The organism is Xenorhabdus bharatensis, from assembly GCF_037996705.1.
In the GTDB taxonomy this organism is placed as follows: domain Bacteria; phylum Pseudomonadota; class Gammaproteobacteria; order Enterobacterales; family Enterobacteriaceae; genus Xenorhabdus; species Xenorhabdus bharatensis.
In genome coordinates this window covers 57,672-115,342 of record NZ_JBBMXG010000005.1, presented here as the reverse complement: position 1 = coordinate 115,342, position 57,671 = coordinate 57,672, and the positions used below count along the sequence as shown (strand labels likewise).

General features: G+C 42.6%; 37 protein-coding genes, 2 tRNA genes and 1 pseudogene (1 of these 40 only partly in view). 26 read left to right on the top strand and 14 right to left on the bottom strand.

Annotated elements, in window-relative coordinates:
* The 6 genes and pseudogenes from AAC855_RS06715 to AAC855_RS06690 form a co-directional block, all read left to right on the top strand.
* A protein-coding gene (locus AAC855_RS06715) for an amino acid adenylation domain-containing protein (protein WP_340608836.1) crosses the window boundary here: on the top strand, positions 1 to 2,644 show its 3' portion. Its footprint begins 3,545 nt before the window's first position; only the last 2,644 of its 6,189 coding nucleotides appear in the window; its start codon lies off the left edge, out of view; the stop codon is at positions 2,642 to 2,644.
* On the top strand, positions 2,644 to 14,418 hold the full coding sequence (locus tag AAC855_RS06710; protein ID WP_340608835.1) for a non-ribosomal peptide synthetase/type I polyketide synthase: 11,775 nt from the start codon (positions 2,644 to 2,646) through the stop codon (positions 14,416 to 14,418). The genes AAC855_RS06715 and AAC855_RS06710 overlap by 1 nt, the downstream gene beginning before the upstream one ends.
* Positions 14,415 to 15,512 carry a Gfo/Idh/MocA family oxidoreductase gene (locus AAC855_RS06705; protein WP_340608834.1) on the top strand — a complete coding sequence of 366 codons (1,098 nt, stop codon included), beginning with the start codon at positions 14,415 to 14,417 and terminating at the stop codon, positions 15,510 to 15,512. The genes AAC855_RS06710 and AAC855_RS06705 overlap by 4 nt, the downstream gene beginning before the upstream one ends.
* The gene (locus AAC855_RS06700) at positions 15,512 to 16,315 is read left to right on the top strand and encodes a thioesterase II family protein (RefSeq protein ID WP_340608833.1); all 804 of its coding nucleotides are present in this window, start codon (positions 15,512 to 15,514) and stop codon (positions 16,313 to 16,315) included. The genes AAC855_RS06705 and AAC855_RS06700 overlap by 1 nt, the downstream gene beginning before the upstream one ends.
* Before the next feature lie 35 nt (positions 16,316 to 16,350).
* A pseudogene (locus tag AAC855_RS06695) lies at positions 16,351 to 17,895 on the top strand ((2,3-dihydroxybenzoyl)adenylate synthase); the annotation flags it as partial.
* Positions 17,890 to 19,299: a salicylate synthase gene (locus AAC855_RS06690; RefSeq protein ID WP_340608942.1), complete on the top strand. Its 1,410-nt coding sequence runs from the start codon at positions 17,890 to 17,892 to the stop codon at positions 19,297 to 19,299. The pseudogene AAC855_RS06695 and the gene AAC855_RS06690, both read left to right, overlap by 6 nt.
* 124 nt (positions 19,300 to 19,423) lie before the next feature.
* On the opposite strand, the gene pdxY is transcribed toward AAC855_RS06690, so the two are convergent.
* The 4 genes from pdxY to anmK form a co-directional block, all read right to left on the bottom strand.
* The gene (gene pdxY, locus AAC855_RS06685) at positions 19,424 to 20,302 is read right to left on the bottom strand and encodes a pyridoxal kinase PdxY (protein WP_340608832.1); all 879 of its coding nucleotides are present in this window, start codon (positions 20,300 to 20,302) and stop codon (positions 19,424 to 19,426) included.
* A gap of 101 nt (positions 20,303 to 20,403) precedes the next feature.
* Complete coding sequence (gene tyrS, locus AAC855_RS06680; protein ID WP_340608831.1) at positions 20,404 to 21,675, bottom strand: tyrosine--tRNA ligase; 1,272 nt, start codon at positions 21,673 to 21,675, stop codon at positions 20,404 to 20,406.
* Positions 21,676 to 21,893: 218 nt separating this feature from the next.
* Positions 21,894 to 22,547 (bottom strand): pyridoxamine 5'-phosphate oxidase, encoded by a 654-nt coding sequence (pdxH, locus tag AAC855_RS06675; protein ID WP_340608830.1) that lies wholly within the window; start codon positions 22,545 to 22,547, stop codon positions 21,894 to 21,896.
* Between the two features lie 43 nt (positions 22,548 to 22,590).
* Entirely contained in the window at positions 22,591 to 23,700 is a 1,110-nt protein-coding gene (anmK, locus tag AAC855_RS06670; RefSeq protein ID WP_340608829.1) for an anhydro-N-acetylmuramic acid kinase, read from the bottom strand.
* A gap of 334 nt (positions 23,701 to 24,034) precedes the next feature.
* Here anmK and AAC855_RS06665 point away from each other — a divergent pair, with 334 nt between their 5' ends.
* The gene (locus AAC855_RS06665; protein ID WP_228858119.1) at positions 24,035 to 24,508 is read left to right on the top strand and encodes an outer membrane lipoprotein; all 474 of its coding nucleotides are present in this window, start codon (positions 24,035 to 24,037) and stop codon (positions 24,506 to 24,508) included.
* 79 nt (positions 24,509 to 24,587) lie between these two features.
* Here the strand turns inward: AAC855_RS06665 and slyA are convergent, their stop codons facing one another.
* Both slyA and AAC855_RS06655 read right to left on the bottom strand, forming a co-directional pair.
* Positions 24,588 to 25,025, bottom strand: coding sequence for a transcriptional regulator SlyA (slyA, locus tag AAC855_RS06660; protein ID WP_099108148.1), 438 nt, complete (start codon positions 25,023 to 25,025; stop codon positions 24,588 to 24,590).
* Between the two features lie 679 nt (positions 25,026 to 25,704).
* Positions 25,705 to 25,944, bottom strand: a complete 240-nt coding sequence (locus AAC855_RS06655; RefSeq protein ID WP_340608828.1) for a DUF1289 domain-containing protein — start codon at positions 25,942 to 25,944, stop codon at positions 25,705 to 25,707.
* Between the two features lie 253 nt (positions 25,945 to 26,197).
* On the opposite strand from AAC855_RS06655, the gene gloA reads away from it, so the two are divergent.
* Positions 26,198 to 26,605: a lactoylglutathione lyase gene (gene gloA, locus AAC855_RS06650; protein WP_340608827.1), complete on the top strand. Its 408-nt coding sequence runs from the start codon at positions 26,198 to 26,200 to the stop codon at positions 26,603 to 26,605.
* A gap of 138 nt (positions 26,606 to 26,743) precedes the next feature.
* Positions 26,744 to 27,394: a ribonuclease T gene (rnt, locus tag AAC855_RS06645; RefSeq protein WP_340608826.1), complete on the top strand. Its 651-nt coding sequence runs from the start codon at positions 26,744 to 26,746 to the stop codon at positions 27,392 to 27,394.
* 54 nt (positions 27,395 to 27,448) lie between these two features.
* Here the strand turns inward: rnt and AAC855_RS06640 are convergent, their stop codons facing one another.
* The gene (locus AAC855_RS06640) at positions 27,449 to 27,790 is read right to left on the bottom strand and encodes a Grx4 family monothiol glutaredoxin (RefSeq protein ID WP_099108152.1); all 342 of its coding nucleotides are present in this window, start codon (positions 27,788 to 27,790) and stop codon (positions 27,449 to 27,451) included.
* A gap of 359 nt (positions 27,791 to 28,149) precedes the next feature.
* On the opposite strand from AAC855_RS06640, the gene sodB reads away from it, so the two are divergent.
* Positions 28,150 to 28,728 (top strand): superoxide dismutase [Fe], encoded by a 579-nt coding sequence (gene sodB, locus AAC855_RS06635; RefSeq protein ID WP_340608825.1) that lies wholly within the window; start codon positions 28,150 to 28,152, stop codon positions 28,726 to 28,728.
* Positions 28,729 to 29,252: 524 nt separating this feature from the next.
* A complete protein-coding gene (gene purR / locus AAC855_RS06630; protein ID WP_340608824.1) occupies positions 29,253 to 30,278 on the top strand; it encodes an HTH-type transcriptional repressor PurR in 1,026 nt (341 codons plus the stop codon).
* A gap of 3 nt (positions 30,279 to 30,281) precedes the next feature.
* Here purR and punR read toward each other — a convergent pair whose 3' ends face one another.
* Entirely contained in the window at positions 30,282 to 31,190 is a 909-nt protein-coding gene (punR, locus tag AAC855_RS06625) for a DNA-binding transcriptional activator PunR (RefSeq protein ID WP_340608823.1), read from the bottom strand.
* A 136-nt stretch (positions 31,191 to 31,326) separates the two neighbouring features.
* Here punR and punC point away from each other — a divergent pair, with 136 nt between their 5' ends.
* Positions 31,327 to 32,505 (top strand): purine nucleoside transporter PunC, encoded by a 1,179-nt coding sequence (gene punC, locus AAC855_RS06620; protein WP_340608822.1) that lies wholly within the window; start codon positions 31,327 to 31,329, stop codon positions 32,503 to 32,505.
* Between the two features lie 354 nt (positions 32,506 to 32,859).
* The gene (cfa, locus tag AAC855_RS06615; protein ID WP_340608821.1) at positions 32,860 to 34,011 is read left to right on the top strand and encodes a cyclopropane fatty acyl phospholipid synthase; all 1,152 of its coding nucleotides are present in this window, start codon (positions 32,860 to 32,862) and stop codon (positions 34,009 to 34,011) included.
* Positions 34,012 to 34,087: 76 nt separating this feature from the next.
* On the opposite strand, the gene AAC855_RS06610 is transcribed toward cfa, so the two are convergent.
* Positions 34,088 to 34,732, bottom strand: coding sequence for a riboflavin synthase subunit alpha (locus AAC855_RS06610; RefSeq protein ID WP_340608820.1), 645 nt, complete (start codon positions 34,730 to 34,732; stop codon positions 34,088 to 34,090).
* Between the two features lie 243 nt (positions 34,733 to 34,975).
* Here AAC855_RS06610 and AAC855_RS06605 point away from each other — a divergent pair, with 243 nt between their 5' ends.
* The 5 genes from AAC855_RS06605 (at position 34,976) to AAC855_RS06585 (ending at position 39,375) form a co-directional block, all read left to right on the top strand.
* Entirely contained in the window at positions 34,976 to 36,349 is a 1,374-nt protein-coding gene (locus AAC855_RS06605; protein ID WP_340608819.1) for an MATE family efflux transporter, read from the top strand.
* Between the two features lie 160 nt (positions 36,350 to 36,509).
* Positions 36,510 to 36,586: transfer RNA gene (locus AAC855_RS06600), tRNA-Val, on the top strand.
* A 34-nt stretch (positions 36,587 to 36,620) separates the two neighbouring features.
* Positions 36,621 to 36,697, top strand: a tRNA-Val gene (locus AAC855_RS06595).
* A 516-nt stretch (positions 36,698 to 37,213) separates the two neighbouring features.
* Positions 37,214 to 38,623: a pyruvate kinase PykF gene (gene pykF / locus AAC855_RS06590; protein ID WP_340608818.1), complete on the top strand. Its 1,410-nt coding sequence runs from the start codon at positions 37,214 to 37,216 to the stop codon at positions 38,621 to 38,623.
* Positions 38,624 to 39,135: 512 nt separating this feature from the next.
* Positions 39,136 to 39,375, top strand: a complete 240-nt coding sequence (locus AAC855_RS06585) for a major outer membrane lipoprotein (protein ID WP_340608817.1) — start codon at positions 39,136 to 39,138, stop codon at positions 39,373 to 39,375.
* An 82-nt stretch (positions 39,376 to 39,457) separates the two neighbouring features.
* Here the strand turns inward: AAC855_RS06585 and AAC855_RS06580 are convergent, their stop codons facing one another.
* The 3 genes from AAC855_RS06580 to ydiJ form a co-directional block, all read right to left on the bottom strand.
* A complete protein-coding gene (locus tag AAC855_RS06580; protein WP_340608816.1) occupies positions 39,458 to 40,522 on the bottom strand; it encodes a L,D-transpeptidase family protein in 1,065 nt (354 codons plus the stop codon).
* A 116-nt stretch (positions 40,523 to 40,638) separates the two neighbouring features.
* A complete protein-coding gene (locus AAC855_RS06575; protein WP_340608941.1) occupies positions 40,639 to 40,995 on the bottom strand; it encodes a hotdog fold thioesterase in 357 nt (118 codons plus the stop codon).
* 71 nt (positions 40,996 to 41,066) lie between these two features.
* Complete coding sequence (gene ydiJ / locus AAC855_RS06570; protein WP_340608815.1) at positions 41,067 to 44,135, bottom strand: D-2-hydroxyglutarate dehydrogenase YdiJ; 3,069 nt, start codon at positions 44,133 to 44,135, stop codon at positions 41,067 to 41,069.
* A gap of 206 nt (positions 44,136 to 44,341) precedes the next feature.
* Here ydiJ and ydiK point away from each other — a divergent pair, with 206 nt between their 5' ends.
* On the top strand, positions 44,342 to 45,409 hold the full coding sequence (gene ydiK, locus AAC855_RS06565) for an AI-2E family transporter YdiK (RefSeq protein ID WP_340608814.1): 1,068 nt from the start codon (positions 44,342 to 44,344) through the stop codon (positions 45,407 to 45,409).
* A gap of 503 nt (positions 45,410 to 45,912) precedes the next feature.
* On the opposite strand, the gene ppsA is transcribed toward ydiK, so the two are convergent.
* Entirely contained in the window at positions 45,913 to 48,291 is a 2,379-nt protein-coding gene (gene ppsA, locus AAC855_RS06560; protein WP_340608813.1) for a phosphoenolpyruvate synthase, read from the bottom strand.
* Between the two features lie 235 nt (positions 48,292 to 48,526).
* On the opposite strand from ppsA, the gene ppsR reads away from it, so the two are divergent.
* The 7 genes from ppsR (at position 48,527) to AAC855_RS06525 (ending at position 56,755) form a co-directional block, all read left to right on the top strand.
* The gene (gene ppsR, locus AAC855_RS06555; RefSeq protein WP_340608812.1) at positions 48,527 to 49,390 is read left to right on the top strand and encodes a posphoenolpyruvate synthetase regulatory kinase/phosphorylase PpsR; all 864 of its coding nucleotides are present in this window, start codon (positions 48,527 to 48,529) and stop codon (positions 49,388 to 49,390) included.
* 160 nt (positions 49,391 to 49,550) lie between these two features.
* Positions 49,551 to 50,597 (top strand): 3-deoxy-7-phosphoheptulonate synthase, encoded by a 1,047-nt coding sequence (locus tag AAC855_RS06550; protein ID WP_340608811.1) that lies wholly within the window; start codon positions 49,551 to 49,553, stop codon positions 50,595 to 50,597.
* 373 nt (positions 50,598 to 50,970) lie between these two features.
* Positions 50,971 to 53,016 (top strand): TonB-dependent hemoglobin/transferrin/lactoferrin family receptor, encoded by a 2,046-nt coding sequence (locus AAC855_RS06545; RefSeq protein WP_340608810.1) that lies wholly within the window; start codon positions 50,971 to 50,973, stop codon positions 53,014 to 53,016.
* Positions 53,017 to 53,071: 55 nt separating this feature from the next.
* Positions 53,072 to 54,145: a hemin-degrading factor gene (locus AAC855_RS06540; RefSeq protein ID WP_340608809.1), complete on the top strand. Its 1,074-nt coding sequence runs from the start codon at positions 53,072 to 53,074 to the stop codon at positions 54,143 to 54,145.
* Positions 54,142 to 54,960, top strand: a complete 819-nt coding sequence (locus tag AAC855_RS06535; protein WP_340608808.1) for a heme/hemin ABC transporter substrate-binding protein — start codon at positions 54,142 to 54,144, stop codon at positions 54,958 to 54,960. Before AAC855_RS06540 ends, AAC855_RS06535 begins: the two co-directional genes overlap by 4 nt.
* The gene (locus tag AAC855_RS06530; protein WP_340608807.1) at positions 54,957 to 55,958 is read left to right on the top strand and encodes a FecCD family ABC transporter permease; all 1,002 of its coding nucleotides are present in this window, start codon (positions 54,957 to 54,959) and stop codon (positions 55,956 to 55,958) included. The genes AAC855_RS06535 and AAC855_RS06530 overlap by 4 nt, the downstream gene beginning before the upstream one ends.
* Positions 55,958 to 56,755, top strand: coding sequence for a heme ABC transporter ATP-binding protein (locus tag AAC855_RS06525; protein ID WP_340608806.1), 798 nt, complete (start codon positions 55,958 to 55,960; stop codon positions 56,753 to 56,755). Before AAC855_RS06530 ends, AAC855_RS06525 begins: the two co-directional genes overlap by 1 nt.
* An 86-nt stretch (positions 56,756 to 56,841) precedes the next feature.
* Here the strand turns inward: AAC855_RS06525 and AAC855_RS06520 are convergent, their stop codons facing one another.
* The gene (locus AAC855_RS06520; RefSeq protein WP_340608805.1) at positions 56,842 to 57,459 is read right to left on the bottom strand and encodes a hypothetical protein; all 618 of its coding nucleotides are present in this window, start codon (positions 57,457 to 57,459) and stop codon (positions 56,842 to 56,844) included.
* Positions 57,460 to 57,671: the final 212 nt, after the last annotated feature.

The window sequence follows — 57,671 nt, the reverse complement described above, 5'->3', positions numbered from 1 at the left end:
ACGATTACAACGCCCAGTCACCGTAATGGAATTCGATGCACGTAGTGGTCTTTGTGCCCAATGGCTGGCTGAACAGATTACCGCTCAACATCTGTTCTATATCGGTTTTGAACGCTCTCAGGCATTCATTAACCAAATGAATACCCGGTTAACCGCCCACACGCACGTATCAGTGAAACGCTGGCCTGAGCAAACTCCTGAGTCTCTAAAGCATCAGGCAGATATTATCCTGCTGAATAATGTATTACACCGAGAAGAACACCCTGCAAATTGTATCAAGGAGTTAATGCCTTTAGCGCAGCCCGGAGCGTTAATACTAGCAATAGAGTTGCACCATGCCTCTCCTATCTCTTTGATTACCAGTGAATTACTTTCACCTTATGGTATACAGCTACGTTCCGCATCAGAATGGTTATCTCTTATGCCATTACAGACAGAAACTCCAGTTACCCTTGGTAATCTTAATATGTTGTTAATGCAGACAAATGATAGCATCACTATTCCTGATCGGGAAAAAATCAAATCTGCATTAGCACAGTATTTACCGGGATATATGATCCCACAACGTTTGCATGTTATTCCTCATCTGCCCCTCACACCTAACGGTAAAATCGACCGCAAGGCTCTGGCACAAGACTTACTGTCCACAAAAATTGAAACTGAACCGCACCAAAATAATATGATTCTATTGAATGCGGAGGAGCAAACTGTTGCTGCCATTTGGCAACGTTTGTTAAATACTGAACAGCTAGATCATAACAGCGACTTTTTCCAACTTGGCGGTGATAGTCTTTTGGCTACACGTCTGATTGGTGAGCTAGCACCACAAGGATTAAAAGGTGAACTGAGCCATCTTTTCCGTAATCCACAATTAGCGGCATTTACCGCAACCCTTTCTACTATAGTGGTCCCCCCACCTGATATTTCATCAAATAAATATTCGATACCTAAAGAGCAGGATGAAGATAAATATCAGCCTTTCCCACTGACCGAAGTTCAGCAGGCTTATTTGGTTGGACGTCACCCTGGATTTAGTCTGAGTGGTGTTGGTGCACATTTCTTTATCGAATACCAGATAGAACAGCTGGATGTTCAACGCCTGAACCGAATCCTAAATCGTCTGATTCAACGCCATCCAGTGCTTAGAACCGTGGTTATCAACGGACAGCAGCAAATATTGAAAAATCCCCCTCTCTTCTCAGTTAAACAGCACCAATTCACGGATATTACTGAGGCGGATACATTACGCGAACGTTTGTCACATCAGATATTAGATGCCGGGCATTGGCCTGTGTTCGATTTCCAGCTTGCACAAGATGACAGTTCGGTTTCTCGATTATTTGTCAGTCTGGATAATCTGTTATTAGATGGCTTAAGCATGCAGATATTGCTAGCTGAATTAGAACAGCTATACCTCAATGAACAACACAAATTACCACCACTAAACATCACATTCCGAGATTGTGTGTTACGTCAGCAAAAAATATCAGAGCATCAGAATTCGTTGCAATATTGGCAGGAACGAGTAAAAACATTACCACTAGCACCACAATTACCATTACGTCTTGCCCCAGAAACGGTGCAATTTCCGCATTTTGTACGCTATAGCGATCGTTTACCTGCATATGAATGGAATCAGTTAAAACAATATGCAGCTCAACATCAGATAACACCTTCTGCACTCTTGATTTCAGCTTATGCAGCCACTCTTTCTTCATACAGCACCAAAGCTGAATTAACGCTCAATCTTACTCTATTCGATCGCCCACACTGGCATGAGGATATTAATCATATTTTGGGTGATTTTACTTCACTATCACTTCTTGCCTGGCATCCGGAAGAAAATTGGTTATCAAGTGCACGGCGGTTACAACAACAGTTATGGCAAGATCTGGATCACCGTCATATTTCCGCGATCAGAGTGATGCGGGAACTTGCACAAAATTATGGCACTGATGTAGCCACCATGCCCATTGTTTTCACCAGTGCGTTAGGCACCCATGCAGGACAATTCCTTTCACGTTCATCATGGATGAAACCGGTTTGGGGGATTTCACAAACACCACAAATCTGGCTGGATCATCAGGTTTACGAATCTGACGGTGAGCTTTGCCTAAATTGGGATGCAGTCGAAGCGTTATTTGAACCCCATCATTTACAAACTATGTTTGATAGCTACATGGGGCTATTACACACCCTCGCAGCACAAACAGAAAGCTGGTATTCACCGTTAGAACAACTGATACCTCGCCAACAATACCTGATGGTTGCTGATAATAAAACTGAAAGTAACTCTTCCTATATTACTGCTTCATCAGACTCGAAAGAATGTAATCCTCAGATATGCAGTGAAATTCAGCATCTGTTTTTATCTGTAACCAATAACGCCATCAATGTTCAGCAGAACTTTTTTGATGCCGGGGCTAATTCGCTACAGCTAATTCAATTACACAGTAAATTGCAACAGGCAGGTTTTCACCATCTTGCTGTTACTGATTTATTTGCTTATCCAACACCAGAAGCGCTTAGTTTACGTTGCCGAAAAGATATCCAAAAAGGAAATCAGTCATCGATTACCCTTCGTCAACATCAACAACAAAAGCGTCTACAACAACGGGAAAAACGTCATAAAGGAGTTGCATAATGACCAATTTAACGCCTCACTACGGTAATTGTGATCCCATCGCAGTGATTGGCCTTGCCTGTCGTTTTCCACAGGCAGCAGATAGCGATATTTTCTGGCATAACCTGCAACAAGGAATTGAGTGTACAACCACACTCTCCCGACAAACATTATTGGATGCCGGTATACTACCTGAAGTCATTGATAGTGAAAACTTTGTTAATCGGGCAGCAATACTAGAGGGTGCAGAACAATTTGATGCGACACTGTTTGGCTATTCGCGTCAGGAAGCTGAAATACTTGACCCTCAACAACGCTTGTTTCTGCAAACAGCCTGGCATGCCCTTGAACATGCTGGCTACTCACCACGCAATGTGCGCCTGAACACAGGCGTTTTTGCCAGCAGTCGTGTTAGTACTTGGCCTTCATGGTCACAATTCACTATGACCGATATTGGCAAAGTAAAAGGGTTACAGGCGCTAATGAGCAACGATAAAGATTATCTTGCGACGCGTACCGCCTATAAATTAAACCTGAAAGGTCCCGCACTCACAATACAAACAGCCTGTTCAAGTTCACTGGTTGCAGTGCATATGGCTTGCGAAAGCCTTCGCTCCGGTGAATGTGATATGGCGCTGGCCGGTGGTGTAGCTGTTTCTTTCCCACAAGAAAGCGGTTACTTATATCAATCAGGAATGATCTTCTCACCTGATGGACATTGTCGTCCCTTTGATAGTCAAGCAAACGGCACTTACGGTGGTAATGGAGTTGGTGTTGTTACGCTAAAACGCCTGAATGATGCTCTACGCGATGGCGATCCTATCATGGCGGTACTACGTGGCAGTGCCATTAATAACGACGGCAATGAGAAAGTTGGTTTTACTGCCCCTTCTGTTAATGGTCAACGCAGAGTGATTACCGAAGCACTACAACTAGCAGATATCAGCATTGATGACATCGGAATGATCGAAGCACATGGCACAGGTACACCACTTGGCGACCCAATAGAAGTTGATGCGTTACGCAGCATATTCTCTGAGCGTAGTGTGGCTGTCCCACCTTGTTACCTTGGCTCAGTGAAAAGCAACATAGGCCATCTCGATACTGCAGCGGGTATTGCCAGTTTGATTAAAACAGTGCTATCAGTCTGGCATGGCCATATTCCTCCAACTATCAATGTACAACAACCTAATCCTGCATTGCGATTGGAGGAAAGCCCACTCAGGTTAGCAAGACAAGGGCAAAGTTGGACGCAAGAATTACGTACTGCGGGCGTTTCTTCATTTGGTATTGGTGGTACCAACTGCCATATTGTGGTGCAGTCATTGCCAAAAGAGTTACAACATCACCATGTCAATAATTCGCAAGCCCACGTACAAAGCATACCTTTGTTATTGTCCGCAGCTTCTGAGTCTTCACTACGTCAATTGGCACAACGTTACGCAACTGCACTTGGCTCAGGAAATCATACTAATCTGGCCTGGACTGCCTTACAGGGACGTGATCTTTCATTTCCCTGGCGTTTAGCGTTGACACTAACACCACAAAACACAGCAAAAAATGCTAAGAGTTTATCTGCCTTTGCAAAACAGAGTCCTACACCGGATATTTTAAGTAGACAAGTCAAAAGTGAAAATAAGCAACTGTGGCAATTCAGCGGTCAGGGTTGTCAATGGTCTGGGATGGGAAAAGCAATGTATACCAGCTCCTCTGCTTTCTCTTCTATGTTAGACCGTTGTTGTGCTGCCAGCTCATCTGAATTGGCTCTACCATTAAAAGCAGTAATGTTCGGAGAATATGATACCGCATTAGCCACCACTGAATATGCACAACCGGCAATCGTAGCTCATCAGATTGCACTGGCAGCACATTGGAAAGCTCTTGGCTTAAAGCCGGATTACGTATTAGGGCACTCCGTTGGCGAATTTGCTGCTGCTGTTGTTGCAGGAATTTTCACACCTGAGCAAGTAATGCCGTTGGTCGCTATGCGGGCCAAATTGATGCAAAAATGTGCCCGAGGAGGCGCAATGCTGGCAATTTTTGCCAATGAAGAAGATATTCTTCCTCTTACACATTCACTGGCATTAGATTTGGCGGTTTACAATAGCCCACAACATTTGATTTGGGCTGGAACAGAAGCAAAGATTGATATACTGGCCCAACGTCTGGAACAGCAGCAGATTCGTTTCCAACGGCTTAATGTTGCCTGTGCAGCACATTCAGTCATGCTTGAACCAATTCTAGAAGAATTTTCTCAACGTTTTTCCCTGTATCGCAACCAGCTACAGCCTGTACAGGGCGAAATCCCGTTAATTTCTACCATGACGGCAGATATTGCAACTACCGAGCTACTAAGTTCACCAGACTACTGGCGTCACCACATGCGTCAAACAGTACGTTACCACCAAGCAATTGAGTTTGCCCGCCAACAAGGTGCAACATTATTCGTAGAATTTGGTGCTGATGCGCAACTGACAGGAATCGGACGACGTATCAGCTTGCCACATGAAACCTGGGTTGCTAGTGCACTTCGTCAAAACCCTCCAGAAATAGTTCAGCAAACAGCACTCATGCAACTTTATTGTGCTGGTGCCAACCTAGATTGGTCACGTCTTTTCTCGTTTTTAGGGGAAAAATGCCATGCTCCGCTCTACCCATTTGATAAACAGAATTATAGCTTCGCTGCCGCCAATGCTGAACAAAACAAATTTGTACAACATTCGGTCAATAATAATTCTGGGCTTGATATCAATCTCCTGCTCGATCCTGCTATTGACCAAAATGCAAATGCAGCAACACTACGAGCACTGTATACTGATGCTCTGGTCTATCAATGTCATGGGGCCAAGACTGAGCAAGGTTTCAGTACCATTGATACGATTCGGGCAGGTCGACTGCAACCTTGCTGGCGCCCTTTGCTGGAACAACTATTGAATAATTGTGTTCAGCAAGGCTATTACCAGGAAATTGTCGGACCAACTGCTAGTAAAATGTACCGTCCTCAACATGTTCTACCATATGCAAATCGTCGCTTACTAGAGACAAATTTACTCACCGATTTCCCTGCATTAATTTATGCTGGCGAACGCTTATTCGCATTGATGAGTGCCCGAGCTGATCTACCTCGCCAATTGGCGACAACGACAACAAAATCATGGCTTCCTACACCACAACCATGCCCTGATACTCACTATGTTCTACATTGGCGCACTATAACTACTATAGATAAACCAAAATTTTCAACGGCGTATACTCTTCGTACACCAACAGCGAGTAACACAATTGCTCAATATTGGCAGCAGGCAGGTATTAATTTACAACCGGAAAGTGGAAATACACTATTACTACTTCAGGGTGATGATATTGTTGAATTATGTGATCAGGTTATTAACGAATTAAAACGTAACGAAACAACACCCTTAACCGTTGTCACTTGTTGCGCTCAACCTGAAAGCACCTTGTCAAAAGAGGATATCAATCCCGCGCAATACGCTGTCTGGGCACTATTGAGGGTCGCGGCTGAAGAGTATCCCGATCGTCAGATTCAGGCGATTGATATCTCTCATATCAATGATGTCGATGCTTTGTTATTAGCACTCTGTCATCTGAATAAGCATCGCCGCTGGCTAAAAGTACGGGGAAATCAAGTTTCTGTGCCTGTTCTACAGCGTCAGCCACTTCTGTTATCACAAAAACAAATATTGATCCCCTATCAGGGTTGGCACATCGTTACAGGTGGTATGGGTGGTATCGGACAAATTTCCATCCGTTGGTTGCTAGCACAAGGGGCTCGTAAGATTGCTGTGTTTTCCCGCCGAAAACATAAAGACTGGGATGATTTTGTCCACGAACTGTCACTAAGTGGTGAATGTGAAATACGTTGGATTAAGATTGATGTCACTAACACATCAGCCTTATTGAGTGCCGTGCAATCACTAGCGCAAGACGATGGTATTGCCGGTGCTATTCATGCCGCAGGTATTTCTGATCACACTCCTCTGGCAAAACTTGAGCGCCAACATCTGTCGAATATGTTATGCGTAAAAACCGAAAGTGCGTCAATATTGCAAACAGTACTTCAGCAACATAAAGCACAGTACCTGTTGCTTCATGCTTCCGCTGCTTCAATGTTAGGTGCTCAGGGGCAAGGCGCTTATGCTATTACTAACGCTTATCTGGAATCTTTAGCGCTGACCTCAACCGATTCATTGATTTTAAAAACATTGGTTTGGGGTGTCTGGGGTGGTATTGGCATGGCTAGCGATCAGAGATTAGTGAAAAAACTAGCGCAAGATGGCATGTTACCATTCAGCATCAATGAGGGAATCTGGCACCTCAATCAATCCCTGCGTTCTGTTTCACCGTGCTATCTAGCAATGCGATTAGACGAAAGTCATCCTGACATTTTACGGCGTTTACAGACTGACACAGCTCAGGCCGCTACAGTGCCAACATCCGCACTATCTACCGATAGTTCACTCTATCAGGATAGTAAGGAGCGGCTCCATTGGCTACGTCAGCATATCGCAACATTATTGCGCTTAGAACAGCCTGAATGTATAGAGCCACAGCAAGATCTATTACAATTTGGTTTGGATTCCTTACTGTTCCTTGAGCTAAATACGCTAATACACCAGCAATTTGGTTTCAGATTAACCGCTGAATTAGCCTATCAGAATATAACGCTGGAGGGGCTTAATACACTTATTGGCAACACACGACTTAATCAATCCACTGAATCCACTCAGCCAAAGATCATTATTGACAGCGCTCAACACCATAAACCATTTCCTCTGACACCAATTCAGCACGCTTACTGGATTGGCCGTACTCAGGCCATTGATTTTGGAGGTGTAGCATGTCACGTTCTGTTTGAATGGGATCTGGCATTAAACAACTTTGATATCCTACGTTTTGAAAAAGCATGGAATACCCTAATTCATCGTCATGGTATGTTACGCATGATCGTTGATGACGAAGGACAACAAAGAATTTTGCCTGAAACACCTTGGTATGTTTTATCACAAGATGATTTACGAGCACTAGATGATGCAGCCTGCGAACAAACTTTAACTCAGCGTCGCCATACTCTTTCTTATCAAGTACCTCCTGCTGAACAGTGGCCACTTTTTGAAGTCTCTGTTTCCCTATTGCCAAATGAACGTTGTCGCTTACACATGAACTTAGACCTGTTGCAGTTTGACGTACAGAGTTTCCGGATTATGATGGAAGACCTACAACAGGCTTATCACCAGCAACAACCACTTACTCCACAAACTTTTACTTTCCGCGATTATGTGATAGCAGAACAAACACAACGTGAAAGTAAAGAATGGCACACATCATGGGCATATTGGCAGGAACAGTTGCTTTCACTACCTCCTGCGCCAAGATTACCATTGAACTCACAGTTACCTAAGCGTAGCCAGCCGCAATTCACGACTTATGAAGGCCGATTGGCACAATCTGACTGGCAAGTACTTAAACAAAGCTGGAAAAAATGGGGAGTTACTCCTTCCGCGGGTCTGTTAACACTGTTTGCCCATACTCTTGAATGGTATAGCCGCCATCCACTGTTTACCCTCAATCTGACATTCTTTAACCGCCAGCCCTTCCATCCAGAGGTTCAAGAGCTGATTGGGGATTTTACTTCCGTCATGTTGATGGATTTCGATTTACGCAAAACAACCTCCCTGCGTGCCAGCATGGAAAAAACCCAAGCCTTACTCTGGCAACGACTAAGCCATAGTCATGTCAATGGAGTTGAAGTGCTGAGGGAATTGAGTCGCCAGCAATCCGGTGACACTCAAAACAGACAACCTCTAACACCAGTCGTTTTCACTAGTATGTTAGGGATGGCACAAGAAGGCATAACAATTAAACAATCTATCACTCAATTACTTGGTGAGCCGATCTTTGTTCTAAGTCAAACTCCACAAGTATGGCTGGATCATCAAGTTATGGAAGTGGATGGTGATCTGATGTTTAACTGGTATTGCATGGATGATGTATTGGAATCGGGTGTCATTGAAGCACTATTTGCTGCCTATAACGCTTTGTTAATACAAGTTGTACAAACTTGCCGCCAGTCTGAACATTTGGATCATTATGATCTTCATACCCCACCTGTCGGTCATACTCGTTATGACTTCTGGCCCCAACACCCTGCGTTACATCAAGTCGAACAATATTTGCGCTCTCAACCTGAGATACGGTTAGCAGAAATTCAACCATGTCAGGACGACACTCGGGACTATAATTTATTGTTGGTAGCAGAAGATAATTTATCATTATCGTTACCAGAACCATTGATGATAAACACTGAAGCTTTACCGCTGCCAACCTTGGCAGAACAACAAGAATTTGAACGCTCTTGGCAACATATTGAGCAACAAGCATTATTAGGTCTGGGTCAGACTTTACTGCGGCATAACCTATTTATTTCTTCACAACAATATCACCATCGTGAAGAAATTGAACAACACTTACAACTCGCACCACAGTATAAACGTTTACTTACTCAATGGTTGACATTATTAAGCAAACAAGGATTTATGGAAAAAACCGCTGATGGATACCGTTGTCTGCAACCGCTCAGCCAGATCCCCGTACCCACGGCAAAACTGGATGATTCTGTGTGGTGTCAAACCATCAGTCGATATGTTGCAACCTGTATTGAGCAACATGACAGCCTACTTGCCGGACGTGGTAATGCATTAGAATTGCTGTTTGCCGATAAACAAACTACAGCCAGCCTTTATAGCGAAAATCCTGCGTTACGTTGCTTGAATCATGCTGCCGCTGAAATTGTCCAACAATTGGGTCAGGTATCTGAACACTTCACTGTAATGGAAATCGGTGCTGGCACAGGTGCCACATCAAAAGAAGTGCTCAAAAATAATGCTCAGCTCATTGAAAGTTACCACTTTACTGATGTTTCACAGCTATTCTTGGATGATGCTCGCCAGTCATTTAATCACTATGGAGAAACTATAAAATTTTCCCTGTTCGACATTAATCAACGTATTGATTTTAGCCAGCATCCTGAATCTGGTTATGACCTGATTATAGCGGTTAACGTCTTACATGATGCCATCCATCTGAGGAATACACTCAAACGACTATCTCGCTTACTCAAACCCGGTGGATGGTTGCTGATTATTGAATCCACCAAGCGAGAAAGTGCTATGCAACTCGCCAGTGTAGGATTTATTGAAGGCATTAACGCCTGGGCTGATGAACGCAGTAATGATCAAGGTAATAGTGCATTACTGGAGCTTGCAGACTGGCGTAATTATCTAGATAAATCTGGCTACCATATTTCTCTGGAATGGCCTGGACAAGATGGACCAGAACTACATCAACAATTGATCCTAGCGCGAGTGGAGCAGCAAACACGGCTTAATATCAGTGAAATATCAGCACAATTCTCTGCTTTACCTTACTCATTGCATATTCAACAGCAAGAACAATTACCACTAGTAGTAGCAGCGAAAGAGGGAGTGGTACGACGGTTAACCCCGGAAACTAGGCAACAGGAAACAGAAGAAGAGCAATTCTATGACATTGAACAGCAAGTGATTCCGCTCTGGAATTCACTGCTTCCTCAGCCAATAAATCGCCACAGTGACTTTTTCCAAAGTGGTGGTGATAGTTTGATTGCTACCCGTATGGTGGTACAACTACGTCGCCAGGGTTACGAGCTAGCAAATCTGCAACAATTGTTTGAACACCCTAAGTTAAGCCAATTTTGCCGTACTCTACAGGTCAGTGAGACAAATTCAGACATACTGGTTACACCACATCAGGTAGAACCATCATCAGAGCAGATTCTCCCACTCACCGCGCTGCAATATGCTTACTGGTTGGGAGAAAGCCAACTGTTTCAGTTTGGCAATGGTATTGCCCACTTCTATGCTGAGCTGACCATTGATGAGCTTGATCTACCTCGTTTTACGGCTGCTTGGAACAGTGTGATAAACCATCATGGGCAATTACGTGGTTACGTAAAAGAGGGACAGTATCATATTCTTTCAGAAGTACCCTGCTATACGCCGACAGTCATTGATTGTCGGCGTATGACACAAGAAGAGAGTGAGAGACAACTAAACAATGCGCGTAATACTCTACGTACTCAAGGCGTTCCTAGTGACAACTGGCCGTTATTTGATTTAACCCTGTACCATACAGATGACCGGACACACCTACTACATTTGACTATTGATCTATTGGTAGCAGATGGAAAAAGTCTGACCTTAATATTGCAAGATTTACAACGTTGGTATCAGAAACCTAGCTGGCAACCAGAGCCCTCATCAATAACTATTGCTGATTATATTCAGGCATTAGAAAACGAGACAATCGGAGAGGCTTGGCAACAAAGCCGCCAATATTGGCTTGATCGCTTATCTTCAATTCCTGATGCGCCAGTGCTACCACTGAAAGATCATCAGTCACAACAACTCGATCAACAGTGCCTGACTGGGTATATAAACCCACAACAATGGCAGCGTTTGCAACAACGTGCAGCAGAATACTGTGTATCACCTTCACAAGTTATGCTCACACTATTTGCCCATATTTTATCGGTATGGAGCAACAACGAACATTTCACTATCAATGTCCTGCATGGCAACCGCCTATTAATGCCACAGCATTGCGATATGTTAGTCGGAAATCTGTCTACTACATTACTGCTAGAAGTGGACTTGCGCAATATCACAGGCTTCAGCGATGCAGTAAGTAGGCTACAAAAACAATGGTTAGCTGATCTTCAACATGCGCTGTTTGACGGACAATTGGTACTCAGGGAAAAAAATCAGCATCACCACAACCTGAATGCCGGTATGCCGATAGTATTCAACGATACAACCGGTATTGTGGGTAAAGGACCATCAGAATTAGGATCGCTGAATCTGTTTGGAGCGCAAACCCCCCATGTTTATCTCGACTGTATGTTAATTTCTGGCGAAGAAGGTGGTGTCACCATACAGTGGGCAATTTTGCCACAACTCTTCCAGCCTCAAGTCGCAGAAAACATGTTCGCGCATTATCAAGCCAGTATCGTTGCATTGCTCGAACAAAATTACCAATGGAGTGCCCCACTTCCTTACTGGCTTCCGATAAGCGATCGCACTTTATGTCAGAATAGCAATGCGACAAAAAACGTTTTTCCACCCCATACACTTTGTTCGCTGATTGAACAGGCAGTAGACCTTTATCCGCAACATATTGCCGTTGTCGATGCTTATTGTCAGTTAGACTATCGCACTTTGTGGTCACAAAGCCTGACACTAGCAGCTCATCTACAAACACAAAAAAATCAGACTTCGCCACTGGTTGGTGTAGTGATGGAAAAAGGCTGGGAACAAGTCATTGCAGTTATTGCAATTTTATTAGCAGGGCGTGCTTACCTGCCTATTGATGCCAGTTATCCTCAACAACGGATACATCAGCTACTAGCATCAGGGGAAATTGATACCGTACTAACTCAACCTAAGTTCGCTCAACAATTGAATTGGCCTGACAATGTCCAGATAATCCCTCTAAGTGAAGCATTACTCAACAAATTACCAGCCACCAACAAACCGAGTGTATCCATACACCCTAAAGATCTAGCTTATGTTATCTTCACCTCCGGTTCTACCGGAACACCAAAAGGTGTCATGATTGATCATCAAAGCGCGGTTAATACTATTCTTGATATTAACCAGCGCATTGATCTCAATGAGACCGATAGCGTATTAGCAATCTCAGAGTTAACCTTCGATCTCTCCGTTTATGACCTGTTCGGGACACTAAGCTGTGGGGCAAAACTAGTTATACCTACTGTGGACAACAATCGACAACCGGACAAATTATTAGCATGGTTACAACAAGAGTCGGTGACTGTCTGGAATTCTGTTCCCGCATTTGTCCAACTACTTGAGGAGTATGCCCGTAGCTATCCTCACTCCCTGTGTAGCCTACGTTGGGTATTGATGAGTGGGGACTGGATACCTACCAATTTGCCGACTAAATTGCATACTCTTCACCCTAAGTTAAATCTCCTTAGCTTAGGAGGCGCAACCGAAGCATCAATCTGGTCTATCGCCTATCCCATCACACAAGCCAATCCAAATTGGCGTAGTATTCCATATGGTAAGCCTTTGGCTAATCAGACCTTCTACGTACTTAATGCAACGCTTTCTCCTTGCCCTGTTTGGGTGACTGGTGAATTGTATATTGGTGGCCAAGGTCTTGCTCTAGGTTACTGGGCTGATGTTGAAAAAACGAAATATGCCTTTATCACGCATCCTCAAACAGGCGAACGGCTTTACCGTACCGGTGATTTAGGGCGCTGGCTCCCAGACGGGAATATCGAATTTTTGGGGCGCAATGATCATCAGATTAAAATTCGTGGCTACCGAATTGAACTGGGCGAAATTGAGCATCGTTTATGTGAGCATCCTGAGATACAGCAAGCATTCGTATTTGCTCACACTACATCAACTGGCGCATTGCAACTTGTTGCAGGCTTACGTTTAACTGACGATGCACACGTATCTACAAAACTTTTACCGGTACTACCTCACTGGTTGCAGCAGACCTTACCGGTTTGGATGTGCCCACAGAGATTTATTATTCTCGATGCGATACCTATATCCGACAACGGTAAAATCAACAGACAGACACTGATTACTCTAGTTGAAGCAGATCAAGAAGTTAATTCAACACCATCATCTATGGCTCTTAATGCAACAGGACGAACGGTATTAAGTCTTTGGGAATCAGTACTAGAGCAGCAAATTATCAACGTACATGAAAGCTTCTTTGCTCTTGGAGGAGATTCTCTGGCGGCAGTACGGTTAATGGTAAAAATCAACCAAACATTCAACCACCAATATCCACTCAGCCTATTACAAACTTATGACACAGTACATTTATTATCCGAATTTATTGAGAACCAATCAGGAGATACCTGTCAAGCAGTAATTTTAAACGAGGGAAACGCTGAAAAACCGGCTTTATTTATCGTTCATCCTATTGGTGGGCATTTGTTCGGATACCGTCATCTAGCGGACAATTTCGGTGATCATCGTCTGATTGGACTAGCATTTCCCCCAGATAACCTGAATACCGATAAACCTACCATTGCAGCATTGGCGGCTGACTATATAAAACAAATCAGCAAGTTACAGCCTAAAGGGCCTTATACACTGGCGGGCTGGTCCTTTGGCGGATTAGTTGCTTATGAAATAGCACATCAATTACGCACCGCTGGTAAAAACGTTTCTCATTGCATTTTGATTGATAGTTTCGCTCCAAACATACGACCCGACCTGATTTTGAATGATGCATTCTGCCACCGTCATTTTCTACTCGACTTACAGGGGCAATTTCCCGATCTAACTCTGGATAATCGCACGGTAGAGGCTAATACCGAGACGTTCCTACAAATACTACATGAAGCCCTGCCACAATTTGCACAAATTGATAGCTCGTTGACTGAACTCTACACCATATGGCGCCATAACTTACGGGCATTGCTTAATTACTGCCCACCTATGACGTCACAGCCCTTCAGCCTTATTCGAGCTACTCAGGCATTACCTGATTTTATGGATTATCTTGATCCAACAACAGTCACCTCAATAGATCTCGGCTGGCGAGTCTTCGGGCCTGTTAACGTGACACAACTTGATGGTAATCATTACAGCTTATTCCAACACAAACATGTTAACTCACTGGTTATTTGTCTGAAAAAAATCATGAATTCAGCCAAATTTATTGAGACTGTTAAGGAGAATATATGATAAAGCAACGGCGAGTTCTAATTGTTGGTGCAAAATTTGGCGAATTGTACCTTAATGCATTCCTGCAACCTAGGCCAGATCTGGAGCTAGCCGGTATTCTGGCGCAAGGAAGCCTTCGTTCACAGCAACTGGCCCGTGATTTCAATGTGCCACTGTTTCGCTCATTGGATGAATTACCCGACGACATTGATATTGCCTGTGTAGTCATACGAGCGGAAGTCATTGGAGGTAAAGGAGATCAATTAACCCAAGCATTATTGACACGGGGTATTTCTGTTATTCAGGAGCATCCCCTTGATGCAAAAGCCATCAAACAACACCAATCAACCGCTGAAAAACAAGGGGCTATATTTTGGGTAAATAGCTTTTATAGCCAATGCCGTGCTGGCAGAAATTGGTTACATGCAGCACATCAAATTAGCCGTTTATCAAAACAACATCCGATAAATGGCTATATGACAACTAGCCGCCAATTACTATTTTCCGCTCTTGACTTGTTGCTACAAGCCTGTCATTGCCCAGAGCAAATAGAGATAGCTTATGTCAATCAACGGAGTAATGCATTTCATTGCTTTGAATTGCGTTTTGCAGAAACAACTATCGCGTTAGATGTTCAGTCCTATCTGGATCCCAAAGATCCCGATATGTACAACCTTATAATGCACAAGATGACTCTGGTTTGGCCTACGGGTTATCTAACGCAAGAAGCCAGTTATGGGCCGGTGATCTGGACACCGGTTCTTCATGCTCCAAATCATCTGAATAGTAATCAAAGTCTTTATCTAACTGCTAGTCAACCGGATGGTGCTTATCAACACCAAACAACATCACAAATTCTTTGCCCGGCAACCAAAGATTGGATGACAGCATTTGAATGTGATGGTGCTGAAGGCGTAGCATTTCTACTCAATACATTAAGTTCTGTATTGAATGGTGCACTCTGCCCCCCCGCTTTTAATGATAACTATCAACGACGGTTGGCAAACTTGTGGCAACAAATTCTTCGTATGATGGGAGAACCTGTTACACAAGATTTACAGCCTCCAATTTGGATTGATCCGACTCAATTAATGTTAATCAAGGAAGAATGCTGATGAATTGGGCACTGCCTGTACATCCTATGATTCGCCCATGCCTGATACCTTGTGGCAAACCCAAATACACACTATTAATCTGCCCCTTTGCTGGGGGCAGCAGCAGTGCATTTCGCCAATGGGTTACTTTGGAAAATCCTGATATTGCCGTTTCTTTGGTAATTTATCCAGGTCGTGACAATCGTATGAGTGAACGTGCGGCCACCAGCATTCCATCATTAGCACAATCACTTTCTTCTCTACTCATGTCACTCACGCTTGTACAAAGAGAAAACCTGATACTAGTCGGCCATAGTATGGGAGCTCAGGTCGCTTTTGAAGCTTGTCAACGCCTTGAACAACATAATTGTTCTCCTAAAGCATTGGTACTTTCAGGGTGTCATGCTCCCCATCTTCCGTCTCGACGCCAATTGAGTGGATTACCTGATCATGAATTTATTAAACAACTCATCGATATTGGCGGCTGCAATCCGATGCTACGCGAAGACCCTGAATTACTGGCACTATTCTTACCCATGTTGCGTGCTGATTTCTGGGCTACAGAAAATTATCACAAGAGCATTCAATCTAGTTCAATAAAGCTGCAAACACCAACTTTATTGCTTTATGGTAATAAAGATAAAGAGGCTTCAGCTCTGGAAGTTCAGCAATGGTATCACTGGCTTGCCAGTGACAAACAAGCCCTTTCGCATTGCTACCAAGAAATTGTCGGCAATCATTTTTATATCACGCAAAAACCTCAAAATTTTATTCATCACATTACACAATTTATGCAATATATTGATCCACAGGAGTTCGCATAATGGCATCTTATTCAATCTCAGGAAGAAATTTTACAATGACGCCAGACTATCTTTGGAATGGTAAAACTATAGACCAACAACTTACCGGATGGTCGAAAACCTGGGGGAATAAAACAGCACTGATCTATCAAGAACAATATATTACTTATCAGGAACTCCATCAACTTTCGGAAAGAATGGCCAGTGGATTATTCCAACGTGGAATACGTCGTGGTGACAACATAATGGTACAATTACCTAATCGTATTTCCTTCGTTATCACTTGTTTTGCCCTGTTCAGATTAGGGGCTCATCCAGTATTATTAATGCCAACACAACGTGCACATGATGTTCATGCACTTTGCCAAATTGCCTGTCCCGTGGCTTATATTATTCCCGATTGTATCCATGGCTTTGATTACCGGAAAATGGCACGGGAAGTGGCGACATCTTGCCCTGAAATGAAATATATTATTGTCGATGGGGAAGCAGAAGAATTTATCCCTTTATCATCCATTGATGGTAAACCACTCGATATGTCTATTTCTGGCCCAGATTACGATGATATTGCCATCCTCCTACTTTCTGGAGGAACAACAGGTACACCAAAACTAATTCCACGTACTCACGATGCCTATACTTATGACTTTGTACTATCAGCTCGTTTGTGCTCGATCAATACCGAAAGCGTTTATTTAGCGGTACTACCTGTCGCACATAATTTCACCTTAGGCAGTCCTGGCATTTTAGGTACCCTTTCTCAAGGAGGGTGTGTCCTCTTAAGTGATACCGCCAGTTGTGATGAAGCCATGCCATTGATTGAAAAGCATAAGGTAACACATCTTGCATTAGTTCCAGCGCTGGCCCGTCTCTGGGAACAGGCTCGTGACTGGGAACAAAGCGATCTTTCCTCTCTACGTTGTTTACAAGTTGGTGGAGGCAGACTTACACCAGAACTAGCAAAACAGGTGATTACACGTCTTGGGCCTTTACAACAGGTCTTTGGCACCGCGGAAGGATTACTTTGCTATACCCGATTGGATGATCCTTATGAAGTCATTATTAATACCCAAGGTCGCCCATTATCAGAAGAAGATGAGATCAAAATTGTTGACACTAATCTGCAATCTGTCCCCTCTGGTGAAGTAGGCGAACTGATTACTCGAGGCCCTTACACTATTACTGGGTATTACCGAGCTAAGCAACATAATACCACAGCCTTCACCGCTGACGGATTCTATCGCACTGGCGATCTCGTTCGTATGAGGTCAGATGGCAATCTGATCGTTGAAGGGCGCATTAAAGAGCAAATCAATCGCAGTGGAGAGAAAATTTCAACGCAAGAAGTTGAAACATTATTACTACAACATCCAAATATTGATGACGCAGTTGTCATCGCTGTTCCTGATGATCTCTTAGGTGAACGAATTTGCGCATGCATACCAAAAAATATTAACCGGCCGGAACCTGCACAGATACAGGCATTTCTACATCAGAATGGCATTCAGCGCCATAAGATACCTGATCAGTGGTTGTTTATTGAATATTGGCCATTAACTACAGTAGGAAAAATAGACAAACTTCAGTTGGTACAAATGGCACAAACAGAACAACCGAAACAAGCAGAAGAAAATAAAAGTCCAATGCGGCAATATCATGAACACACTATATCTATTACTAGCGCTCCATTAGATCTGGTCACTCATTTAATTGCAGATCTTACAGATAATGATACACAACCTTATACACTCTATGAAATCAAAGGTGAATGGTCACTCGGAATTGGCTGTGCAGCCACTATAAGCGCAAATGCATCTGGGCAATTAATTGATTCAAAAGGTAATCGACATCCATACGATATCAATACATTAAGCCAACAACTTGAACAAGCTCTCAATGACCTAGCTATCAAAGATTGGCGCGGTTACGGTAGAACACTATTTGAATTTTCTCATATAACATATGGAATATCACTGGATCCATCATTAAAACAGCAAAATGAAGCATTAATAAAAATCACTGTTCCAGTACATGAATTACGCATAACTCAAGGGCAAGTTCTTATTCGAACACTTGAAGAAAACCAGCTCACTATATTGAGAGAGAAAATCAAACAACTTGACCAAATCAGTACACCACCTTTTCCACATACAAAAGAACTGGAAATTGTCAATACAATAGATTTGGCAAAAAATTATCAAAATAACGTAGCAAATGCGGTTAAAGATATTGCCATAGGCCGATATCAAAAAGTGATCCTTTCACGCAAAGTTCAGCTTGGTACAAATGTCGATATAACACACAGTTACTGGTTGGGTCGTCAAGCCAATACTCCTGCTCGCTCTTTCTTCTTACAGGATGAAGCATTTTCTGCTTACGGTTTCAGCCCAGAAACAGTAATTGAGGCAGATGGTACTGGTTGGGTCAATAGCCAACCATTGGCAGGCACAAGAGCATTAACACATGACAAAGTACAAGATCAAAAACTGCAAGCAGATTTGCTTTCTGATCCAAAAGAAATCGCTGAGCACGCGGTGTCAGCCAAACTTGCATTAGAAGAATTAGCACCAATTTGTCAGGCAGAAACATTGTGTATATCAGAGTTTATGGCAATTCGTAAACGTGGCTCAGTACAACATTTAGCATCACGTGTTAAAGGGCTACTACGAACAGATAAGAATCGTTGGGATGCCTTCGTTGCCTTATTCCCTGCAGTTACTGCTTCTGGTATACCAAAGAAACCTGCTTTGGAAGCTATTTCCCGTTACGAAAGTGAACCACGTCGGCTTTACAGTGGTTGTGTTATGCTGTTAGATAGCAAAGGTAAACTGGATGCCGCATTGGTATTACGTTCTTGCTATCAACATAAAGGGCAAAGTTGGCTTCAAGCTGGCGCAGGATTAGTCAGAGACTCAAAACCGGAACGAGAATGGCAGGAAACTAGTGAAAAACTTGAATGTATTATGAAATATGTTCGAACTCACTCCAGCATAAAAAACCAGTAATATCTTAAAATCAATTTCATTTGATTGGCTCAATACTAATTATTCGATGTGGAGTGATTAATTTAAAGCCACTGCTTCCGGTACAAATTTACCGGAAGCATAAAGATATTAACTTCTTTTATACTTAATCGATTTGCATGGCTTTGAATTTATGGGCTGGAGTCACCATCTTATCCTGGGCAGCAACAAGCTGTAATTCAAATTCTCCGCTTTTTTGCGTTTCCAGCATAACTTCGTAAACACCTGCTGTAGTGTGTTCCAATGCTGCCTGCAATACTGAATGTGTTATCGATGGGCTTTTCAACAAATTAGCAAGGAATAAGCCGCTGGTTAAATCACCAATCCCAACAGGCTGACGCTCACCGGTATCAATCAATGGACGGCTGATATGCCAGCTATTTTCTTTAGTCACCAGCAACATTTCGAAATTATCTTTCTGATAACCTGCTCTGCTGAGGTGTTTGACTAAAACAATTTTTGGGCCTTTTTGGCATAGCTGACGGGCTGCCGATACTGCCTGCTCTACATTTTTGATTTCTGTTGCTGTCAGTGTTTCAAGCTCCAACAAGTTAGGTGCAATGATGTCACTGATAGGCAATGCCTTTTCACAAAGGAATTCAGAAACGCCCGGAGCCACAATACATCCTTTCTCTGGGTGGCCCATAACAGGATCACAAAAATACCATGCTTCAGGGTTAGCCTGTTTAACCTGCTTTACAATATCAAGAATATAGTTTCCCTGCTCCGCTGAACCAATATACCCACTGAGAACAGCATCACAGGATGCTAATTTATCAATTTCACCAATTCCCTGCACAATTTCAGCCAGATGTTCTGGCGGCATCACACAGCCACGCCATTGTGGGTATTGCGTATGATTAGAAAACTGAACTGTATTTAATGGCCATACGTTCACTCCCATACGACACATCGGAAAAACAGATGCACTATTTCCTGCATGGCCAAAAACAACATGAGACTGAATTGAAAGTATGTTTTTCATGATTAGGCCTGATTATTATTTTAAGAACCGCAAATGAGTTATAAAACAGTCTGATACTTTAAGGGCAACAATTATGTTGCCCTTAGTAATGCTTTTATGAATTATTTCCAATCGATTAGGCAATAATGTTTTTTACCACGACGTAATAAAGTATAACGCCCGAACAGACGATCTTCGTCTGCAAATACATACATCGCTTCAGACTGTTTTTCACCATTGACAGAAACAGCATTAGAACTAATCATGGTACGCGCCTGCCCACGGGAAGGTACAAATTCAGCAGTGATCAGTGCCTGTTGCAAATCAGCACCATTCTCAAGTTCAATCGCTGGCATACCATCCTGTGCCAACTGCGCAAAGTCATCTTCGGTTAAATCAGCCACTGCTCCGGAGAACAGACTCGCAGTGATACGCTTAGCCGCCGTCAAACCAGCTTCTCCATGAACCAGTTTAGTAACTTCTTCTGCCAGAACATACTGTGCCCGCGGAGCTTTACCACTGTTTTTATCTTCGTCTTCCAACGCATTAATTTCTTCAATGTCCATGAAAGTGAAGAATTTCAGGAAACGGTACACATCTGCATCAGCTGTGTTAATCCAGAACTGATAAAATTTGTATGGACTGGTTTTCTTCGGATCCAGCCAGACTGCTCCACCTTCTGTTTTACCAAATTTAGTACCATCGGATTTAGTAATCAAAGGTACTGTCAGACCAAATACCTGTTTCTGATGTAAACGGCGAGTCAAATCGATACCTGATGTAATGTTGCCCCACTGATCGGAACCACCAATCTGCAATTCAACACCATATTTTCCATTCAGGTTAGCAAAGTCATAAGACTGCAACAGGTTATAAGAAAACTCAGTGTACGAAATCCCAACATCATCACGGTTCAGGCGCTGTTTAACCGCTTCTTTATTGATCATTTGGTTAACGGAAAAGTGCTTACCGATATCACGCAGGAAAGAAAGGACATCCATTTGACCGAACCAGTCATAGTTATTGGCTAATTCGGCACCATTTTCACCCTCAAAGCTCAGGAACGGAGAAACTTGGTTACGAATTTTCTCAACCCACTCTTTAACAGTGTCTTCTGTGTTTAATTTACGCTCCGTCGCTTTAAAACTAGGATCACCAATCAAACCTGTCGCTCCACCTACCAAAGCTACCGGTTTATGCCCATTCAGCTGGAATCTTTTTAAACACAGCAAGGGAACCAGATGGCCCAAATGCAAGCTGTCAGCGGTAGGATCGAAGCCGCAATAGAGAGAGACCGGACCTTGCGCCAGTCTTTCCGCTAACGCTTCTTCATCCGTTACCTGGGCAATAAGGCCCCGCTCTTGCAGTTGTTTAATCAGGTTATTGCTAGACATCAATGACTCCATTGGTTTGTGTTCTTTACTTATATCCTTCATCTTCCAAGTTGCAGCTTTATCGGGTATATCGTTTGTTCTGAGTACTACCGGGCTGCAACTTGCAATCTATCAGGCATATATCATTGTCTAATTGTCACGATTCGCTGTAAATCGCGTGCTATAGCATAAAACGCCAGTACTATAAGTGCCAGTATTAAAAACGGTAATTAATGCAGTTAAGGCGCCAGACGATCAATATGCCATTTATCTCCTTCACGCAGGTATAGAAAACGATCATGCAGACGGCTTGCTCCCCCCTGCCAGAACTCTACCGAATCAAACTCAACCCGGAATCCACCCCAAAAACTGGGTAACGGCACTTCGCCATTCTGGAATTTCTGCTTCAGTTCTAAAAACTTCCCTTCTAAAATACTTCGGGCAGAAATACGGGAAGATTGTTGTGAAGCCCAGGCTGCGATCTGACTGTCTCTCGGGCGACTATGGAAATATTTCACTACTTCGAGAGGCGATAAACGCTCGGCTTTACCCAGGAAGCTGACCTGACGCTCAAGCTGATACCACGGGAAATGGAGGCTGATACGGTTATTCTGAGCTAAGTGTTTCGCTTTGCGACTACCAAGATTGGTGTAAAAAACCAGACTGCGGTTATCAAAATGCTTCAATAGGACGATACGCTGATAAGGCTGCCCATGCTCATCGACTGTTGCTACGCACATCGCCGTTGGGTCGCTAAGCCCAGCATCACAGGCCTGTTTCAGCCAAAGCTCAAAAAGCGCCATCGGCTCTTCAGTAAGATCCTTTCGCCGTAACCCACCACGCATATATTCGCGGCGCAGCTCTGCTATATGAGTATCATTATGTTCTGACATGTCTAATTCTCTATTTCTAAGTGAATTTCAGCATAACATGTTATCAGCCAGCGACAGGATAAATTGCGCCTAAAATGGTTTCCCTATCAGCACCCGTCACCGATGGCAAGTTACCCGACAACCCAGACATTGTACGGAATGCCAGCCAAGCGAAAGCCAACGCTTCCATATCATCACCGCTCAACCCATATTTATCCGTTGTTGCAACTTCAGTATCAGGTAACAAAGCAGATAACCGACGCATTATAAGTGGGTTTCTGGCACCACCACCACAAACCAGTAAGCGCTCACAGCCATTATTGAGTAATACTTGTTCAGCGATGCTAACAGCTGTCAGTTCCGCAAGAGTGGCCTGTACATCGACCGGACTGACATCAGGGAAATCAGCTAACTGTGTTTCCAGCCATGCCATATTAAAATATTCCCGCCCGGTGCTTTTGGGCGCAGTACGTGCAAAATAGGGATCTGAAAGCATCTTCTGAAGCAGAGCGTTGTTTACACTACCCTCTCCAGCCCATTGTGCATCTTTATCGTAAGGCTGCTGTTTATGACGCCATGTCCAGGCATCCATCAGCATATTCCCCGGCCCGGTATCATATCCCTTAACCGCAGAATTTGGCAGAAGAGCAGAAATGTTTGCTATTCCGCCAATATTCAGGATCACACGCCTTTCGGTTGGATTACCCAATACCGCCATATGGAAAGCAGGAACTAAAGGTGCGCCTTGGCCGCCATAAGCCATATCACGGCGGCGAAAATCACCTACTGTTGTAATATTGGTTAATGCCGTTACACGGTTATTATCACCAATTTGCATCGTAAATGGCTTTTCACCATCAGGTTCATGCCAGACAGTCTGACCATGACACCCAATTGCAGTGATATCACTCGCAGTTAATCCGGTTTTCTTTAATAATCCTTTGACTGATTCGGCAAAAAGCGTTCCCAACTCATAATCGAGCTGCCCAACTGTTGATAATGTGGTTTGCTGGCCCTGACAAATAGCCAGTAATTTTTGCTTAAGTTCCTGAGGAAACGGATGACTGTAATTTTCCTTCTGTATAACAGCCTTATCACTGATCTCTGCTAAAACGACATCGACTCCATCCATACTGGTGCCTGACATCACACCAATATAACGTCCTGACTTCATAAATATTCCCCTATTTAAAGAATGGATTACATCTGTAAATACACCGGTGTAACTATAAAACACATTGATTTGGACTATATATGTTTCACTCGGAATATAAGAGATAAAATCTGAGTTTTGGAGAGCTCTTCACAAAACATGCTAAACTTTTTGTCAGGAATTATTCTTATTGGAGTTCAATGTAGAAATTTATTATATATTTATAGAGAGGCTATTAATGTATAGAATAAGTAACATGTAAAATTATTATACTTGTTACTGACCATTGTAGCCGAATGCTTGATTGTAGGGTTATTACCAGATTTCTCTCGAGGCATTAAAATTAGGAGTAACTATGTTCAAACGTTTCCTGGTTGGTGCAGTTGTAGTAACAACATTATCCGGATGTGCTGACATGGGAGCACTTTCTAGCGATACTTACTCGATTGATCAGGCCAAACAAATTCAAAACGTAACCTACGGGACTATTTTGTCTGTCCGGCCAGTCACGATAAAAGGTTCTCAGGCTGGTAACCAAAACATGCTAGGAGCGATTGGCGGTGCAGTATTAGGGGGGTTGTTAGGTGATTCGGTTGGCGGCGGTAGAGGCCAGAGGCTTGCAACAGCCGCTGGTGCTATTGTCGGTGGAATGGCAGGTCAAGGAATTGAAGGTGCTATCGATCAAACAAAAGGTGTCGAATTGGAAATCCGTACTGACAGTGGAAGAAACATTGTTGTGGTGCAAAAACAGGATCAGGTTTTATTCAGTAAAGGGCAACGTATCAAAATTGCCGATAGTGGTGATTCGACAACAGTCTCTCCTATCTAATAGGGTTAAAGTATATTTAAACAAAAAAATCGCGGATCACCAAAATATGGCCCGCGATTTTCTTTTTATCGATTAATTTTTATATTACCTGTTTATGTAATTGGCTAATATTTTTTTCGATTTTTTTTATTACAGAAGCAAGTAGAATTAACTCATCATGAGTAATTCCCTCCAAAATATCTTTCCTCGTCGAACCAATAACACTATCCACTTCTCTGATAAAATTTTCTGATTCTTCTGTTAATTTGATTCTTTTAGCACGCCTGTCATTAGCACATGTGTGCCTTGTAATGAGTTTCTTTTCTTCTAATTGATCTAACGTTCTTACCAGGGATGGTTGTTCAATACCAATTGCTTTTGCAAGTTGTATCTGTGACTGCTCCGGTGGTAACAAACTAATATTGTAAAGAGTAACCCAATGTGTCTGAGTTAATTTCAACGGCTTCAAGCGATGATCAATTAAAGCGCGCCAAACACGAACTAAACGTGCCAGGTCTGATCCCAATGTCAATTCCAATTACCCCTCCTTATAATTAGAGACTCATATAACATCAATGAATTATCCAATCAGTTTATTCATATGAATAATGGATACGCATCCTATATCTTGCTCACATTAGCAGAGTCAGATATTTCGCTAATTACTTAATTAGTATCGCGTTGGCTTGTTACTTAAAGTTGACATCTTCGTCGCCCTAAAGAGCGAAGTTTTACGGCGCACCGAATAAAATCGCGCATTAATCCACCAACGATATAAACTGTATAAAATAATCCTCCAACTTAACTATTAAGATTTTAAATATCAACGAAACAGATACAAACTCCAAAAAATAGACACAGTACCACTCGGTTAAAGTTCTATAAGAATAACCGCCATCCAAATACTAATCTATATATTTTTACATTAATATCATTTTTATCTTACAGTTAGCGTTAAGTAGATTATAAAACCTATTAAAAACAAACAGATAAAAAATTAGCATGATTATTGTTCGATAATTAATTATTTGATAAGAAACCTTTACCTAAAGGGTTTAATTAGTCAATCTCTGCAATATTTTTAAACGACCTATATCAAATAAAAAATAGGTAATATGAATAAAATATCACTTTATCATGGCAAAAGTTCTTAACCATAATGAAAATATGAAATATTATTCATATAAGAAAATTTCATTAACAGTTGAAAATGTGAATTAAAATAAACCAAGCTGTTTTGATGGAACAACTTCGTCATGTCCGTTATTTTTCAGTGTCCGCAGATATCTATCATGGCATAACCGCAATATTTCTCTTTTTTGCCCATCAGATAATTTCATCCACATAAAGCGTTCTTCCCTATTACGATAGCAACCTCGGCAGAAACCACTGGGACCTGATTCACAAATCCCTTTGCAAGGATTCGGAATAACAAAAAACTCTAGTTGCTCAGCCATGTCATCCTCCTGTATACAAAATTACCTAAACGATTATCTCTGAGAGAACTACAACATTATCTAGATCCAGCTCACATCAAATAAGTGATTACAAAGTAGTCTCGAGTAAAACAAAGGTGAAAGGACGCATTGAATTACCGTGTGTTTACCCTATATAGTTAAAAAACAATGGGGTCAGAGCACGAAATTCCGCCATTTTGCACTTTCGTGAAATTACTATTTTGATATAAAACCATAAACATAAGAGGTAATCATGCGTCTACTTCATACAATGATCCGTGTTGGCAACATGCAACGGTCGATTGATTTTTATACTAAAGTAATGGGCATGCGTCTACTTCGTACGAGTGAGAATCCAGAGTATAAATATTCCCTCGCCTTTGTAGGTTACTCTGATGAAAGCCAAGGTGCGGTCATCGAATTAACGTATAACTGGGATGTTGAGAGCTACGAAATGGGTACAGCATTCGGTCATATTGCTTTAGGTGTTGATGATGTTGCGGCAACGTGTGAACGTATTAAACTTGCTGGAGGCAATGTAATTCGTGAAGCTGGGCCAGTGAAAGGCGGAACAACTGTTATCGCTTTTGTTGAAGATCCAGATGGTTATAAAATCGAACTCATTGAAAATGAAAGCGCCAGTAACGCATTAGGTCATTAATTATTTTCCATATGCAAGTCTCCATATACAAGGGCATCTTTAACATGCCCTTCGTTTCCACTAGGTCGATATTACTTCTGCAATGCACAATAAATTTTGTCATAATATCCGCTATCCTGAAGTTAAGAATAAAATCAGATGTCTAATATAAAAGATCAAAACATGCTCAGTGGACGCTTTCGTGGTTATTACCCCGTTGTTATTGATGTAGAAACCGCTGGGTTTAATGCGCGGACAGATGCTTTACTTGAGATAGCTGCAACGACTTTAAAAATGGATGCCGAAGGTTGGCTGGCTCCGGCTGATACGCTGCATTTCCATATTGAACCCTTTGAAGGAGCTAATCTTGATCCGGCTGCGCTGGCATTTACAGGTATTGACCCGACTAATCCATTACGGGGAGCTGTCAGCGAATATACTGCGCTGCATGCCATTTTTAAGATGATCCGCAAAGGTATGAAAGAGAATAATTGCAACCGTGCCATTATAGTTGCTCATAATGCCAGTTTTGATCACAATTTTGTTATGGCGGCAGCTGAACGCGCTCGTTTAAAGCGTAATCCATTCCATCCTTTTGCTACGTTTGATACGGCTGCGCTGAGCGGTTTGGTGCTCGGTCAGACTATTCTGGCAAAAGCCTGCATTACAGCAGAAATCCCCTTTGACAGTAATCAGGCACACAGTGCTCTCTATGATACAGATAGAACGAGCCTACTTTTCTGCGAACTAGTTAATCGTTGGAAGCGATTAGGTGGTTGGCCGCTGGCCACTCCGGACGACGAAGTCTGATAAACTAAGAGCCTATTTGATTAGGCTCTTAGTACCAATAATGATTATCAAATCTTACTGGCTGTCTTCTTGTTCACGGTATTTATCCGCGGTTTCTTTAATCAATGTTTGCAGTTCACCGCGTTGATACATTTCCATCAGGATGTCACATCCCCCGACTAACTCACCATCAACCCAAAGTTGAGGGAATGTCGGCCAGTTAGCATACTTAGGTAATTCAGCACGGATATCTGGGTTTTGCAAGATATCCACGTAAGCAAAACGTTCACCACATGCAGATAAAGCCTGAACAGCCTGAGCAGAGAAACCACAGCTTGGCAGCTTTGGTGAGCCTTTCATGTACAGCAAAATCGGGTTTTCATTAATTTGGCGTTCGATTTTCTCAATTGTCGTCATTTTTACTTCCTTAAACCGCAGGTGCTGTTTATCAGCATCAGAAAAGATTGATTCAGAATACCACTTTCTGGTGCTGGTTTTCTACAGCGAACGTGCTGCTGCAAATTTTTATTCTGAACAACAAATTGTAATCACTGATATTTTCATACCCTATAAATATTTAATCCATTAAAACTGAACAGTTCTACATCAGCTCATTATTAAATCGCATCTTTTTCCCTGTTATTTAGCAGAAAAGTTGTTAAGATAATCACTAAAATAGCAACATGATAATAAGCTTAAATTTGCTCTATCCATGATTAATACTTTACGAATCATGGTTTATAAAGCCAAAAACCCGATATTAAAAGGAGTATGCAATGTCTTTTGAATTACCAGCATTACCTTATGCTAAAGATGCCTTAGAACCTCATATCTCAGCAGAAACTCTGGAATATCATTACGGCAAACATCACAATGCTTATGTTGTGAATCTGAATAACCTGATTAAAGGTACAGAGTTTGCTGGGAAAACACTGGAAGAAATCATCGAGACTTCTGATGGCGGTATCTTCAATAATGCTGCGCAAGTATGGAACCACACTTTCTACTGGCACAGCCTGTCACCAAACGGTGGTGGTGAACCTACCGGCAAAGTTGCAGAAGCCATCAACAAAGCTTTCGGCTCTTTTGCTGAATTCAAACAGCAATTTACTGATTCAGCCCTGAAAAACTTCGGCTCCGGCTGGACATGGCTGGTCAAGAAAACTGATGGTAGCCTGGCTATCGTTAATACTTCCAATGCAGCAACTCCACTGACTGGTGAAGATAAACCTGTTCTGACCGTTGATGTATGGGAACATGCTTATTACATCGATTACCGCAATGCCCGTCCTCAATATCTGGAGCATTTCTGGGCTCTGGTTAACTGGCAGTTTGTGGAAGAAAATCTGGCTTAATTAGCCTATCAGTACAATACAAGGGCAAGTTTTTCCGGTTCTGCGCACTGTTATGCTGTCTGAAGCTGAAGCGTGAAAAACTTCCCCTTGAAAAATAGATGGCGTTTCACCACTATGTTATTTCTGGGCTTAAGGTTATTTCCGTACTCAGGCGATCAAACAGAGACTCGCCAGAAAAACAATCATGACTAACGCACTACAAGCAGTCAATAATCCCAATTTCAGATCTGTATCCATAAACCATCCTCATCGTGAAAATTAAGACTCAGCAACACCATAAATTTTAAGTGGTTATTTATCTCAAAGATTAAAAATCGCACTGTGATATTTAATACATATACTTTATAGCATCGATTACTGCTTTCACTTTTGAGCTAGATCAGACAAAATTCACGGTTTATCACTAAATTATTGCCAGTTATCTTCCTATATACAAATATAATACTGGCAAATGATTAACAAAGATCTATATCCAGATAAAGGGTATACAAATTTAGACCAAAAGGTCAGGAGTCCTTTTTATCATGGCAACGATTAAAGATGTGGCTAAACGCGCTGGTGTTTCAACCACAACCGTATCCCATGTTATTAATAAAACCCGTTTCGTCGCCGAAGATACGAAAGCCGCAGTATGGGCTGCCATTAAGGAACTGAATTATTCTCCCAGTGCCGTTGCCCGAAGCTTAAAAGTCAACCACACAAAATCTATCGGGTTATTGGCAACTTCAAGTGAAGCACCTTATTTTGCTGAAATCATCGAGTCTGTCGAAAATAGTTGTTATAGCAAAGGCTATACATTGATTTTATGTAATTCCCATAACAACCTCGACAAACAAAAAGCTTATCTCGCAATGCTGGCACAAAAACGTGTAGATGGCTTGTTAATTATGTGTTCAGAATATCCTCAACAGTTGCTGGGGATGCTGGAGGATTATCGCAATATTCCTATGGTTGTCATGGATTGGGGGGAATCCAGAGGGGATTTTACGGATGCCATTATTGATAATGCCTTCCACGGCGGTTATTTAGCAGGCCGATATTTGATTGAACGTGGGCATCGTGATATTGCCTCCATTCCCGGCCCATTAGCCAGAAATACAGGCGGCGGGCGTCATCAGGGTTTTATCAAGGCACTGAAAGAAGCCAATATTACTATTCGGGATGAGTGGATTGTTCAGGGAGATTTTGAGCCTGAATCAGGTTATCAGGCCATGTGTAAGATCTTAAACCAGAAGCATCGCCCTACTGCGGTGTTCTGTGGTGGGGATGTGATGGCAATGGGCGCTATTTGTGCTGCCGATGAGATGGGTTTACGCGTCCCTCAGGATATTTCTATCATTGGTTATGACAATATCCGTAATGCCCGCTATTTCACACCCGCACTGACAACGATTCACCAACCTAAAGAACGGCTGGGACAAATGGCTTTCTCCACGCTACTTGATAGGATTATCAATAAACGTGAAGATGCTCAAACCATCGAAGTCCACCCGCGTCTTGTAGAGCGTCGTTCTGTTGCTGATGGTCCTTTTATTGATTATCGCCGCTAACAGTTAGTCTTCTTGCAGCCATTCAGCATTAAGCGTTGTGTTATCACCAAGATATCCAAGCAACCAGCTTAATGCAGGTGAATGGCTTTTCTGTGACCATGTCAGGCAGCACGGGCTATCAGGTAACGGCTGCTCAAGTTCAAGTACACACAATTTTCTCTGACGAATAAGCGGCAAGGCCCGGTGTTTAGGCACCATTCCCACACATAACCCCTCCATTAAACATGACAATCCCGCCTCCCAATCAGGAACCACCAACCGTCGCTGATTATCTAAAGCCCATGTATCACGCTTAGGCAGATTACGTGATGTATCCTCAAGACATAAACTGGCATAAGGCCGCAATTGGTCATCATTTAGTTTTTCCGTTATGAGTGCCAGCTCATGCGCAGGGCTGGCAACACACAGCCACGGCATAAAACCCATATCCCTGAAACTGTATCGCTCACCCACAGGAGAAGCACGGGTTGCACCAATAGCAACATCAACTCGCCCATCCACCAGCGCATCCCAGACGCCATTAAAAACTTCGGGATAGATAAATAACTCAATATCCGGAAAATGACGATAGAAATCCAGAATAAGCTGGCGTGTCCGTTCTGGTTTAACAACCTGATCAACAGCAATACTGAGTTGACCGCGCCACCCGTTTGCCACTTGCTGACATTGGTGCCGGGTATGATTCATTTTTTTGATAACAGAACGGGCTTCTTTGACAAAAATGGCTCCCGCTTCAGTTAACTCTACGTCACGGTGACGGCGTTCAAACAGAGAAACTGCCAGCCATTCTTCAAGTTGCTTTATCGTATAACTGACGGCAGAAGGCACACGGTGAAGCTCTGATGCAGCCGCACTGAAACTTCCTGTTCTTGCCACCGCATCAACAACTTCCAGAGAATATTCAGACCACATGTTTCTTCCTTTTAATTTTTTTCATAGCATGGTACAAATAATACCGTTTCACAATCAAAAATCACGCCATATAAAATAAGCTCCATATTTCTTTATCAATTACCACACCGATTGACTAACGCGATTTATTAACACAATGACAACAAATAAAAACTCTCTTCCATTTATGTTCTATCTTGCCGGCCTGAGTATGCTCGGTTACTTAGCCATTGATATGTATCTGCCTGCCTTTGATGCCATGAGCAAAGATTTAAACACATCAAAAGGTGCTATCAGTGCAAGTCTCAGCATTTTTCTCGGCGGTTTTGCCGTTGCTCAACTCTTATGGGGATTACTTTCTGATCGTCTGGGAAGAAAGCCTGTTCTGATTATCGGCTTATCCCTGTTCTGCCTCAGCTGTTTGGGTATACTTTGGATAACAAATGCAACTCAATTACTTGTCCTGAGATTTATTCAGGCTGTTGGCGTTTGCTCTGCTGCCGTTTCCTGGCAGGCTCTGGTTGTCGACAGATATGATGCTGAGCGCACAAAACGTGTTTTCGCTATGATTATGCCATTAGTTGCGCTTTCCCCTGCCCTTGCACCATTATTAGGCGCATGGTTACTGTCACACACCAGCTGGAGAATGATATTTCTTGTCTTGATGGCGGTAACGCTGTTACTACTGATACCTACACTTTTTCTGACGAACAAACGTGTTCCCATTGATACCAGCGCAGATAATAATAGTGCTTCTTTCTTCACTTTATTGAAGTCATCAGCTTTTAGCGGCAATGTTTTGATTTATGCTTCCTGTAGCGCAGGCTTTTTTGCCTGGTTAACGGGTTCACCAACTATTTTAAATAGCATGGGCTATGACGCAACAGATATCGGTTTAAGTTATATTCCACAAACTTTGGCATTTATGGTCGGTGGGTATGGTTGCCGTATTTTGTTGGAAAAAGTTAAAAGTGAAACTATATTTCCTATCTTATTGGCAGGTTATGCCATCAGCATGGTACTTATCTATTTAGCTGCTTGGTTCTATCCTTCTTTCATCGTTATTCTTATTCCTTTTTGTGTTATGGCAGCAATGAATGGGGCTTCTTATCCTATCGCTGTAGCAAATGCTCTTTCTGTTTATCCGAAAGACAGCGGTAAAGCGGCTGCATTGCAAAATGCTTTACAATTAGGCCTTTGCTTTATGGCCAGCATGCTTGTTGCCATGTTTATGAAAAGCCCTCTCTTGTCAACGACAACAGTGATGGTAGCAACCATTATCCCAATGGTAATAGGTTATTATTTACAAAAGAGAAAGTGTGATATTGGCAACTAATTATAAATTGATTAGTTACTCCACAATATAATACCTAAGAATACTCTAAACTAAAGGTCATATGATGATATGACCTTCCTCCAGCATATTGTTTAAATATTATTTCACCCATATACTCATATAGATTCATTATTCTAAAAAGCTCGGAATTTGAGGTTTAGAAGAGCAATGAAGCTCTCTTTTATATCACGGACGAATGGCATAACTGCCTTTAAGTCATTTTCTGATTAGTTTCAATATTCCCTACGGATTTCAAAATTCAGTTCAGCGGTAAGAAAACGAATCCAGGGAAGTATAAATAACCAGTAACAAAGAGGTACCTCAAAATTCCACCACATAAATGTTGGAGAGTATATGAGTTCATCTTTCGTTGAAGGAAATAAGAAAATCACTGACCAGTGGCACAGGATTGCTAATGACCTGCTTCAGGAAGCCGGTATTCAAATTAATGGAGAACGCCCTTTTGACATACAAGTCAAAAACCCTGATTTTTATAAAAGAGTATTGAAACAGGGATCTTTAGGATTAGGCGAAAGCTATATGGATGGCTGGTGGGATTGTGAGCGTTTAGATGTTTTCTTTTATAAGATATTACGGGCGGGTCTGGAACACAAAATTCCAAAAAATTTTAAGGACATTTTGATGATCATGACTTCCCGTTTGTTTAATTTACAGTCCCCCAAACGGGCATGGATTGTAGGGGAAGAACATTACGATTTGGGTAATGACCTATTTACACTCATGCTTGATCCCAATATGCAATATTCATGCGGTTACTGGAAAGATACGAATTCACTGGAAGAAGCTCAGTCTAATAAACTTCGGCTGATTTGCGAAAAACTACAGTTATCGCCGGGCATGACTTTGCTGGATATCGGTTGCGGTTGGGGAGGATTAGCCGCTTATGCAGCTAAACATTATTCTGTTTCCGTCACTGGGGTGACTATTTCAGTGGAGCAACAAAAGTATGCTCAGGAGCGCTGTAAAGATCTGGATGTGAAAATTATCCTTGAAGATTATCGGGATCTGAACCTCCAATTTGACAGAATCGTTTCTGTCGGCATGTTTGAACATGTAGGCTCCAAAAATTATGCTAATTACTTCGACGTAGTACGTAGGAATCTGAAGCCTGATGGCCTTTTCTTACTTCACACCATTGGTTCCAATCGGAATAAAGTGAATGTCGATGCGTGGATCGGTAAATATATTTTCCCTAATGGTCATTTGCCATCAATTTCAATGATTGCTAAAGCAAGCACCGGGAAATTTGTGATGGAAGACTGGCATAACTTCGGAGCTGACTATGATCGTACTCTAATGGCATGGTATGAACGTTTTATTACAAACTGGGATAAAATAGCTGATAACTACAGCCCCCGCTTCAAACGAATGTTCAGTTATTATCTGAATGCCTGTGCCGGGGCGTTTCGTGCCAGAGATATCCAGTTATGGCAGGTTATGTTCAGCCCACGTGGAATTGAAAATGGATTAAGAGTTCCGCGTTAATATTTTGCTTATAATGGATTTGCAATACCATTAAAAAGCTACAGAAATGAAAACTGTAGCTTTTTTCTGTCATATTTTAATTATCTTCCAATTGTGATAATACTTTTTCTTGCTCTTTCTGAGCCATGAAACGCTCAACAGTATCTACAATAGCCTGAGTCTGCGGATCAATTTCAATATTCACTTTATGACCGATACGCTTTTTACCCAATGTCGTACGCTCTAACGTTTCCGGTATCAAATGAACACAAAAACGATTATTGACGACATCTCCAATGGTCAGACTAATTCCATCAATGCCAACAAATCCTTTATGCAGGATATATTTCATTAATTGTTTGTCATAAATACGGAACCATATTTCATGGTTATTTTCTGAAGTGAAAATTTTCGCAATTTCAGCTGTTGTAATCACATGGCCGGACATTAAATGCCCACCAATTTCATCACCAAATTTTGCTGCTCTTTCCAAGTTGACTAAATCACCAATCTTAAGCTCACCAAGATTAGTCAGACGCAGCGTCTCTTTCATCAAATCAAAGCTAATCAGATCACCGTCAATTTTTGTGACAGTCAGACAACAGCCATTATGAGAAACGGAAGCTCCCGTTTCAATATCAGGTAATAATTCAGCCGGAAATTTGACTATATGAGTCCGAAAATGTGTTTTTTCTTCAATAGCAACTATAGGCGCCTTTCCCTGAACAATGCCTGTAAACATGGGGAACCTCTTTCATCGTTTTACATAATAAGTTAGTGTAACCCACTAATCTCTTTTAAACACTATTTCACGTGTAATGTGATTACTCATTTAGACTAAATATCAAACAATGATTGGATTAGTAAAATGAGTCCTATACAATACCTACGTTAACAACAGTTTGCTTTTCAAACAGTTCTGTTTGCTCGCAGAAATTTTCCTTATTTTTTCTATCGTCAATTTTTCAATTAAAAGGTGTAGTACGTGCAGAAATATTTCAATGAAGCGCGTAGTTTGCTCGCTCTGGGGATCCCCGTCATTATCGCTCAGTCTTCACAAACTGCGATGGGTGTCGTCGATACAGTCATGGCCGGTAAGGCAGGTGCAATTGAGATGTCCTCTGTTGCTATAGGGACGTCAATCTGGCTGCCGGCGATTTTGCTTGCTCAAGGGCTGTTGATGGCTTTAACACCAATCGTTGCTCATATGAATGGCTCAGGCCAGAGAAAAAATGTTGCAGGCCAGATCCAGCAAGGCTTTTGGCTGGCGACATTTCTTTCTATCTTTGTAATGACGATTTTATATAACTGCCGATTTATTATAGAAGCGCAGCATAATGTCGATCCCGTTCTGGCACAAAAGTCCATCGATTTTATCCATGCAATTATGTGGGGGGCACCCGGTTGCCTGTTCTATCAGGTTTTACGCTGCCAGTGTGAAGGGCTGTCAAAAACCAAACCCGCAATGGTTATTGGCGTTATCGGGCTATTAGTGAATATTCCTGTTAACTATATTTTCATTTACGGTAAGTTTGGTGCACCAGAACTTGGTGGTGTAGGTTGTGGGGTTGCAACCGCTAGCGTTTATTGGGTTATGTGTCTGTTACTACTTACCTATGTTAAACATGCACCATCTCAGAAAGATATTCACACATTTGAAACTTTTTCTCGCCCTCACTGGCATACACAAAAACGCATTTCTCTGCTTGGGTTGCCGATTGGGCTGGCTATGTTCTTTGAGGTGACATTGTTTGCTGTTGTCTCCTTGCTGCTCTCCCCTCTTGGAGTCGTGGATGTTGCAGGGCATCAAATCGCACTCAATTTCAGTTCACTGATGTTTATGTTCCCGTTGTCATTTGGTATCGCTGCAACCATCCGGGTGGGTTATAACCTCGGGCAGAAATCAACTGAAGGAGCCAAAGTATCAGCTTATACCAGCCTCGTGCTCGGGTTAATCATTGCTGGTATCACCGCGGCATTTACAACCATATTCCGTGTACCGATTGCTATGATGTACAACGATAATCCTGAAGTGGTCATATTAGCCTCTAATCTGATGTTATTTGCTGCTATTTACCAGCTTTCCGATTCTGTTCAGGTCATTGGCTCAGGTGTATTACGTGGCTATAAAGATACGCGTTCTATTTTCGTTATCACTTTCATCGCCTATTGGATTTTCGGATTACCAAGTGGTTATATTCTGGCATTGACCAATCTTGTTACTGAACCTATGGGCCCACAAGGGTTCTGGATTGGGTTTATTATCGGATTGACCGTTGCTGCAATTATGATTGGCTACCGGATTTGGTGGTTACAAAAGCAGCCTGATCATGCTGTCCTCGCCCGCTCTACCCGTTAATTTAGTACATTAAATTAATATCTCAAGGGGAAAAAGCTGCAAATTCACACTAAAAGATGTAAATGCGAGCAATCAAACACGAATTTGCATTTTTTCCCTTGCCAGATAGCTCAGCGATCGTTAATATTCGTCCCCGTTGTCACCCATAGAAATTTAGATTGCGTCCGTAGCTCAGTTGGTTAGAGCACCACCTTGACATGGTGGGGGTCGGTGGTTCGAGTCCACTCGGACGCACCAAATATCTGGTTGGCATAGCAATTCAAATTGATGTGCGTCCGTAGCTCAGTTGGTTAGAGCACCACCTTGACATGGTGGGGGTCGGTGGTTCGAGTCCACTCGGACGCACCATACACTTGATATCCTCCTTTTTATTTATCTGTAGTATCACCGTTACTTTTCTGATAGCCACTCGTATTCGTTATAAAAACGCTTTTCTCATCCACAATATTCAAGCTGCTAAAAATTATTTTTTTACTGTTGCGCAACAACTCTCTGATTTTTCTGATATGAATATGCTTATTTGTTATTCTTTCAAGATAAATTTTTTCCAGAATCACTTTTTGATTCATTTCACAGAAATTAGCCTCTATAATACGCCACTGTCATTAGTTGAATGGTTTCAGCCAATTAATTTACCGAATCCAGAAAAAATTGCAGATGATTAATCGCTCTAAATCCACATGGTTAATACATGCCTGGCTTGATGAAAAACAACCAATTGACACTTTTCTGCCATCCGTTTTCCATGTATGTTGCGCAACTTAAAATGCCAGACTAACAGAGCCAAGTGACACTGGCATATAATGTCAATGGTTGGTGATACACTCTTTTTAATCCATTAAAACCAGTAATAGATAGATTGTCATGAAAAAAACCAAAATTGTTTGTACTATCGGGCCAAAAACTGAATCCGAAGAAAAACTGACCGAACTGCTTAACTCAGGCATGAACGTTATGCGCCTGAATTTTTCTCACGGTGACTACGAAGAACATGGTCAGCGTATTCAAAATATCCGCGCAGTCACTGCAAAAACCGGTAAAAAAGCAGCTATCTTACTGGATACTAAAGGCCCTGAAATCCGTACCATGAAGCTGGAAGATGGCAACGATGTTTCCCTGACAGCAGGCCAGACTTTCACCTTTACAACTGATCAAACCACTATCGGCAATCAGGAGCGCGTTGCCGTTACTTATTCAGGCTTACCCGCCGATTTATCTGTAGGTAATACAGTTTTGGTCGATGATGGCCTGATTGCCATGACAGTAAAAGAAATCGCCGGAACTGAAGTTATCTGTGAAGTTCTGAACAATGGTGACTTAGGCGAAAACAAAGGCGTTAACCTGCCGAATGTTTCTATCAACCTGCCTGCGCTGGCAGAAAAAGATAAACAGGATCTCATCTTTGGCTGTGAGCAGGGTGTTGATTTTATCGCCGCTTCTTTCATCCGTAAACGTTCTGATGTTCTGGAAATTCGTGAACACCTGAAAGCTCATGGCGGTGAACATATTCAGATTATTTCCAAAATTGAAAATCAGGAAGGTCTGAACAATTTTGATGAGATCCTGGAAGCTTCAGACGGTATCATGGTTGCCCGTGGTGATCTGGGCGTTGAAATCCCGGTAGAAGAAGTTATTTTCGCGCAGAAAATGATGATAGAGAAATGTAACTCTGCACGTAAAGTTGTCATCACTGCGACTCAGATGCTGGATTCCATGATCAAAAATCCACGCCCTACCCGTGCCGAAGCAGGTGATGTTGCCAACGCAATTTTGGACGGAACTGACGCAGTAATGCTTTCTGGCGAAAGTGCGAAAGGAAAATATCCAGTTGAAGCAGTTTCCATCATGGCAACTATCTGTGAACGTACAGACCGTGTTATGGGTAGCCGGATTGAAAATACCAAAACACAGAAATTGCGTGTGACTGAAGCCGTCTGCCGTGGCGCAGTAGAAATTGCGGAAAAACTGGAAGCCCCTCTGATCGTTGTTGCAACTTATGGCGGTAAATCTGCAAGATCTGTCCGTAAATACTTCCCTAACGCTCGGATCCTTGCATTAACTACCAATGAAATCACTGCCCGTCAGTTATTGCTGGTTAAAGGCGTTTCTACACAGGTTGTCAAAGAAATTGCCTCTACCGATGATTTTTACCGTATCGGTAAAGAAGCTGCATTAGCCAGCGGTATGGCAAGTAAAGGAGATATCGTTGTGATGGTATCCGGTGCATTAGTACCAAGCGGCACAACAAATACATCTTCTGTTCATGTATTGTAATTATTTTTGATTACAAAGCAGATCGCTCAGTAATTGAGCGATCTGCACTTATAAATAATCCCTCTCTATTTTTTATCCCTCTCTCGCTAATAAAAAAATGTGCTCCTGTAATAAGCGCAAAAAACAGCAATAAAAGATGCATAATAAATACACTAATTATTTTAAAATTATTGACGTTAATACGCATCATTAAAGCATTTTACTCACTTAACCTACGGATTCTGGCAGAGAAAAATGTGTCAAAATAACAAAATAGGCAATGGGATATTGTTGGTTTATTACATCAGTACAGTGAAAAACTGGAAGATACATCACGTAATGTTTGAGATTTTTCTGATTTAATTATTCCTCTCATTACCGTTTTATTGTAGTTATCTAAAAATTATTAACTTATTTTAGAGCGAAAAACAGTAGAATTTGTTTATCAGGACAAAATTTATTCTCTTTCTAAAAAAGTTTGTGTAATAATTAGATAGCTACTTGAAGATTAACTTAATCTAGAGGGTATTGTGATGAATCGTACTAAAATTGTACTTGGCGCAGTAATTCTCGCTTCTACGATGTTAGCAGGTTGTACAAGCACGGCTAAAAAAGTTGACCAGCTTTCTTCTCAGGTTCAAACTTTGGGTTCCAAAGTTGACCAACTGAGCAACGAAGTTGGCTCAATGCGTTCTGATGTACAAACAGCTAAAGACGAAGCGGCTCGTGCTAACCAACGTCTTGACAACCAAGTTCGTTCCTACAAAAAATAAATTTGTAGCATCTTCAAGAATGGCGTACTTAGTAAGTACGCCATTCTTTATATATATATCTTGGATTATCCTACAACTTAGGTCAGGACTTAGTCTGGTAGACTGGTGTGGGCTGATTCAACGGAGGCAGTTTAACGGGTTGAACGTTCAGAGTTTCATCTTCATTCTCCTCCACTAACTGTGATATCTCTTTTTCCCTTTGGTTGGATAAAGCCCCTCTCTCATTTACCGCTATTGGCATTCCAGAACGACGAATAATTTCCTGATCGACCAAGACAACATTTGTTCCCTTGTTTCCAATAAATTTTAATAACCCTTCCGTGCGTTTAATTGGCATAGTCTGAGGATCATCCGCTTCTGTTTTTGACAAAGGTTGATGAACTTCAACATAGCGTTTTCCATCCGGCTCTACTGCATATTTGATCGGTTCATTAATAATCTGAACACGAGTTCCTCTAGGGACACTGTTAAAAAGTGCTTTAATGTCATCAGGACGTAAACGTATACAACCCGAGCTAACACGCATACCAATACCAAAATTGGCATTAGTGCCATGTATCAGATATTCCCCACGCCCGGCTGACAGACGCAAAGCAAAATCACCCATTGGGTTATCTGGCCCGGCGGGTATTACAGCAGGCAGGATAATCCCTCGGCTCGCATAATCCCGGCGAATATTTGTAGTAGGCGTCCATGTGGGATGTTTAATAAGCTGGCTGACTGAGGTTGTCATTGTTGGTGTATTGCGCCCAAGCTGCCCGATGCCGATGGGATACACAATGACACTATCTTTCCCTTTCGGATAATAATAGAGCCTCATTTCAGCCAGATTAATAACAATACCCTGACGGGGAGTATTGGGAAGCAACATCTGTGATGGGATGACCAGCTTGGTTCCGGGTTTAGGTAAATACGGATCAACACCAGGATTGGCTTCTAACATCGCCAACAGACCTATTTGGTATTTAGCGGCAATGGCTTCCAGCGGAAGTCCATCATGAGGTACGATATAGATGGAATTCTCACCAATCAGGCTACTGTTAGCAGGTGGTAGCGGGTATTCCACCGCATAAGCCATATTAGCTATCCCGCAGAACGACAACATGCCGATCAAGAAAGTACTGATAAAAGTCAAAAATCGCTTCATACACACTTCCTCAATGATATTTGAATGCCAGTGGTTAATTAATAGCCTCATATAAGGCTATTTTACCCCCCTTTGCCACAATAAAAACTAAGCAAACTGCTTTTATATACCAAATATTAGGACAATATCGCTGTAGTCAAACGAGATGTGCAACATAATTGTTGCTGTTCATTGTAAATATCAATCTGCCAGACCTGATGAGAACGACCAAGATGGATTGCTTTACAGACTCCTTTAACTATACCATCACGCACAGCTTTAATATGATTCGCATTAATTTCTACACCGACAACTTTCTGTTCACCTTCTGAGCAAAGATAGCCAGCGAGTGAACCCAGTGATTCTGCCAACACCACAGATGCCCCACCATGCAAAATCCCGAATGGCTGTTTAGTTCGTTGATCAACCGGCATCGTACCTTCAATGAAATCATCACCAAGCTGGGTTATTTCTATTCCAACATATCCCAGCATACAATTATGAGTTAACTGATTTAGCATGCTGACATCTGCGCTACGTTTCCAAATTTGTTGTTTCTGAATCACTAAACTATCTCCAATAAAGCTTGTAATGGGTGTTTAAGTACTTTTCCTTCTATGCGCTTCACCTGACTACGGCATGAATAACCGGTGCTGAGGCAATGATCTAAAACAAGGCTGTTCAATGCCGGTGCCCATGACAGACGGTAAATACCAAGCGAGTTTTCGAGATTCTTTTTTTCATGACCATACGTCCCAGCCATACCACAACACCCCACGTTGATGCTGTTTAAATTGCCACCAAAATGGTGAAAGATGTCACTCCACTGTTTACCGCTGTTAGGTAACGCCGTCATTTCTGTACAGTGCCCAAACAAATACCAGTCATGGCTGGATGTTACATCGTCACGTTTTTCTGCTGGGATAATTTCTGGCAATATATTAACCAACCATTCATGAACTAATTGGACATTAAAATTACCCCGATGTTCACCGAGAATATCTTTGTATTCATCCCGATAACACAAAACTAAGGCAGGATCGACACCCACCATCGGAATATCCAATTGTGCTGCCCGATTCAGAAAATCAGCCGTTTTCCGGGCTGTATTGGCAAATTTATTTAAAAAACCTTTGACGTGTTGCGCTTTTCCATTCGGAGAAAACGGCAACAACACGGGTTGATATCCCAACTTCTCGACCAGTCGCACGAAATCAGTGACTACTTTTGCATCGTGGTAACTGGTAAAAGGATCCTGAACAATAAGCACATGCTGTTTACGCTGAGATGGGGATAAGGTTTCAAGCTGTTCCAGTGTCGTTCCCACCGCATAATGCCCTGCCAACTGTTGCTGTAATGTCGGATAGGAAAGCTGAGGCAAATCAGCCATACCAATGGTATGCAGACTGAGTTTTTGTACCCATGGCTGCCGCAGGAAAAAATTAAATACGCGGGGGGCTTTTGCCATTAATGGAGTGCTATCTTCAACATTAGCAACAATGTGATCACGCAACGGACGTAAGTAGCGGCTGTGGTACAAAGCCAGAAAGCGGGCACGAAATGATGGCACATCAATTTTAATCGGGCATTGTGTCGAACAGGCCTTACAGGCCAGACACCCTGACATCGCTTCTTTTACTTCATGTGAAAAATCATACTCTCCCCGCCATGCCTGCCAACTATAACGTGTTTTTTCAATCAGACCACGCAGGCTAGGGCGCGACTGGTCAAGCCCATGTTCCAATAACTCAGGTTTAACACCCTGCTCCGTCAAAAGCCGCAGCCATTCCCTGACAAGAGTGGCCCTACCTTTAGGTGAATGAACCCGATGCTGGCTGATTTTCATTGAAGGGCACATCGGGCTTTTAACGTCAAAATTAAAGCATAGGCCATTGCCATTACACTCCATTGCTCCACGGAATGTGCTTCTGACATTAACGGGGATCGTTCTGTCAAAAGTGCCTCGCTTGGCCGCGTCAACCTTCATCATAGGAGCATCAATACCCATCGGAGGACAGATTTTTCCCGGATTCAGCCTGTTAAGCGGATCAAATGCGGCTTTAATCCGACGCAATTCATCGTACAAGGTTTCACCAAAGAAAGCGGGGCTATATTCTGCCCGGAAGCCTTTTCCGTGTTCTCCCCATAACAATCCACCATATTTGGCTGTCAGATTGACTATTTCATCGGAAATCTGCTTCATTAGCATTTCCTGCTGAGGATCGCACATATCCAGTGCAGGCCGCACATGTAAAACACCTGCATCCACATGGCCGAACATACCATAATTAAGCTGGTGACTATCCAGAAGCTGACGGAATTCAGCGATATAATCAGCAAGGTGCTGAGGAGGAACACACGTGTCTTCCACAAATGGAATGGGTTTAGCGACACCTTTACTATTACCAAGTAAACCAACCGATTTTTTCCGCATCGCATAAATGCGTTCAATATCATCTAAATGGTGGCAAGTCTGGTAACCGATTATCCCGGCCTGATTGTTCGCCATCAATTCATCAAGGCGCTGGCAGAGCATACTAACCTGTTGATCAATTTGCTGTTCATCATTACCACTGAATTCAACTATATTCAGCCCTTGCATATCCTTATCAGGCACATCAGTAATCAGCTCTTTTACTGAGTGCCAGATGATATCTTCCCGTGCAAGGTTGAGAACTTTAGAATCCACGGTTTCAACAGAAAGTGCCTTAGCTTCAACCATGAATGGTGCATTACGCAGAGCTGAGTCAAAAGAATTATATTTTACATTTACAAGCCGCCTGACTTTTGGCAATGGCGTAATATCCAACGTTGCTTCGGTAATAAAAGCCAGAGTACCTTCAGAACCCGTTAAGATACGTGTCAGGTCAAAAGATTGCAGATCATCGCTATAGACATGGCGTAAATCATATCCTGTCAAAAACCGATTAAGTTTTGGGAACTTTTCAATAATTAATTCCCGTTGTTCACGACAGCGTTCGAGGACTGTTTTATAGATATGTCCGACAGTTGAATTTTCTTTCGCAATCGATTCCGCCAATGTTGTATTCATTGGACGGGTATCAAACATTTCCCCACCCAGTAAAACAGCCCGGACACCAAGTACATGATCTGACGTTTTTCCATACACCAGCGAACCCTGACCAGATGCATCGGTATTGATCATTCCACCCAATGTAGCCCGGTTACTGGTTGATAATTCAGGAGAAAAAAAATAACCGAAAGGCTTTAGATATTGATTGAGCTGATCTTTGATCACTCCGGCTTCAACTTTAACCCACCCTTGCTCCGGGTTAATTTCCAGAATTCTTTTCATATAACGGGACATATCCACAACAATACCATTGTTGAGTGCCTGCCCATTCGTACCCGTTCCACCTCCCCGGGGGGTAAATGTCAGCGAGTGGAAGCGCTCCTCTCCCGCAACTCTTGCCAACAGGGCAACATCAGCCGTTGAGCGGGGAAAGATAACCGCTTGTGGTAGCAACTGATAAATACTATTATCTGTCGCCATAGTGAGTCGATCAGCGTAATTGCTGGCAGTATCGCCCGTAAAACCGGCTTCCTTCAGTACAGTCAAATATTCCTTTACCAGTTCACTGACTCGGGGGGCTTGTGGTATACGTGGGATCATTGGCTCATTGCCCCTTTTCTAATAATTGTCCACATTGCTATAGTTATATACTACCTTCATTGTCGGGTTCAGACAGGGATCTGAACAGGCAGGCTTTTAACAATATCACAATATTTGCCAGTTTTGAGCAACATGTGAAATAACGTTATATTTATTTACCATTGTGGATCCCAACAGTATTTTTAATCGCCGAGAGAAATCATTTCATGGAAAAATCGCAACCACATCAGGATTTACCCAAGCTGCTATTTGTACTGTTCTTCATTTTACTGCTCTTCACGACCAGCTTTTGGGTTTTAAGTCCATTTATTTTAGGTTTCATCTGGTCAGGAATGGTGGTTATTGCAACTTGGCCGCTAATGGAAAAAATACAGCGACGTTTATGGGGAAAACGTTGGATAGCTGTTTCCATCATGACGTTATTACTCATTTTATTATTTGTTATTCCCATTGCATTATTGGTCAGCAACCTGCTGGAAAATAGCGCACCCCTGATTGAATGGGCAAAATCTCCATCCAATATGCACCTGCCTCAATTGGAGTGGCTAAATAAAATTCCGGTCGTCGGTCAGGATTTATATATTAAATGGCAAAACATCATCTCTGAGGGCAGTAATATGCTCATGGCTAAAATTCCGCCTTATATCGGAAAAACAGCCACATGGTTTTTTGCTCAGGCTGCCAATGCTGGCCGGTTCTTATTCCACCTGACCTTAATGGTACTGTTCAGTGTTCTACTTTACTGGAAAGGTGAACACGTTATGCAGGGAATTCGCCATTTCGCTATCCGACTGGCAGGCAAACGGGGCGATGCGGTTGTTGTACTGGCTGCCCGTTCTATCCGTGCTGTTGCCCTTGGTGTCGTTGTGACGGCTCTTGTACAGGCTATAGCAGGCGGTATTGGATTAGCAATTGCAGGGATCCCCTATGCTATGGTTCTGACCGTTTTGATGTTTGTTCTCTGTGTTGCACAGTTGGGACCTCTGTTAGTTCTTATTCCGTCTATTATCTGGCTTTACTGGACAGGCGAAACAACTCTGGGAACTATTTTAGTGGTCTGGAGTTTAATTCTGGTCACTATGGATGGTGTTCTTCGGCCTTTCCTTATTCGCTTGGGTGCCGATTTACCTATGGTTTTAATCCTTACTGGCGTCATTGGCGGCATACTTTCTCTGGGTGTGATTGGTTTATTTATCGGGCCGGTTGTACTGGCCGTTTCTTACAGCCTATTGCTGGCATGGATGGATGAAGTGCCAAAACCCGAAATTAAATAGAAGTCACTGAGCTGTATTTTAAAAAAGCTCATGTGCAATAATAAAACACAAAGCGCGGAAATTATTTTTCCGCGCAATTATTATTGAAGTAAATGTACTATCTGGTGTCTATAAAGAATACACATTTATTCCATCAGTAAATAATCTCAAAAAATTTGTTACGAGAAAGTTGCTTTTTTAATTTGTTTTTCCAATTCCGATTTATTAAGAGAATTCTTAATGAATTAACGGATTTATTAAATTAGTATTCATTTCATCGAAACTATGTTTCCCATGAATAGCTGTCTTAGTTTGTAAACGCCACAAACTGAGATGTGTGAAGTAATATATATTGCTGTGTGTAGTCTTTGCCTGTCAGCCCATGATAGGCTTTTTTTTTGGGAAAAATTCCCGTCGGAATGATATAAAATACCACTCGCATTAAAAAAGATCGTGTTATAAACAAAAAAGCCTGAAAATATTTTTAACAGGCTTTTTGAATTCATGGCTGAATTAGGTGGTTATTAATTATTTCCTGCTAAAGAAACCCAGGTTTTCACCACCGTATCAGGATTTAATGATAAGCTGTCAATTCCTTCTTTCATTAACCACTCGGCAAAATCCTCGTGATCTGAAGGCCCCTGACCGCAAATACCAACATATTTACCCTGACGCTTGGCCGCCTGAATAGCCATAGAAAGTAGTTGTTTCACCGCATCATTACGCTCATCGAATAACTCAGAGACAACACCTGAATCGCGATCCAAGCCTAATGCCAATTGAGTCATATCATTTGAGCCGATAGAGAAACCATCAAAATATGCCAAAAATTGTTCCGCTAATAACGCATTTGATGGAATTTCACACATCATAATGACTTTTAGCCCATTTTCACCACGCTTCAAGCCCTGTGATGCCAACTCTGATACAACAGCTTCCGCCTGCGCCACAGTGCGTACAAATGGGATCATGACTTCAATATTTGTTAATCCCATAACATTACGTACCCGTTTGACAGCCTCACATTCCAGAGCAAAACACTGGCGGAAACTGTCAGAGACATAACGACCAGCACCACGGAAACCAAGCATCGGGTTTTCTTCATGTGGTTCGTATAACTCGCCGCCCACCAGATTCGCGTATTCATTCGATTTGAAATCAGACAACCGTACAATAACGCGTTTAGGCCAGAATGCAGCGGCCAGCGTTGCAATACCTTCAGTCAGGCGTCCGACATAAAATTCAACCGGATCATCATAACCTGTCATTAGGGATTTAATCTGTGCCTGTAATTCAGGAGATTGCTCAGAAAACTCAAGCAATGCGCGAGGATGAACGCCAATCATGCGGTTTATGATGAATTCCAGACGCGCCAGCCCCACGCCTTCATTGGGCAGGCAGGCAAAATCGAATGCACGATCCGGATTACCAACATTCATCATGATCTTAACATCCAATTCTGGCAGCTCATCAACCTGCGAACTTTGGATACTGAAATCCAGTTTATTCCGGTAAACAAAGCCCGTATCCCCTTCTGCGCAAGAGACCGTAACCAGCTCGCCTTCTTTCAGGCGTTCTGTTGCATCACCGCAACCCACAACCGCAGGAATACCCAGTTCACGGGCAATGATGGCAGCATGGCAGGTGCGACCACCACGATTGGTAACAATCGCTGCCGCTTTTTTCATGATTGGTTCCCAATCCGGGTCAGTCATGTCTGTCACCAAAACATCACCGACCTGAATGCGATCCATTTCACTGAGATTGTGAATAACCTTAACTGTCCCAATACCGATTTTGTGCCCGATTGAACGGCCTTCCACCAGCACACTGCCCTGTTCATTAAGCTGATAGCGTTCCATCACCTGCTGATTAGAACGGACTGTTTCAGGGCGCGCCTGTACAATATACAGCCGGCCATTATGCCCATCTTTCGCCCATTCAATATCCATCGGGCGACCATAATGTTTTTCAATCAGCAGTGCCTGCTTTGCCAGTTCTTCGACTTCATTATCAGCAAGAGAAAAGCGGTTACGCAATGCTTCAGGAACATCTTCTGTCCGAACCTGCTGACCGTGTTCTTTACTGTCTGCATAGACCATACGTATTTTTTTGGAGCCCAGATTACGTCGGACTATCGCTGGACGATTATTTTTTAATGTTGGTTTATGCACATAAAATTCATCAGGATTGACCGCGCCCTGCACAACCATCTCACCTAAACCATAGGCAGATGTAATAAACACAACCTGATCAAAACCCGACTCAGTATCAATCGTAAACATGACACCGGATGATGCCAAATCAGAGCGTACCATCCGCTGTACACCCGCTGACAACGCCACTCCACGGTGGTCATAGCCCTGATGGACACGGTAGGAAATAGCGCGATCATTAAAGAGGGATGCGAAGACATGTTTAATGGCAACCATCACCGCATCAATACCCTGTACATTCAGGAAAGTTTCCTGTTGCCCGGCAAAAGAGGCATCCGGCATGTCTTCGGCCGTTGCGGAGGAACGGACAGCGAAAGAAGCATCAGGTTCACCTTCAGACAGTTGCAAATAAGCTTCCCGGATATCTTTTTCCAGTTGTGCTGTAAATGGCGTATCAATCACCCACTGACGGATTTGTGCACCAGCCTTAGCTAATTGATTGACGTCATCAACATCTATTTCATCCAATAATTGATAAATGCGCTGATTAACACCACTTTGTTCCAAAAAATCATTAAATGCCTGTGCTGTTGTAGCAAAACCATTGGGAACAGAGACACCAAGGTCGGCCAGATTGGTGATCATCTCACCAAGCGAGGCGTTTTTACCACCGACCCGATTAACATCATTCATGCCTAGTTGGTTATACCAAAGTACATTACATGGGGTGAGGCCATTATTGGACATTGAAACTATCCTTTTTACATTCGGAGGTACAAATCGGAAAATTAATGCTGCTCTTTACAGCAGGAAATAGCCTAGCACAATGTATTGCTATATATGGAAAGGTGAATCGATCAACCCAGCAATATTATTTTTTTACAGGTATAATCCAAAACGCTATCTGTAGTTGTCATTTGCAATAAAAACGATTCAGCTAATATTCTATATATCCATCTACCCAATAATAAAAGAAAATACAATGATAGAAATCCCACTCCCGCAGAATCAGAAAAATGAACCACTGGAACGTTGTGTCTTTTTCATCTCCGACGGCACAGCAATTACAGCAGAAGTTCTCGGCCATGCTGTATTATCTCAATTCCCGATTACGATGACGTCTTATACTTTACCCTTTGTCACCAGCAAAATAAGAGCCGAAGAAATCAAAAACCAGATAAATAATCTTTATCAGGCAACCAATATCAGACCACTGGTTTTTTATTCCATAATTTCCAGTGAAGTTAAAAATATTATTACCAGCAGTGATGGATTTTGTCTGGATATTGTCCAGACTCTCGTCGCACCATTGCAGCAGGAAATCGGGCTGGAACCAAAACCTGAGTTACACCGTACACACGGTTTATCTAAAAAAAACCTGAGTCAGTATGATGCCCGCATTGCAGCCATTGATTATGCTCTGGCACACGATGATGGCATTTCACTGCGTAATCTCGATCAGGCGCAGGTGATTATTCTGGGCGTTTCACGCTGTGGGAAAACACCCACCAGCCTTTACCTTGCCATGCAATTCGGCATTCAGGCGGCAAATTACCCCTTCACTGCTGATGATATGGATAACCTACAACTTCCTGCCGGACTCAAGCCGTTCCAGCACAAACTGTTCGGCCTGACGATAAATCCCGAAAGGCTGGCCGCTATCCGTGAGGAACGGAGAGAAAACAGCCGTTACGCCTCTTTACGACAATGCCGGATCGAACTTGCTGAAGTTGAAGCACTATTTCGTAAAAATAAGATTAATTACTTAAATACCACTAATTATTCTGTCGAAGAGATTTCAGCCAAGATTATCGACAGTATGGGGCTGAAACGGCGTATGTTCTGATCCAGAGAATCAACATAATTCAGGCATCATTACGATTTCATACACAAGCGTTTCGCTGAAATTGACGTTAATGTTTTGTTGAATTTATCGGAGGCTGAGTTATTGTAATTTCCATCACACCAGATTACGCCTCAAAATGAAGTAGAATTCGAGAAAGTATATGTACAAAACAGATGAGCTACGAACCCGCTCTATTGATAAGCTGATAACACCTAAAATCCTTTCTGAACAGTATCCGATATCAGAAAAAATACGCCAAAATGTGACGCTGTCACGCAAACGAATTGAAGCTATTCTCACCGGTGACGATCAACGTTTATTGGTTATTATTGGTCCTTGCTCCATCCACGATATTGATGCTGCCCTTGATTATGCGTCACGCCTGCAAGTATTGCGTGAAAAATATCAGCATAGTCTGGAAATCGTAATGAGAACCTATTTCGAGAAACCACGGACTGTTGTCGGCTGGAAAGGACTCATTTCAGACCCTATGCTGGACGGTTCCTGTCAGGTCAATAAAGGGATATCACTTGCACGTCATTTATTAATTAATATCAATGAATTGGGAATGCCCACAGCGACAGAATTTCTGGATATGGTGACCGGGCAGTATATTGCTGATCTAATTAGCTGGGGCGCTATTGGTGCAAGAACAACAGAAAGCCAAATCCATCGGGAAATGGCTTCCGCCCTTTCGTGCCCTGTCGGATTTAAAAACGGTACTGACGGCAATATCCACATTGCGATTGATGCCATACGCTCAGCAAGTGCCAGACATATGTTTCTGTCACCGGATAAAGACGGGCAGATGACAATTTACCAGACCAGCGGAAATCCCTACGGGCACGTTATCATGCGTGGCGGAAAAAAGCCTAATTACTACGCTGAAGATATTACCGCAACCTGTCAGAAACTGCGTGAATTCCGCTTACCGGAAAGGTTAATCATTGATTGCAGCCACAGTAACTGTCAGAAAATTCATCGTCGGCAACTGGATATCGCCAGAGATATCAGCCAGCAGATTAATTCTGGCTCAACAGCCATCGCTGGTGTTATGGCGGAAAGTTTTTTAGTTGAAGGTTCCCAAAAAATTATGTTGGGAGAGCCGCTGACCTATGGACAATCGATTACTGACCCATGTCTTAGCTGGCAGGATACAGAAGAATTCCTTCGTATTCTGGCCGAAGCAGCTAAAAACCGTTGCTGAGAATACCTCTTCTGTAGTATCTATTTCTGGCTTCTGTGCATAATGGAAGCCATATCCCGTTACAACGCACTTAGATTACCCATTCTTCCTTATATAAAAAAATAGCTTGAAGTTAATCATCATAGAAACGATAATTATTCTCAATATTAGAATAATTATTGTTCATATTGGCTATGAAAACACTAACTGACTACCTGTGCTACCACATTACCCCTTTGCAACAGCAGATCCTTTTGGCCTTACATCGTGGTTCAACCTTAAACGAAATCTTATTTTGACTTAATCATAATCCTGAAAATAAGACATATTCATGTCATGGGATTACAACCACTCGTATGTTTTAAAACACCGTTAAATCATGGAGATAACCTGCATGTCCCGGATTCAGCTACCAAACCTGAAATTGTCTGCATTAAGTATTGTTATTTTAACAGGATTGTCTTCTGCTCACGCAGCCACGATTCCGACTCCAACTGAAAAGAAAGATGCGGCAGAAAAAAGTAAGCATAAAGACACGATAACGGTTTATGCCACAGGCAATCAGCGTGATAGTTTTGAAGCACCAATGATGGTCACAGTTGTTGAAGGGAATTCAGCCAGCAGCAAAGTTGCAGGTAATGCTAACGATTTGCTGCGTAAGATCCCCGGGATTAATGCCGCTGATTACGGGCGCGCTAACGGGCAGGATATCAATCTGCGTGGTTACTCTCAAAAAGGGGTTTTAATGCTGGTTGACGGTGTTCGTCAGGGAACTGATACCGGGCATATTAATGGTGTTTTTCTCGATCCGGCGCTGATTAAACAGGTTGAAATCGTTCGTGGCCCATCCGCCCTGCTCTACGGTAGTGGTGCATTAGGTGGTGTAATTGCCTATCAGACCGTTGATGCCGCAGATCTCTTGCAGGACGGGCAAAATAGCGGTTTTCGTGTTTTCAGCCGTGCAGGAACAGGAGATCACAGCTGGGGGCTTGGCGCTGCTGCCTTTGGTAAGACCGATAATCTTGATGGTCTGTTTACTTTCAGTACCCGCGATGTTGGCAATATTCGCTATGGCGGGGGTGTAAAAGGCCGAAACGATGAAAATATCGGCAATGTGATGGCCAAAGGCACATGGAAAATTGATGATATCCAGTCAATTGGTGGTGAGTTGCGTTATTACCACAACAAAGCTCATGAACCGAAAGATCCACAGGATATTAATGGCCATAGTAAAAACGTCTGGGCTGATCGCACAACAGCACAGCGTGATATGCAGCTGACTTATAAATTGAATCCGTCGAGCTATAATTGGCTGGATCTGAGAAATGATATTTATTATTCCGATGTAGCCATCAATACCAAAACGAAAGAGAAAGGCTTTGAAGGCCGCAGACAAGAAACTTTCGGTATAAAACTGGAAAACCGCTCTCATTTGAATGCGATTCATTTTGCTGCACACCAATTTACTTATGGTACTGAAGTTTATAAACAAAAACAAAAACCAAGCCGTGATAATCTCAATGGCTTTCCGAAAGCAGATATCCGTTTCGCATCCGGCTGGGTACAGGATGAAATAACTATTCGTGATCTGCCTGTTTCAGTTGTCGTTGGTACACGCTATGACAATTACAAGGCATCAAACGATAACAAAAACAATAAATATAAAGACATCAGTGCCGACAAATGGTCATCAAAAGGCGCTATCAGCATTACTCCTACAGACTGGTCGATGCTGTTTGCTTCCTATTCTCAGGCATTCCGTTCTCCGACCATGGGAGAAATGTATAACGACGCTGAGCATTTCCCAGGAAACTACTGGAAACCCAATCCCAATCTGCGCCCTGAAAGTAATGAAACTCAGGAATATGGGTTTGGATTACGTTTTGATGATTTATTAACTTCAAACGATGGGCTGAAATTTAAAGCCAGCTATTTTGATACCAAAGCAAAAGATTATATCGATACTTTCGTAGAAACCAGAAAAGGTTTTTTTACAACCTCTGCGAATATTCCTAATGCCAAAATCTGGGGTTGGGATGTTTCAATGAATTATGGCACTGACTGGTTTTCATGGGATCTGGCTTATAACCGCACCACAGGTAAAGATGAGCAAACAGGTAAATCTATTGAAGCTCTAAGCCCTGACACTGTAACCAGCACATTAGATATCCCTCTTTCTGATACCGGCGTATCTATTGGCTGGGTAGGTAAATTCGCTAACCAAACTAATTTCAAAGATAAAAATGGGAAGAAAAATGCTTCCCAACAATCAGGCTACGGTGTCAATGATTTCTATATCAGCTACCACGGCGAAAACCAGCTAAAAGGTGTCACAACTTCTGTCGTGCTCGGCAACGCTTTCGATAAGCAATATTACTCAACATTGGGAGCTCCACAGAGCGGCCGTAATGCCAAACTGTTCATCAGCTACCAATGGTAAATAATAAAAGTACTATTTTTAAACTATACCCCATTTTTTTAAGGAGCTAGCAACTGTGAATCAGTCACTTTATGAACGTTACCAACAGGCAAAAGCAGATAATAAAGCCAAATATGCACGCGATCTGGCGGCTTATCTTAATGTCAGTGAAGGAGAATTACTGCACAGTCGTGTCGGTATCGACGCGAAACGTCTGAACGTTGATGCTCCTACGCTGCTGAAAGAACTGGCAACTGTTGGTGAAACCAAAGCCATTACCCGTAATGACTTCGCAGTTCATGAGCAGGTTGGTCGTTACGAAAATACCCAGTTCAGCGAACATGTTGGCTTGATCCTCAATCCACGTGAACTTGATTTGCGTGTATTTTTCGATCACTGGAGCAGTGTTTTCTCTCTGGTAGAACCAGCGAAGAACGGTCTGCGTCACAGCGTTCAGTTCTTTGATCGTCAGGGTGATGCGTTGCACAAAGTGTACACCACCTCTAATACAGATATGGCTGCATGGGAAGCACTGATTGAAAAATACCAGACAGAAGAAAACCCTGCTCTGGAAGTTCAACCAGCAAAAGCCCCTGAATATGCAGAAATGACTGAACAGCTGAAAGTGCAGTTGGATGAAGAATGGCGTGCAATGACTGACGTTCACCAGTTCTTCATTATGATGAGCCGTCATAATCTGAACCGTCAGCAAATCTTCAATGCTGTCAAAGATGATCTGGCTTATCGTGTAGATAACTCTGCTTTGACTCAGATCCTTGAAGTTGCACACAAAGATCAAAATGAAATTATGATCTTCGTCGGCAACCGCGGTTGTATCCAGATTTTTACTGGTAAACTGGAGCGCTTGATGCCTTATCAGGAAGAAAACTCTTCCCAGAAGTGGGCTAACATTTTTAATCGCAATTTCACATTGCATCTGATTGAAAGTGCTATCGCTGAAAGCTGGATCACACGTAAGCCAACAACAGATGGTTTCGTCACCAGCCTTGAGTTGTTTGATGCTGAAGGTAACCAAATCGCCCAATTGTATGGTCAGCGTACTGAAGGTACTCCTGAGCAGGCACAATGGCGTGATCAGGTTGCCGCTCTGCCTAAACTGCAACCAGAAAAGGAAAATTGTGTAGCATGAAAAAGTGGCTTCTAACATTTATGCTTACCATCTCTGCCAGTGCGTTCTCTGCTGAACGTATTGTCACAATCGGTGGTGATGTGTCTGAAATTGTTTTTGCACTGGGTGAAGGGCAGCATGTCGTTGCCAGAGACAGTACCAGCAAAAATCCTCAGGAAATACTTTCAATTCCTGATGTGGGATATATGCGCATGCTGAGCTCAGAAGGCGTTCTGTCTATGCGACCATCACTGGTGATCGCAAGCGAACTGGCTCAACCGTCTCTGGCACTCAAGCAAATCGAAGATTCCGGTGTAAAAGTCATTAAAGTGACAAGCAAAGCCTCGTTAGAAGCCGTTCCTGAAAAAATTAAGACCGTCGCTGAGGCGGTCAGACAGGAAAAACGTGGTGAAGAGCTGATCACTCAATACCAGCAGCAGCTGGCTACAATCACCACGTCAGAGATCCCAACAAAAGTCATGTTTGTCATGAGCCACGGCGGGATCATGCCAATGGCTGCCGGTCAGAAAACAGCGGCAGACCAGATTATTCACGCCATTGGTGCTCAAAATGCGATGCAGGGATTCAATGGATACCGTCCTCTGTCTCAGGAAGGTGTTATCGCCAGCCAGCCTGACTTGCTGCTGATCAGTACCGATGGACTGAAGACTTTGGGTGGAATGGATAAACTGTGGCAGCTTCCGGGGTTGAGTTTCACGCCCGCTGGCAAGAAAAAACAGGTCGTGGTTGTGGATGAAATGGGCCTGCTCGGATTCGGTATCGAGACACCCGCTGTCATGAAAAAAGTCCGTGAGGCTGCGGAGAAAGTGCAATGAGTCGTTCTCAATCCCCCAGCCTTGGCTTGATGTTACTGACTGTATTGCTGTTTATTCTGGCAATCAGCTCAGCCAACATGGGGGCATTGCCTCTTTCTTTTAAAACGCTGTGGGAGTCCTCTTTGGAGGACCCACACTGGCAGATCTGGTTGAATATTCGCCTTCCGCGCATTTTGCTGGCTATTCTGGTTGGAAGTGCGCTCGCTATGTCTGGTGCGGTCATGCAAGGGCTGTTCCGCAATCCTCTCGCAGACTCAGGCCTATTAGGGATCAGCAGTGGTGCAGCGCTGACGGTGGCATTAACTATTGTTGTGCCTCTTTCCTTACCTGCAGGTATCGCATTATACGCCCATATCATTGCTGCTTTTATCGGCAGTTTACTGGTTTCATTCCTGATTTTTTCGCTCAATAAATACAACCACGGCAATATGTCAAAATTGCTGCTTGCCGGTATCGCCATCAATACCCTGTGCGCATCGTTTATCGGTGTATTGAGCTATATCAGTGATGATCAGCAATTACGGCAATTCACCATTTGGATGATGGGTTCATTAAACCAGATTGAATGGCCCACACTGATTATTGCCGCTTCTATTATTATCCCTGTTTGCCTGCTGACACTCAGTCAGTCACGAAAACTGAATCTCCTTCAGTTAGGAGACGAAGAAGCACACTATTTAGGCATTAATGTTCAACGGACTAAGTTTCAGTTATTACTGCTGAGCGCCCTACTGATTGGCTGTGCTGTGGCATTGAGCGGTGTTATCGGTTTTATCGGCCTTGTTATTCCCCATCTTATCCGGTTGCGCTTTGGTGGCGACCACTCGTGGTTACTGCCAATATCCGCATTGGGTGGAGCATGTCTGTTATTAACTGCGGATACATTAGCCAGAACGCTGGTTGCTCCCGCCGAAATGCCGGTCGGCCTGATCACCGGTTTAATCGGTGCGCCTTACTTTTTATGGTTGATTCTTAAACCATCAGGAGGCCGCTTATAATGGAACCAATAATAATGCAAAAAAGTTTGCTCGAAGCTAAAAATCTGAACTATTTCATCGGGCAACGTCAAATTATCAAGGATGTATCTCTTTCTCTTAATCAGGGGGAAGTTGTTGCAATTATTGGGCCTAACGGCGCAGGTAAATCTACCCTGTTACGGCTGTTAACAGGTTATGTTTCGCCAGCCAGTGGTGAGTGCCTGTTACAGGGCACTTCCCTTGTTGATTGGGAACCGCAAAAACTCGCTCGTATTCGCGCAGTCATGCGGCAATATAGTTCGCTTTCCTTTCCTTTTAGTGTTGAAGAAATTATTGCGATGGGGCGTGTTCCTCATGAAAGCACACATAACAAAATGGCTATCAATGAAGCGATCGCATTGACCGAATGTGAAGAGCTGAAACATCGTAATTACCAACAGCTATCCGGAGGAGAACAGCAACGGGTTCAATTGGCCAGAACATTGGCTCAGCTCTGGCACCCAGAGCCTACAGGATCTTGCTTGTTTTTGGATGAGCCAACATCAGCACTGGATCTTTACCACCAGCAGCATACATTACGGCTTGTCCATAACCTCACCCGACAGCGCCCTCTGGCTGTCTGTTGTGTATTGCATGATCTGAATCTGGCTGCACTCTACGCAGATAAAATTCTCCTGTTACATAAAGGAGAATTAGTCGCCTCAGGTACACCACAAGAGGTTCTGCGTGATGATATTCTTAAACAATGGTATCGGGCTGATTTAGGCGTTATGCAACACCCTGAAACTCACCAGCCACAGATTTATCTCCGTCAGTAGTCTATTCCCTTCCTTGAGGCAACTTTTGCAAATATCAGCAAAAATTGCCTCAATAAACATATCAGGCCTGCAATATCAGAGAAGAACTACTTCATGTCCCGTAGCCGTTGCTGACGTGCCGATGGCAGATACCAGAATGTCGCTATCAGGCATAAAGCATAACCCAACATTTCACAGCCTTCTTCCACCATATTTTTCACTGCTCGATTAAAATGCTCATCCATCAGTTCTTGCCAGAGTGCCCCCATACCAAACAAGCGGGAAAATACCAGTACGCATAGCAGCCCGCAAGCCATCATTGAATAACTCTGATGACGGGTAAAATGTACAAGCCCAACAAGAGTTTTAGAACCCTGCGTGACAGCGTAACTGATACAAAGCAGAGCCAAAGGAATTGCAAGCCACGCCCATGCTCCGTGGAAAATAACATCAAAATAAACATCCAGCTCTCTGATTAACAGGCTGCTAAAAAAGCCAGCTATCAAAATAAGCGATGGCCGTAATGTCGAATTTCTCTTTGCTTCATAAAACAGCAGGATTGCGATTATAATTAAAGCAATTTCCTGAAAAATTTCTGTCAATGACTCTTCCTGTACATTGTTATGTAAATAATTAATATCCAAAAATAACAATCCAGTTGTTCCCGCTATCACCAATGCATATAAAATAAAAAACATCAATTTTTTGGCTAAAAAGACAAACATGCTAAATATCCATCAAGAAAAACAATAAATTCAAAACAAAACCGCAAAAAAAATCACATACCCCTATATACAACTAAAAATCATCAGTAATGAGTGCAGAAGCTGATTTTATCTGGTTCGGAAATATATTTTATACTTTCCATGCCCTTAAATCCCTTTCAGACAGCCTCAGATAAAGGAATCGCCTCTATTTTGTGCTATATGAAAAATAG

Coding starts and splice junctions, on each gene's coding strand:
- rnt (WP_340608826.1), top strand. CDS start 26,744: ATGTCTAATATAAAAGATCAAAACATGCTCAGTGGACGCTTTCGTGGT.
- AAC855_RS06545 (WP_340608810.1), top strand. CDS start 50,971: ATGTCCCGGATTCAGCTACCAAACCTGAAATTGTCTGCATTAAGTATT.
- AAC855_RS06655 (WP_340608828.1), bottom strand. CDS start 25,944: ATGGCTGAGCAACTAGAGTTTTTTGTTATTCCGAATCCTTGCAAAGGG.
- AAC855_RS06575 (WP_340608941.1), bottom strand. CDS start 40,995: ATGCTGGGATATGTTGGAATAGAAATAACCCAGCTTGGTGATGATTTC.
- AAC855_RS06705 (WP_340608834.1), top strand. CDS start 14,415: ATGATAAAGCAACGGCGAGTTCTAATTGTTGGTGCAAAATTTGGCGAA.
- anmK (WP_340608829.1), bottom strand. CDS start 23,700: ATGAAGTCAGGACGTTATATTGGTGTGATGTCAGGCACCAGTATGGAT.
- AAC855_RS06640 (WP_099108152.1), bottom strand. CDS start 27,790: ATGACGACAATTGAGAAAATCGAACGCCAAATTAATGAAAACCCGATT.
- AAC855_RS06700 (WP_340608833.1), top strand. CDS start 15,512: ATGAATTGGGCACTGCCTGTACATCCTATGATTCGCCCATGCCTGATA.
- sodB (WP_340608825.1), top strand. CDS start 28,150: ATGTCTTTTGAATTACCAGCATTACCTTATGCTAAAGATGCCTTAGAA.
- AAC855_RS06585 (WP_340608817.1), top strand. CDS start 39,136: ATGAATCGTACTAAAATTGTACTTGGCGCAGTAATTCTCGCTTCTACG.
- tyrS (WP_340608831.1), bottom strand. CDS start 21,675: ATGTCTAGCAATAACCTGATTAAACAACTGCAAGAGCGGGGCCTTATT.
- ppsR (WP_340608812.1), top strand. CDS start 48,527: ATGATAGAAATCCCACTCCCGCAGAATCAGAAAAATGAACCACTGGAA.
- ydiK (WP_340608814.1), top strand. CDS start 44,342: ATGGAAAAATCGCAACCACATCAGGATTTACCCAAGCTGCTATTTGTA.
- AAC855_RS06520 (WP_340608805.1), bottom strand. CDS start 57,459: ATGTTTGTCTTTTTAGCCAAAAAATTGATGTTTTTTATTTTATATGCA.
- ppsA (WP_340608813.1), bottom strand. CDS start 48,291: ATGTCCAATAATGGCCTCACCCCATGTAATGTACTTTGGTATAACCAA.
- AAC855_RS06530 (WP_340608807.1), top strand. CDS start 54,957: ATGAGTCGTTCTCAATCCCCCAGCCTTGGCTTGATGTTACTGACTGTA.
- purR (WP_340608824.1), top strand. CDS start 29,253: ATGGCAACGATTAAAGATGTGGCTAAACGCGCTGGTGTTTCAACCACA.
- AAC855_RS06665 (WP_228858119.1), top strand. CDS start 24,035: ATGTTCAAACGTTTCCTGGTTGGTGCAGTTGTAGTAACAACATTATCC.
- gloA (WP_340608827.1), top strand. CDS start 26,198: ATGCGTCTACTTCATACAATGATCCGTGTTGGCAACATGCAACGGTCG.
- pykF (WP_340608818.1), top strand. CDS start 37,214: ATGAAAAAAACCAAAATTGTTTGTACTATCGGGCCAAAAACTGAATCC.
- AAC855_RS06690 (WP_340608942.1), top strand. CDS start 17,890: ATGGCACAAACAGAACAACCGAAACAAGCAGAAGAAAATAAAAGTCCA.
- ydiJ (WP_340608815.1), bottom strand. CDS start 44,135: ATGATCCCACGTATACCACAAGCCCCCCGAGTCAGTGAACTGGTAAAG.
- pdxY (WP_340608832.1), bottom strand. CDS start 20,302: ATGAAAAACATACTTTCAATTCAGTCTCATGTTGTTTTTGGCCATGCA.
- AAC855_RS06610 (WP_340608820.1), bottom strand. CDS start 34,732: ATGTTTACAGGCATTGTTCAGGGAAAGGCGCCTATAGTTGCTATTGAA.
- AAC855_RS06525 (WP_340608806.1), top strand. CDS start 55,958: ATGGAACCAATAATAATGCAAAAAAGTTTGCTCGAAGCTAAAAATCTG.
- AAC855_RS06550 (WP_340608811.1), top strand. CDS start 49,551: ATGTACAAAACAGATGAGCTACGAACCCGCTCTATTGATAAGCTGATA.
- AAC855_RS06710 (WP_340608835.1), top strand. CDS start 2,644: ATGACCAATTTAACGCCTCACTACGGTAATTGTGATCCCATCGCAGTG.
- cfa (WP_340608821.1), top strand. CDS start 32,860: ATGAGTTCATCTTTCGTTGAAGGAAATAAGAAAATCACTGACCAGTGG.
- punR (WP_340608823.1), bottom strand. CDS start 31,190: ATGTGGTCTGAATATTCTCTGGAAGTTGTTGATGCGGTGGCAAGAACA.
- punC (WP_340608822.1), top strand. CDS start 31,327: ATGACAACAAATAAAAACTCTCTTCCATTTATGTTCTATCTTGCCGGC.
- pdxH (WP_340608830.1), bottom strand. CDS start 22,547: ATGTCAGAACATAATGATACTCATATAGCAGAGCTGCGCCGCGAATAT.
- AAC855_RS06580 (WP_340608816.1), bottom strand. CDS start 40,522: ATGAAGCGATTTTTGACTTTTATCAGTACTTTCTTGATCGGCATGTTG.
- AAC855_RS06535 (WP_340608808.1), top strand. CDS start 54,142: ATGAAAAAGTGGCTTCTAACATTTATGCTTACCATCTCTGCCAGTGCG.